The following is a 53725-nucleotide window of genomic DNA, read 5'->3' on the forward strand; positions in this document are numbered from 1 at the left end:
CCCCCCCCCCCCCCCCCCCCCCCCCCCCCCCCCCCCCCCCCCCCCCCCCCCCCCCCCCCCCCCCCCCCCCCCCCCCCCCCCCCCCCCCCCCCACTGCCGACCCCGGCCGACGCGGTCGTTCGAAAAAGCTGGTTGACTTGACCCGCCCGGCGGCCGCGGCCGGGCGGCACCGAAGCGTGATCCAGGACCAGGAGGTGCGGCGCCGCCATGAGCGTCGATTTCGTCATCCCGTACTACGGAGACCCGGAGTACCTGTTCGCCACCATCGACAGCATCAGGGCGCAGCACCAGCAGGACTGGCGGCTGACCGTGGTGGACGACCAGTACCCGGGCAACCGGGCGCTGGAGTACATCGAGGGCCTGAACGACGAGCGGATCCGCTACGTCCGCAACGAGGAGCGGCTGGGCCCCAACGGCAACACCTACAAGGCGTCGACCCTGGCCGAGCGCGAGTTCGTCTCGATGATGGGCGCCGACGACCTGCTGGAGCCGAACTACCTGGACGTCGTCCTGGAGCGGATGAAGGCCGACCCGAAGGCGATCGCGGTCCAGCCGGGCGTCAAGGTGATGGACAGCGACGGGAACCTGGTGCCGGCGCTCGGCATCGGTGACAAGGTCAAGCGCCGGATCGCCGCCCCGGCCCGCAAGGCCGGCCTGATCAGCGGCGAGGACGCGGTGAAGAGCCTGCTGTCCGGGAACTGGCTGTACACCCCGTCGCTGCTGTACCGGCAGTCCGCGCTGTCGAAGATCCCGTACCGCCCGGACATCGACGCCGTGCACGATCTGGCGTTCATGGTCGACATGCTGATGGAGGGCGGCAACCTGCTGGTCGACGAGCGCGAGGTGTTCCGCTACCGCCGCCACCAGGCCAGCGACTCCTCGAACCGGGTCAAGGACGGCAAGCGCTTCGACGAGGAGCTGCAGTACTACGGGCTGATCGCCAAGGAGCTGCGCGCCAAGGGCTGGAACGCCGCGGCCCGCTCGGCCGACCTGCACCTCTCCTCCCGGCTGCACGCCCTGATGGTCGCCGCCGGGCGTCTCGGCGCGGGTGACTTCGCCCACGCCGGCGCCATGGTCGGCCGGGCCGTCCGCAGCAGCTGACCCGTTCCGCGACGGGGCGGGGCTGAACGTCGGGCCGTCGGTTCCGCGTTGTCCGGAGGGTAGGGCAGCGGGCCGGCGGCCGTTCCGCGGACGCGGGTCGGCCGGGCGACGGCGACTCGTACGCACCTGGTCCATCGGATGATCACGATGACTCCACACCGGGCCGCGTGGCAGACTTCCCGTGCGATCCAACGACTGGGGGTGCGTGTGGGCGACTCGCGGGCACCTGTGAAAAAGACATGACAAGTGCTGGTTCCAACAACGAGGGAAGTGTCCCGGTGCAGCCGCTGATCGATTCTGCCCATGCGACCGACGGGCGGACATTGAAGGAGGGCGGTGACGGGAACGGGACCGCCGGGCCGGCGGCTCCGCCGGCCGCGCTCGTGCGGCTCCGGGCCCTCGCCGCCCACCGCTGGTTCTGGCCGGTGGCCGTACTGGTCGGCTACCTCGCGCAGACGGGGTTCCGGCTGTCGCTCTCGATCCACAACTACTACCCGTCGGTGCACGCGGACGAGGACGGCTACCTCGCGATCGCGCGGGTGCTGGCCGGCAAGCCCGCCTCCGAGATGCCCACCGGCGTGATCATCCCCGGCGGCTACTCGCTGCTGATCTCGCCGGCCCTGCGGATAGCCGACAACCCGAACACCGCGTACCACCTGATCATGGTGATCAACGCGGTGCTCAACGCGCTGGTCTTCCCGCTGGCCTTCGCGGCGGCCCGCCGCCTCGGGCTGTCCCGGCCGCAGGCCTTCCTGGCCGGCTCCGCCGTCGCGCTGGTGCCGCCGGTGATCTTCTACTCCCAGTTCGTGATGACGGACACCGTCCTCCCGGTGCTCCTGCTGATCTGGCTGATCTCGATGCACGGCTGGCTCTCGCCCGGATCGGCCCGCCGCCGCGCGCTGTACGCGGCCGCGATGAGCCTGGCCGCCGGCTACTCGATGGCCACCCACGACCGCGGCGGCGTGGTCGTGGCGCTGACCGCGCTGGCCCTGCTGGTGGTGCTCGCCCTCGGCTGGGCGCCGCGGCTCACCTCGCTGGCCGGGCTCGGCGCGCTCGCGGTGGCCTACCTGGGCGCCAAGCTGCTGGACGGCTTCGTCACGGCCCAGTTCAAGGACGTGCCGGGGGCGGGCGTCGGCAACAAGGTCTTCGAGAACCTCGAGGACCGCAAGTACACCGGCACGATCATCGTCCGCACCCTCGGCGAGCTCTGGTACTTCTTCACGTCCTCCTACGGCCTCGGCGCGGTCGCCTTCGTGCTGTGCCTGGTGGCGGTGTTCCACCGCCGGTCCCCGGTGGCCGAGCGGGTGGCGTCCTTCTGCATGGTCGCCCTGCTGTGCGGCACCGCGCTGGCCTCCGCCGCGGGCCTGGCGGACAACGAGCGCGTCGACAACTGGGTGTACGCCCGGTACTGCGCCGTGCTGGTGCCGGTGTTCATGGTGGTCGGCCTGGCCGTGCTGTTCCGGGCCGGGAAGCGCCGGCTGCTGCAGCTGGCCGCGCTCGGCACGGTGGTCGTCGGGATCACCGGGTTCGCCGTCACCGAGTACGCCGGCCGCAAGCTCGGCGTCTGGATCATCCCGTGGACGGTGCCGGACGCCCAGTTCCTCGCCTCGACCTACGACGGCCTGCACATGGGCCGTACGACCTTCGGTGCGCTCGCCGTGCTCGCGGCCTGCCTGCTGCTGCGGGTGGCCGGCGGTCGCCGGATCGTCGCGGCCGTGGTGGCCTGCCTGGCGGTCTTCGCCGCCTACGCGACGGTCACCGTCACCAACAACATCGCCGAGTCGCACTCCAAGTTCCGCAAGTACGAGGCCGTCGGCCTGGCCAAGGAGGCCGGCCTGGGCAAGGGCGACAACGTGGTGCTGGACTGGGACCTCGAGTGGGGCAGCCGGATGTCGCTGGCCTTCGAGGTCTACTGGGGCCGGGTCTGGACCAGCAACGTGAAGAACGGCAACACCCCGCCGGAGTCGGCCAACGCGATTCTGCTGACGGTCTCCAAGGACCCGGGCACCAAGCCGGAGTCCAGCTGGCACAAGCCGCTCCCGGGCTGGCACGTCGCGAAGTACAACATCGACCGCGGCTGGGTGCTCTGGCGCAAGGGCTGAGCTGCGGTTCCACCCCATCGGGGCCGGTGAGGTACGCCTCACCGGCCCCGATTGGCATCCGGGCTGCTCCATGTGGCAGTATGTCCAAGTTGCTCGGTTGAGTGCCGATGCTGCGCGCCTCCCGCCGGGAGGACCGGAAGCGAGTCCCATGTACTCGTCGTTCCCGTGATGGCCGTCAAGCGTGAGTTCTACGCCACGGCAGCTGCGGGGCGAAAGTACGGGAATCTTCCGGGAAGCGTGTGCGGGGCCTCGACCCGGCTACCCCTCACCCCGAAAGTTTGAAACCGACGAAGTACTTCGCCGGTTTTTTACAAGCGCGAGAGCGACACGCCCGAGCGCGGGGGTCGGAGGAGGGTCGTGCAGTGACTAAGGACAAAGGACTACTGAGTAGCCATGGCGGGACAGAAGATCCGCATCCGGCTCAAGGCCTACGACCACGAGGTCATCGACTCCTCGGCGAAGAAGATCGTCGAGACGGTGATCCGTACTGGTGCGCAGGTCGCAGGCCCGGTGCCGCTGCCCACTGAGAAGAACGTGTACTGCGTCATCCGCTCGCCGCACAAGTACAAGGACTCGCGCGAGCACTTCGAGATGCGTACTCACAAGCGTCTGATCGACATCCTCGACCCCACGCCGAAGACGGTTGACTCGCTCATGCGTCTCGACCTGCCGGCTGGCGTCGACATCGAGATCAAGCTCTGAGAGGCGCACCGAAGATGGCTAAGCAGATTAAGGGCATCCTGGGCGAGAAGCTCGGCATGACCCAGGTCTGGGACGAGAACAACCGGGTCGTCCCGGTGACCGTCGTCAAGGCTGGGCCCAATGTCGTGACCCAGGTCCACACCGCCGACAGCCCGGCCGGCTACAGCGCCGTGCAGCTCGGCTTCGGCGAGATCGACCCCCGCAAGGTGAACAAGCCCCTCGCGGGCCACTTCGCCAAGGCCGGTGTCACCCCGCGCCGCCACCTGGTCGAGATCCGTACCTCGGACGCGTCCGAGTACACCCTGGGCCAGGAGATCACCGCGGAGCTGTTCGAGGCGGGTGTCAAGGTCGACGTGACCGGCACCTCCAAGGGCAAGGGCTTCGCCGGTGTCATGAAGCGTCACAACTTCAAGGGTCTCGGCGCCGGTCACGGCACCCAGCGCAAGCACCGTTCGCCCGGTTCCATCGGTGGCTGCGCCACCCCGGGCCGTGTGTTCAAGGGCCTGCGCATGGCTGGTCGGATGGGCCACGAGCGTGTGACCACCCAGAACCTGACCGTGCACGCGGTCGACGCGGAGAAGGGTCTGCTGCTCATCAAGGGCGCCGTCCCGGGCCCGAACGGCGGCCTCGTCCTCGTCCGCACCGCGGCGAAGGGGCTGTGAGGAAATGAGCACCATTGACATCCTGTCGCCGGCTGGCGACAAGACCGGCAGCCTCGAGCTTCCGGCCGAGATCTTCGACGCGAAGGTCAGCGTTCCGCTGATGCACCAGGTCGTCGTGGCGCAGCTCGCTGCGGCCCGTCAGGGCACCCACAAGACCAAGACTCGTGGCGAGGTCCGCGGTGGCGGCAAGAAGCCGTACCGCCAGAAGGGCACCGGCCGCGCCCGTCAGGGCTCGACCCGTGCGCCGCAGTTCGCCGGCGGTGGCGTCGTGCACGGTCCCGTGCCGCGCGACTACTCGCAGCGGACCCCGAAGAAGATGATCGCCGCCGCCCTGCGCGGTGCGCTCACCGACCGGGCCCGCCACAACCGCATCCACGTCATCACCGACGTGACCGCGACCGAGGCGCCGTCGACCAAGGCCGCCAAGGGCCTGTTCGGCAAGATCACCGACCGCAAGAACGTCCTCCTGGTCGTCGAGCGCTCGGACGAGCTGGGCCTCAAGTCCGCTCGCAACCTGCCGAACGTGCACATCCTGGACGCCGGTCAGCTGAACACCTACGACGTGCTCGTCTCCGACGATGTGGTCTTCACCCAGGCCGCCTTCGAGCGTTTCGTGGCCGGTCCGGCCGCGTCCGCCAAGGCCGTTGCCGCTGAGGGCGAGCTCGAAGGGAGCGCCGCCTGATGAGCGACGTTACGAGCAAGACGTTCACGGACCCCCGTGACGTCCTGGTGAAGCCGGTCATCTCGGAGAAGAGCTACTCGCTCCTCGACGAGAACAAGTACACGTTCATCGTGTCGCCGGGCGCCAACAAGACCCAGATCAAGCAGGCCGTCGAGGCGGTCTTCTCGGTCAAGGTCGAGGCTGTCAACACGATCAACCGTCAGGGCAAGCGCAAGCGCTCCAAGACGGGCTTTGGCAAGCGCAAGGACACCAAGCGCGCCATCGTGACGCTGGCCGAGGGCAACCGCATCGACATCTTCGGTGGTCCGGTCTCCTGAAACAGGAGATCGTGATCGTCGATTAGGACGAGGACGAGAGAGCCAAATGGGCATCCGCAAGTACAAGCCGACTACGCCGGGCCGTCGTGGCTCCAGCGTGGCCGACTTCGTAGAAATCACGCGGTCCACCCCGGAGAAGTCGCTGGTTCGCCCGCTGCACAGCAAGGGCGGCCGCAACAACGCCGGTCGTGTCACCGCTCGCCACCAGGGTGGCGGTCACAAGCGCGCCTACCGCGTGATCGACTTCCGTCGTCACGACAAGGACGGCGTGCCGGCCAAGGTCGCGCACATCGAGTACGACCCGAACCGCACCGCGCGCATCGCGCTCCTGCACTACGCGGACGGCGAGAAGCGCTACATCATCGCGCCGCGCGGCATCACGCAGGGCGACCGGATCGAGAACGGCGCTGGCGCCGACATCAAGCCGGGCAACAACCTGCCGCTGCGCAACATCCCGGTCGGTACCACCATCCACGCGGTGGAGCTGCGTCCCGGTGGCGGTGCCAAGCTGGCCCGCTCCGCCGGTTCCGGCATCCAGCTGCTGGCGCGTGAGGGCAAGATGGCGCACCTGCGCATGCCCTCCGGTGAGATCCGCCTGGTGGACGCGCGCTGCCGCGCCACCGTCGGCGAGGTCGGCAACGCCGAGCAGTCGAACATCAACTGGGGCAAGGCCGGCCGTATGCGCTGGAAGGGCGTCCGCCCGACCGTGCGTGGTGTGGCCATGAACCCGATCGACCACCCGCACGGTGGTGGTGAGGGTAAGACCTCCGGTGGTCGCCACCCGGTCTCGCCGTGGGGTAAGCCCGAGGGCCGCACCCGTCGCCCGAACAAGGCGTCGGACAAGCTCATCGTGCGCCGCCGCAAGACCAACAAGAAGCGCTAGGAGCAGGTCAGATGCCGCGCAGTCTTAAGAAGGGCCCCTTCATCGACGGCCACCTCATCAAGAAGGTGGACGCTCAGAACGAGGCGGGTACTCAGAACGTCATCAAGACCTGGTCCCGTCGTTCCGTGATCTCCCCGAGCATGCTCGGCCACACGATCGCGGTTCACGATGGCCGTAAGCACGTCCCGGTGTTCGTCACCGAGTCGATGGTCGGCCACAAGCTCGGCGAGTTCGCTCCGACCCGCACCTTCCGTGGCCACGTGAAGGAAGACCGGAAGTCGAAGCGTCGCTAGAGAGCCCATCAGTGGCCTCCGGCCACGGGCTGAGCTTGCGCGCCAAAAAGACTCAATGACTTACTCCATTAAGGGGACAACCATGGAAGCCAGGGCACAGGCGCGGTACATCCGCGTGACGCCCATGAAGGCCCGCCGCGTGGTGGACCTCATCCGTGGCATGAATGCCACGGAGGCCCAGGCCGTCCTGCGTTTCGCTCCGCAGGCAGCCACCGTGCCGGTCGGCAAGGTGCTCGACAGCGCCATTGCCAACGCCGCGCACAACTACAACCACTCCAACGTGGACGACCTCTACATCTCCGAGGCGTACGTTGACGAGGGCCCGACCCTGAAGCGGTTCCGTCCGCGTGCCCAGGGCCGCGCCTACCGGATCCGCAAGCGGACCAGCCACATCACCGTGGTCGTCAGCAGCAAGGAAGGGACCCGGTAATGGGCCAGAAGGTTAACCCGCACGGGTTCCGCCTCGGCATCAGCACGGACTTCAAGTCCCGCTGGTACGCCGACAAGCTGTACAAGGACTACGTCAAGGAAGACGTCGCCATTCGTCGCATGATGACGAAGGGCATGGAGCGCGCCGGCATCTCGAAGGTTGAGATCGAGCGCACCCGCGACCGCGTCCGCGTCGACATCCACACCGCCCGCCCCGGCATCGTCATCGGTCGCCGTGGCACCGAGGCCGACCGCATCCGCGGCGACCTCGAGAAGCTGACCGGCAAGCAGGTCCAGCTGAACATCCTCGAGGTCAAGAACCCCGAGCTGGACGCCCAGCTCGTGGCTCAGGGCGTCGCGGAGCAGCTGTCCTCCCGCGTCTCCTTCCGTCGTGCCATGCGCAAGTCGATGCAGGGCACCATGAAGTCCGGCGCCAAGGGCATCAAGGTCCAGTGCTCCGGTCGTCTCGGCGGCGCCGAGATGAGCCGTTCGGAGTTCTACCGCGAGGGTCGCGTGCCGCTGCACACCCTGCGTGCGAACGTCGACTACGGCTTCTTCGAGGCCAAGACCACCTTCGGCCGCATCGGCGTGAAGGTCTGGATCTACAAGGGCGACGTCAAGAACATCGCCGAGGTCCGCGCTGAGAACGCCGCTGCCCGCTCGGGCAACCGCCCGGCCCGTCCCGAGGGTGGTCGTCCCGCCCGCGGTGGCGAGCGCCGTGGTGGCGAGCGCGGTGGCCGTGGCCGTCGTCCCGCCGCTGCCGAGGCCCCCGCGGCCGCGGCCGTCGAGGCTCCGGCTGCTGAGAACACCGGAACGGAGGCCTGACCCCAATGCTGATCCCCCGTCGGGTCAAGCACCGCAAGCAGCACCACCCCAAGCGTCGCGGCGCTGCCAAGGGTGGCACCGAGCTGGCGTTCGGCCAGTTCGGCATCCAGGCCGTGACCCCGGCCTACGTGACGAACCGTCAGATCGAGTCCGCTCGTATCGCGATCACCCGTCACATCCGTCGTGGCGGCAAGGTCTGGATCAACATCTACCCGGACCGCCCGCTCACCAAGAAGCCGGCCGAGACCCGCATGGGTTCCGGTAAGGGTTCGCCGGAGTGGTGGATCGCGAACGTGCACCCGGGTCGGGTCATGTTCGAGCTGTCGTACCCGAACGAGAAGGTTGCTCGCGAGGCGCTCACCCGCGCCGCGCACAAGCTGCCGATGAAGTGCCGGATCGTCCGGCGCGAGGACGGTGAGAGCTGATGTCGGCCGCTACCAAGGCTGCTGAGCTTCGCTCGCTGGACAACGAGGGTCTCGTTGCCAAGCTGCGCGAGGCCAAGGAGGAGCTGTTCAACCTCCGCTTCCAGGCGGCGACCGGGCAGCTCGACAACCACGGACGGCTCAAGCTCGTCCGTAAGGACATCGCGCGGATCTACACCCTGATGCGCGAGCGCGAGCTGGGCATCGAGACGGTGGAGAACGCCTGATGACTGAGAACACCAACGAGACGCGCGGTTTCCGCAAGACCCGTGAGGGTCTCGTCGTCAGCGACAAGATGGACAAGACCGTCGTCGTCGCCGTCGAGGACCGCGTCAAGCACGCTCTGTACGGCAAGGTCATCCGCCGTACGAACAAGCTGAAGGCGCACGACGAGCAGAACGCTTGCGGTGTCGGCGACCGGGTCCTCCTCGCGGAGACCCGCCCGCTGTCCGCGTCCAAGCGCTGGCGCGTCGTCGAGATCCTCGAGAAGGCCAAGTAACGAAGCCGATGAGGTACGGCCGTATGTGCACAGGGTCCCGCTGGGACGCCGGTGTGAGCAGCGGCCGGCCCGTCGACTCTCGTTGACGATCAGGAGAAAGCTGTGATCCAGCAGGAGTCGCGACTGCGTGTTGCCGACAACACTGGTGCCAAGGAGATCCTTTGCATCCGTGTTCTCGGTGGCTCCGGTCGCCGCTACGCCGGCATCGGGGACGTCATCGTCGCGACCGTCAAGGACGCGATCCCCGGTGGTTCGGTGAAGAAGGGTGACGTCGTCAAGTGCGTCGTCGTCCGCACCGTCAAGGAGCGCCGCCGTCCGGATGGCTCGTACATCCGCTTCGACGAGAACGCCGCTGTCGTGCTGAAGAACACCGATGGTGACCCCCGTGGCACCCGTATCTTCGGCCCGGTCGGCCGCGAGCTGCGCGACAAGAAGTTCATGAAGATCATCTCGCTGGCGCCGGAGGTGCTCTAACCCATGGCGAACAGCATGAAGATCAAGAAGGGTGACCTGGTCCAGGTCATCACCGGCAAGGACAAGGGCAAGCAGGGCAAGGTCATCCAGGCCATGCCGGCTGAGAACAAGGTCCTGGTCGAGGGTGTCAACCGGGTCAAGAAGCACACCAAGCCGGGTCCGGGTACCCAGGGTGGCATCGTGACCGTCGAGGCCCCGGTGCACGTCTCCAACGTCCAGCTGGTCGTGGAGAAGGACGGCAAGAAGGTCGTCACCCGCGTCGGTTACCGCTTCGACGACCAGGGCAACAAGATCCGCGTTGCCAAGCGGACCGGTGAGGACATCTGATGTCTGAGACGACTGTTGAGAAGGTGGCCCCCCGCCTCAAGGAGCGTTACAACTCCGAGATCAAGGGCCAGCTGCAGGAGCAGTTCTCGTACGAGAACGTCATGCTGATCCCCGGCCTGGTCAAGGTCGTGGTCAACATGGGTGTCGGCGAGGCCGCCCGTGACAGCAAGCTGATCGAGGGCGCGATCCGCGACCTGACCGCGATCACCGGTCAGAAGCCGGCCGTGACCAAGGCTCGCAAGTCCATCGCGCAGTTCAAGCTGCGCGAGGGCCAGCCGATCGGCACCCACGTCACCCTCCGTGGTGACCGCATGTGGGAGTTCCTGGACCGTCTGGTTTCGCTGGCCCTGCCGCGAATCCGTGACTTCCGTGGTCTCTCCCCGAAGCAGTTCGACGGCCGTGGCAACTACACGTTCGGTCTGACCGAGCAGGTTATGTTCCACGAGATCGACCAGGACAAGGTCGACCGTCAGCGCGGTATGGACATCACCGTCGTGACCACCGCTCAGACCGACGACGAGGGCCGGGCGCTCCTGCGCGCTCTGGGCTTCCCGTTCAAGGAGGCGTGAGCCAATGGCGAAGAAGTCCCTCATCGCGAAGTCCGAGCGTAAGCCGAAGTTCGGCGTCCGGGCCTACACCCGGTGCCAGCGCTGCGGCCGTCCGCACTCGGTGTACCGCAAGTTCGGCCTGTGCCGTGTCTGCCTCCGTGAGATGGCGCACCGCGGCGAGCTGCCGGGCGTGACCAAGAGCTCCTGGTAACCCCGGAGTTTCAGGTACCGCCAGCGACGCAGAGGTGCCCGACCCCACATCGGCCCGTTTTGGGCTCCCGTACGGATTCCCGTAAGGTTGTGGGGTCGGGCCCCCTGCCGCGGCTTCCCCATGGATGTCCGTGGCCCTTTCTGGAAGGGCTCGCACCCAGTCTTACTACGTCGTAGGTCCCCTGCGCTTGTGCCCCTGACGCACTCGTTCCGAGTGCGGCGGGGGGACCTGGTGCGGAGAAACCACGGCGAGAGAGGCCTGAGGCCATCATGACCATGACCGACCCCATCGCAGACATGCTCACGCGTCTGCGTAACGCGAACTCGGCGTACCACGACACCGTGGCGATGCCGGCCAGCAAGATCAAGGCGCACGTCGCCCAGATCCTGCAGCAGGAGGGGTACATCTCCTCCTACAAGGTTGAGGAGCCCGTCGAGGGCGAGGTCGGCAAGAAGCTGACCATCGAGCTCAAGTTCGGCCCCAACCGTGAGCGCTCCATCGCCGGCATCAAGCGCATCAGCAAGCCGGGTCTGCGCGTTTACGCAAAGTCCACCAACCTGCCGAAGGTTCTCGGCGGCCTGGGCGTGGCGATCATCTCCACGTCCTCCGGCCTCCTGACCGACAAGCAGGCCGCCAAGAAGGGCGTAGGCGGAGAAGTTCTCGCCTACGTCTGGTAATTCGGGAAACGGAGGTACAGCAATGTCGCGCATTGGACGGCTGCCCATCCAGGTCCCCGCTGGCGTGGACGTCACCATCGATGGCCAGACGGTCTCGGTGAAGGGCCCCAAGGGCTCCCTCACCCACGTCGTCGCTGAGCCGATCGAGATCGGCAAGGGTGAGGACGGCACCGTGCTCGTCACCCGCCCGAACGACGAGCGTCGCTCGAAGGCCCTGCACGGCCTGACCCGCACGCTGGTGGCGAACATGATCACCGGCGTGACCGCGGGCTACCGCAAGTCGCTGGAGATCAGCGGTGTCGGCTACCGAGTCACGGCGAAGGGCTCCGACATGGAGTTCGCGCTGGGCTACAGCCACCCGATCCTGATCACCGCGCCGGAGGGCATCTCCTTCGTCGTCGAGTCGGCCACCAAGTTCCACGTGGACGGCATCGACAAGCAGAAGGTCGGCGAGATCGCCGCGAACATCCGCAAGCTGCGCAAGCCGGACCCGTACAAGGCCAAGGGTGTCAAGTACGCGGGCGAGGTCATCCGCCGCAAGGTCGGAAAGAGTGGTAAGTAAGCGATGAGTGTCTCTGTCAAGATCGGCAAGGGCAACGCCTACAAGAGCGCCGCTCGCAAGCGCCGCGCGATCCGCGTTCGCAAGCGCGTCGTCGGCACCGAGGTGCGTCCGCGCCTCGTCGTGACGCGCTCGAACCGTCACATGGTCGCCCAGGTCATCGACGACGCCAAGGGTCACACCCTGGCGTCGGCGTCCACCCTCGACGTGTCCATCAAGGGCGCCGAGGGCGACAAGACCGAGCTGGCCAAGAAGGTCGGGAGCCTGGTCGCCGAGCGCGCCAAGGCCGCCGGCATCGAGTCGGTCGTCTTCGACCGCGCGGGCAACCGGTACGCCGGCCGCATCGCCGCCCTGGCGGACGCGGCCCGCGAGGCCGGGCTCGACTTCTAAGCCGCTCGTCGACTCTGTCGACGGACGTAAACGAGAGAGGTAATTCCAATGGCTGGACCCCAGCGCCGCGAAGGCGGCGCCGGTCGCGGCACGGGTGGCGAGCGGCGCGACCGTAAGCGTGACGGTCAGGGCAACGCCCAGGCCGTCGAGAAGACCGCTTACGTCGAGCGCGTCGTCGCGATCAACCGTGTCGCCAAGGTTGTCAAGGGTGGCCGTCGCTTCAGCTTCACCGCGCTCGTCGTGGTGGGCGATGGCGAGGGCACCGTGGGTGTCGGTTACGGCAAGGCGAAGGAGGTTCCGGCCGCCATCGCGAAGGGTGTCGAGGAGGCCAAGAAGAACTTCTTCAAGGTCCCCCGTATCCAGGGCACCATCCCGCACCCCATCCAGGGTGAGAAGGCCGCCGGCGTCGTGCTGCTCAAGCCCGCCGCCCCCGGTACCGGTGTTATCGCCGGTGGTCCGGTGCGCGCCGTCCTGGAGTGCGCCGGCATCCACGACATCCTGTCGAAGTCGCTCGGCTCGGACAACGCGATCAACATCGTGCACGCCACCGTGGCTGCTCTGAAGGGCCTCGTTCGCCCCGAGGAGATCGCCGCGCGCCGTGGCCTGCCGCTGGAGGACGTGGCCCCCGCCGCCCTGCTGCGGGCTCGTGCTGCTGGGGTGAGCGCCTGATGGCTCGCCTGAAGATCACGCAGACCAAGTCGTACATCGGCAGCAAGCAGAACCACCGTGACACCCTGCGTTCGCTTGGTCTCAAGCGCATGCACGACGTGGTGGTCAAGGAGGACCGTCCCGAGATCCGCGGGATGGCCCACACGGTCCGTCACCTGGTGACGGTTGAGGAGGTGGACTGATCATGGGCGACAACCCGATCAAGATCCACAACCTGCGTCCCGCCCCGGGTGCCAAGACCGACAAGATCCGTGTGGGTCGTGGTGAGGGCTCCAAGGGTAAGACCGCCGGTCGTGGTACCAAGGGCACCAAGGCCCGCTACCAGGTTCCGCAGCGCTTCGAGGGTGGCCAGATGCCGCTCCACATGCGCCTGCCGAAGCTGAAGGGCTTCAAGAACCCGTTCAAGATCACGTTCCAGGTCGTCAACCTCGACAAGCTGGCCGAGCTCTACCCGCAGGGTGGCGAGGTCACGGTCGAGGACCTGGTCGCGAAGGGCGCGGTTCGCAAGAACTCCCTCGTCAAGGTGCTCGGCACCGGCGAGGTCTCGGTTGCGCTGCAGGTGACGGTCGACGCCGTCTCCGGCTCGGCCGCCGAGAAGATCAAGGCCGCCGGCGGTACGGTCACCGAGCTCGTCTGAGCCCGCTGAACCCGCCGACAACCGGCTTCGAGCCCCGCACCTCCTTCGGGAGGTGCGGGGCTCGTGCTTTTACCCCGGCTTTCACTCCGGGGCCGAAATCAGCCGGTACCGACGGAAGTCCTGGTTCGGATCTTCATGGGCATGGCCAAATGTTTGATGCCTGTGGCCTCTGCCATTACTCGGCAGAGGCCACAGGCATCAGTGCGCGGCCGTGGAGCGGCCCGGACTAGTCGACCGGGCTGGTGTCAGTGTTCGGCTCAGCTCCAGAGCTGGTACGGGTTGCCATCGGTGCACACGTACGTGTAGAGCGGCTGGCCGGGGTTGTTGGAGTCGAGGCAGAGGCCGGTGGCGTGGTTGACCAGTCGCCATCCGTTGTTGAAGTGCTGCTCGGACCACTGCTGGTACGCGTTGTTGTTGGTGCAGTTGCCGATGTAGACACTGCCGCTGCCGTCGCCGTGGTCGTTGCTGTCGAGACAGGCGTTCCTGCCGTTGGCCTTCTCCTGCCAGTATCCGTTCCCGAGATCGTTGTCGTTCCAGGTGATCCAGCCGCGGTGGGAGCCGCAGCCGTCGAGTCCCACCCAGTTCGGGATGTCGTTGATGTAGTTGACATCCCAGGTGAGGCACTGGCCGCCCTGCTTGACGCTTTGCCAGGTGACGGAGCCGGTTTCGACTGCCGAGGCAGTGGTCGCCGTACCGAGAAGCAGCATTGCAGTTGCCGCAATACTCATTCCCAACTTCATCGTCCGCTTCGTGTCCACTTCGATCCCCTCCCGGTTCTGACCTGCGAGAATGTGCCAAAGGAGCTGACTCAAGCAACTGATCAGCACCCCACTGGTCCGCTGAAAGATTTGCGAACGAAATGAACTCTAGCGGCCTTGACGTGCTCCGGCAAGGGATTTAAAGAGGGTGCTCATGTGCATTTTGGAGAAACTCAATCAATAGGCATGCATCCCTCGTCGATCGCTTTAATTAGTTCTTTGGTCAGAGATTTCGGAATGCGTGCGCATGGTCCGGATTGCCGCGACCGCTACCCTATGTATCGGTATGCCATCGCATTGTGACTGCTGGGGCGTGAGTGGCAAGGGTGGGCAAATCGTCCGCCTGAACGGCCGAGGCGGGCATCGACCCCTCTCCGGAGCCGCCTGGGCGGGTCTATCGGAGGGCTGCTCTGCTACTGGGAAGTGGCCACATGCTGTTAGAGTCCGTCGGGTCGACGTGTCGGCTCGGCATGTTGAAGTGGCAAACCACCCAGGGCCAGACCGGCCACCAGGACCGACCCTCCCGCCGACGACGTGCGGGAGGCGCAGGAGGCACCGTGCTCAGTGCGTTCGCGCGGGCGTTCCAGACGCCCGACCTGCGCAAGAAGCTGCTGTTCACGCTGGGCATCATGGTGCTGTTCCGGCTGGGCTCGCACATTCCGATTCCGGGCGTTGACTTCAAGGCCGTCAACGTCTGTGTGACTCAGACCAGCAAGACCGGACTCTTCGGACTCGTCAACCTGTTCAGCGGTGGCGCGCTCCTCCAGCTGACGATCTTCGCGCTCGGCATCATGCCGTACATCACCGCGAGCATCATCCTCCAGCTCCTCACCGTCGTGATCCCGCGACTGGAGGCGTTGAAGAAGGAGGGGCAGGCCGGCACCGCGAAGATCACCCAGTACACCCGCTACCTGACCATCGCGCTCGCCGTGCTCCAGGGCACCGGCATCGTCGCGACGGCCTCCAGCGGTGCGCTGTTCTCCGGCTGCCCGGTGGCCAACCAGATCGTGCCGGACACCTCGGTGTTCCGGATCGCCGTCATGGTGCTCACGATGACGGCCGGCACCACGGTCATCATGTGGCTGGGCGAGCTGATCACGGACCGCGGCATCGGCAACGGCATGTCGCTGCTGATCTTCACCTCGATCGCCGCGCAGTTCCCGACCTCGATGTGGGCCATCAAGCAGTCGGGCACCATCGGCGGCGGCTGGGTCGAGTTCCTCTCCGTGGTCGCGGTCGGCATCATCGTTGTGATGCTGGTCATCTTCGTCGAGCAGGCGCAGCGCCGGATCCCGGTCCAGTACGCGAAGCGGATGATCGGCCGCCGGGCCTTCGGCGGCACCTCGACCTACATCCCGCTCAAGGTGAACCAGGCCGGTGTCATCCCGGTCATCTTCGCCTCGTCGCTGCTGTACATCCCGGCGCTGGTGGTCCAGCTGACCAACAGCCAGTCGGGCTGGGCGGCGTGGATCAAGCAGAACTTCGTCAAGGGTGACCACCCGATCTACATGGCCACCTACTTCCTGCTGATCGTCTTCTTCGCCTTCTTCTACGTCGCCATCTCCTTCAACCCCGAAGAAGTTGCCGACAATATGAAGAAGTATGGTGGCTTCATCCCGGGCATCCGGGCCGGCCGCCCGACGGCCGAGTACCTGAACTACGTGCTGACCCGAATCACGTGGCCGGGTTCGCTCTACCTGGGCCTGATCGCGTTGATCCCGATGATCGCCCTGGTCGCCTTCGGACAGCAGACCAACTTCCCGTTCGGCGGCACCAGCGTGCTCATCGTCGTCGGCGTCGGACTCGAAACTGTGAAGCAGATCGAGAGCCAGCTCCAGCAGCGCAATTACGAAGGGTTCCTCCGCTGATGCGTATCGTCCTCGTTGGTCCTCCCGGGGCCGGGAAGGGTACTCAGGCGCACCTGCTCGCCAAGACCCTGTCCATCCCCCACATCTCCACCGGAGACCTGTTCCGCGCCAACATCGGCCAGGGCACCCCGCTGGGGCTCGAGGCCAAGAGCTACATGGACGCGGGTCGCCTGGTGCCGGATGAGGTCACCATCGGGATGGCCAAGGACCGCATGCTGCAGGCCGACGCGGCCAACGGCTTCCTGCTCGACGGCTTCCCCCGCAACCTGGGCCAGGCCAAGGCGCTCGACGAGTTCCTCACCGAGCAGGGCATCAAGCTGGACGGCGTGCTGGACCTGGAGGTCCCCGAGGACGAGGTCGTCCGCCGGATCGCCGGCCGCCGCCTGTGCCGCAACGACGGGGGCCACGTGTTCCACGTGGACTACAACCCGCCGAAGGTCGAGGGCGTCTGCGACGAGTGCGGCGGCGAGCTGTACCAGCGCTCGGACGACACCGAGGAGAAGGTGCGCACGCGCCTGGAGGTCTACCACACGGAGACCGAGCCGATCATCGACTACTACGTCCAGCAGGGCCTGGTGGCGACGATCTCGGCCCTCGGCAAGGTGGACGAGGTCACCCAGCGCGCGATCGAGGCGTTGAAGCAGAACGGCTGAGGTCCCTCAGCGAGGTACGTGTGACGGCCGGGTCGCCCGTGGAGCGGGCGGCCCGGCCGTTTTCGACGTCGTACGGTGGTAGGCAGTGGTAATCCGGACTTGGAAGGCGTGACCTGATGGTGGAGATCAAGACCCCCGAGCAGATCGCGAAGATGCGGGCGGCCGGGCTGGTCGTCGCCGAGGCGCTCAAGGCCTGTCGCGAGGCGGTCGCTCCCGGGGTGACCACCCAGGAGCTCAACGACATCGCCGACAAGGTCATCACCGACCACGGCGCCACCTCGAACTTCCGGGCCCACCACGGCGGCCTGTGGTTCCCGGGCGTGATCTGCGCCTCGGTGAACAACGAGGTCGTGCACGGCATCCCGGGCGAGCGGGTGCTGCAGGAGGGCGACATCATCTCGATCGACTGCGGCGCCATCCTGGACGGCTGGCACGGCGACTCGGCGATCACGGTCGCCGTCGGCGAGGTCCGCCCCGAGGTCGAGATGCTCAGCCGGGTGACCGAGGGCTCGATGTGGGCCGGCATCGCCCAGATGAAGAAGAACAACCGCCTGGTGGACGTCTCCAAGGCGATCGAGGGCTACATCCGGCGCCAGCCGCTGCCGCCCAAGGGCAAGTGGGGCATCACCGAGGGCTACGGCGGCCACGGCATCGGCACCGCGATGCACATGGAGCCGCACGTGCTGAACTACGTCGAGCGCGGCCGCGGCAAGGGCCCGAAGCTGGTCCCGGGCACCGTGCTGGCGATCGAGCCGATGGTCTCGCTGGGCACCCCGCACACCGCGGTGCTGGAGGACGACTGGACGGTCGTCACCAACGACGGCACCTGGGCCGCGCACTGGGAGCACTCGGTGGCCGTCACCGAGGAGGGCCCGCTGGTGCTGACCGCCTTCGACGGAGGCAAGGCCGAGCTCGCCAAGCTGGGCATCACCGCAGCTCCGGACCCGCTGGCGTAGCGGCCGGGCGGTCAACTGCCGCTGCTGACAAGGGATCAGAGCCCTGGAGGTTTGGACCTCCAGGGCTTTTGTCCTATTTTTAACGGCTGGCAGTGGCAGTTTCTGGCCCAATGGCTTACGAGCGAGCAGGAGAGCGCAGTGCTCAAGGGATTCCGCGACTTCATGATGCGCGGCAACGTCGTCGACATGGCGGTCGGTGTGGTCATCGGTGCCGCGTTCACCGCGGTGGTGACCGGCTTCGTGTCCGCCTTCCTCACCCCGCTGGTCGGCGTGGTGGTCGGTGCGGCCGGCGACTTCAGCTCGTACACGGCGGAGATCGGCGGGGTGAAGTTCCCGTACGGCCAGTTCCTGAACGTGCTGATCGCGTTCCTGATGACCGCCGCGGTGCTGTACTTCTGCGTCGTGCTGCCGATCACCAAGGCCACCGAGCGTTACCTGCCGAAGAAGCCGAAGCCCGCGAAGCGCCCCTGCCCCGAGTGCCTGACCGAGATACCCGAGGCCGCCCGCCGCTGCTCGGCCTGCACCGCCCACGTCGAGCCGCTGACCTTCTCCGCCGGGGCCTGACGGGGCCGGTGTGACGGCGGACTCCTTCCGGTACCCCCGTTTTGGCCCGCGGGACGCGCTGGCGTAGGATGGACCGTCGGCTCACTCGTAGCGTGCTTCAGCACGCCCTCTTCCCCTCGGGGGCGGGGTGAACCCAGGTTCGCACGAGCGTTCCGCATACGGTAGCCGGTCCCGGAAGGTGGATCTCGCAGTTCATGGCTAAGAAGCAAGGCGCCATTGAGATCGAGGGCACCGTGATCGAGTCTCTTCCGAACGCGATGTTCAAGGTCGAGCTGCAGAACGGTCACAAGGTCCTCGCGCACATCAGTGGCAAGATGCGCATGCACTACATCCGCATCCTGCCGGACGACCGGGTCGTCGTGGAGCTCAGCCCCTACGACCTCACGCGCGGCCGGATCGTCTACCGCTACAAGTAAGAACGTCAGATCTAGACCCGGAGAACCTGAACATGAAGGTCAAGCCGAGCGTCAAGAAGATCTGCGACAAGTGCAAGGTGATCCGCCGTCACGGCCGGGTCATGGTGATCTGCGACAACCTGCGCCACAAGCAGCGCCAGGGCTGATCTCCCTCCCGCATTTCTCGTAGTACTTCGCGCGACGCGAAAACGTCATACGCGGGTCACCCGATCCGTCCCCCGCGGGACGGACTGCCGCCCCCGGTCAGAGGCCGGGGCTCCCTCACCGTGAGGTGTCGGAGTAGGTGGCTCGTCAGACCTCTGAAGAACAACAGGAGCCTTGAATGGCACGCCTCGCCGGCGTTGATCTCCCCCGTGAGAAGCGGATCGAGATCGCCCTTACGTACGTGTACGGCATCGGCCGTACCCGCGCCCAGCAGACCCTCGCCGAGACCGGCGTCAACCCGGATGTCCGCGTTCGCGACATCACCGAGGAAGACCTGGTCAAGCTGAGCCAGTACATCGACGCCAACTACACGGTCGAGGGTGACCTCCGCCGTGAGGTGGCCGCCGACATCCGCCGCAAGGTCGAGATCGGCTGCTACGAGGGTCTGCGTCACCGCCGTGGCCTGCCGGTCCGCGGCCAGCGCACCCACACCAACGCGCGTACCCGCAAGGGCCCGCGTCGCGCGATCGCCGGCAAGAAGAAGCCGGGCAAGAAGTAGTCCGTCCCGTAACCGGACATCCCTCCGGCCCGCGGGTCAGCGGACCGACCACCTCAGTAGGAGAACAGACTTATGCCCCCCAAGGGTCGTCAGGCTGCCGGCGCGAAGAAGATCCGCCGCAAGGAAAAGAAGAACGTCGCTCACGGCCACGCGCACATCAAGAGCACGTTCAACAACACCATCGTTTCGATCACCGACCCCGCGGGCAACGTGATCTCCTGGGCCTCCGCCGGCCACGTCGGCTTCAAGGGCTCGCGCAAGTCCACCCCGTTCGCCGCGCAGATGGCCGCCGAGGCCGCTGCCCGTCGCGCGCAGGAGCACGGCATGCGCAAGGTTGACGTCTTCGTGAAGGGTCCGGGCTCCGGCCGCGAGACCGCGATCCGTTCGCTCCAGGCCACCGGCCTGGAGGTCGGCTCGATCCAGGACGTCACCCCCACCCCGCACAACGGCTGCCGTCCGCCGAAGCGCCGCCGCGTCTGACGCAGCGCCTTCGGGCACGGTGGTAACGCTGTAAGCCACGTACGGGGTCCCGCGCAGGTGATTAGTCGCTCTGCGGGGGACCCCGTACGCTTGGTCCTGTCGGCATCAAATAGTGGGTGCCGAAGACAACTGGAGGAACATCCCCCATGCTTATCGCTCAGCGCCCCTCGCTGACCGAAGAGGTCGTCGACGAGTTCCGCTCGCGGTTCGTGATCGAGCCGCTGGAGCCGGGCTTCGGCTACACCCTCGGCAACTCCCTGCGCCGCACGCTCCTGTCGTCGATCCCGGGTGCCGCTGTCACCAGCATCCGCATCGACGGCGTCCTGCACGAGTTCACCACCGTGCCGGGCGTCAAGGAGGACGTGACCGACCTCATCCTCAACATCAAGCAGCTGGTCGTCTCCTCGGAGCACGACGAGCCGGTCGTGATGTACCTGCGCAAGCAGGGCCCGGGCGTCGTGACCGCCGCCGACATCGCCCCGCCGGCGGGTGTCGAGGTGCACAACCCCGAGCTGGTCCTCGCCACGCTGAACGGCAAGGGCAAGCTGGAGATGGAGCTGACCGTCGAGCGCGGTCGCGGCTACGTCTCCGCCGTCCAGAACAAGGCCTCCGGCCAGGAGATCGGCCGCATCCCGGTCGACTCGATCTACAGCCCCGTGCTGAAGGTCACCTACAAGGTCGAGGCCACCCGTGTCGAGCAGCGGACCGACTTCGACAAGCTGATCGTCGACGTCGAGACCAAGCCCGCCATGCGTCCGCGCGACGCCATGGCCTCGGCCGGCAAGACCCTGGTGGAGCTGTTCGGCCTCGCCCGCGAGCTGAACATCGACGCCGAGGGCATCGACATGGGCCCGTCCCCGACGGACGCCGCCCTGGCCGCCGACCTGGCGCTGCCGATCGAGGAGCTGGAGCTCACCGTTCGGTCGTACAACTGCCTCAAGCGCGAGGGCATCCACACCGTGGGTGAGCTCGTCGCCCGCTCCGAGGCCGACCTGCTCGACATCCGCAACTTCGGCGCGAAGTCGATCGACGAGGTCAAGGCGAAGCTGGCCGGCATGGGCCTGGCCCTCAAGGACAGCCCGCCCGGGTTCGACCCGACCGCCGCCGCCGACGCCTTCGGCGCCGACGACCTGGACGACGCGGGTTACGCGGAGACCGAGCAGTACTAAGAGATTTGGCCGCGGGGGCGGTTCCACGGAGCCGCCCCCGTCGTCATGGCAAGTCGTGCCGGCAACAGTGCCGGTACGCCCGCTGCGGTACCTGATACGGCCGTATTCGGAGATACAAGGAGTCACCATGCCGCGTCCCACCAAGGGTGCCCGCCTCGGCGGCGGCCCGCACCACGAGCCGCTGCTGCTCGCCGGTCTGTGCCGGGAGCTGTTCCAGTACGGCCGCATCACCACGACCGAGGCCAAGGCCCGTCGGATGCGCCCGCTGGCGGAGAAGCTGATCACCAAGGCGAAGAAGGGCGACATCCACAACCGTCGCCTGGTGCGCAAGACCATCACCGACGTCTCGGTGCTGCACACCCTCTTCACCGAGATCGCGCCGCGCTACGAGAACCGCCCGGGTGGTTACACCCGCATCACCAAGATCGGTCCCCGTCGTGGCGACAACGCCCCGATGGCCGTGATCGAGCTGGTCGAGGCGCTGACCGTCGCGCAGACCGCCGTCGGCGAGGCCGAGGCCGCCACCAAGCGTGCCGTCAAGGAGGCCGACGCCGCGGTCGAGGCCAAGGCCGACGAGGCCGAGGCCACCGAGCAGGCCTGACACCTCCAGGTGTGATGCGGGCCCGCTCTCCCAGCGATGGGGGAGCGGGCCCGTTCCTTATTCGTAGGAGCAGGAGCAAGTGGTCAACGATTGCGCCGAGCAGCCGCCGGTGAAGGACGGGCCGGCCGACGGTCACGTCCGGGTCCGGCTCGACCTCGCCTACCAGGGCGCCGAGTTCTCCGGCTGGGCCCGCCAGAAGGGCGGCCGCCGGACGGTCCAGGAGGAGATCGAGACCGCGCTGCAGATCGTCACCCGCAGCCCGGAGCTGTTCCCGCTCACCGTGGCCGGCCGTACCGACGCCGGCGTCCACGCCCGCGGCCAGGTCGCCCACGTCGACCTGCCGGCCGAGCTGTGGGAGGCGCACCGGGAGAAGCTGCTGCGCCGGCTGGCCGGCCGGCTGCCCGGGGACGTCCGGATCTACCGGGTCGGCGAGGCGCCGGCCGGGTTCGACGCCCGCTTCTCGGCCGTCTGGCGCCGCTACGCCTACCGGGTCGCCGACCACCCCGGCGGGGTCGACCCGCTGCTGCGCGGGCACGTGCTGTGGCACGACCGGCCGCTGGACGTCGAGAAGATGAACGAGGCCGCGAAGCTGCTGCTCGGCGAGCACGACTTCGCCGCGTACTGCAAGAAGCGCGAGGGCGCCACCACCATCCGGACCCTGCTGGAGCTGCACTGGGACCGCGTCCCGGTGGACAGCTACGCGAGCCAGGAGGGCAGCCTCGCGGTCGCCACCGTGCGGGCCGACGCCTTCTGCCACAACATGGTCCGGGCGCTGGTCGGCGCGATGCTGCTGGTCGGCGACGGGCACCGGCCGGTGGAGTTCCCCGGCGAGGTGCTGGCCGGCGGGGTGCGCAACTCGGCCGTCAACGTGATCCGGCCGTACGGGCTCACGCTGGAGGAGGTCGGCTACCCGCCGGACGACCAGCTCGCCGAGCGGAACCGGCAGGCGCGGCGGATGCGCACCCTGCCCGGGCAGCCGGCGGCCGCGTAATCCGTTTTGGCCCGGGGCGTCCGCTTGGGACAATCGCTCCCATGGGACACGTCGAGATTTCGCACCTGGAGTACTACCTGCCGGACGGGCGGGTGCTGTTCGACGACGCGTCCTTCCGGGTCGGCGAGGGGGCCGCGGTCGCGCTGGTCGGGGCCAACGGGGCCGGCAAGACCACCCTGCTGCGCATGATCGCGGGGGACATCCAGCCGCACGGCGGCACGGTGACGATCAGCGGCGGGCTCGGCGTGATGCGCCAGTTCGTCGGCACCACCGGCCGCGAGGACCAGAGCGCCACCCCGGGCGCCCTGCCGGCCGACGCCTCGGTGCGCGACCTGCTGGTCTCGGTCGCCCCGGAGCGGATCGCCACGGCCGCCCGCGCGGTGGACGCCGCCGAGCTGGCGATGATCGCCCAGGACGACGAGAAGACGCAGATGGCCTACGCCCAGGCGCTCTCCGACTGGGCCGACGTCGGCGGCTACGACTACGAGACCGACTGGGACGTCTGCACCATGGCGGCCCTCGGGATGCCCTTCGACAAGGCCCAGTGGCGCGGCCTGAACACCCTCTCCGGCGGCGAGCAGAAGCGGCTGGTGCTGGAGGCGCTGCTGCGCGGCCCGGAGGAGGTGCTGCTCCTCGACGAGCCGGACAACTACCTGGACGTGCCGGCCAAGCGCTGGCTGGAGGAGGCCATCAGGGCCACCTCGAAGACCGTCCTGTTCATCTCGCACGACCGCGAGCTGCTCTCCCGCACCGCCGACAAGATCATCAGCGTCGAGTCCGGCGGCGCCGGCAGCAGCGTCTGGGTGCACGGCGGCGGCTTCGACACCTTCCACGAGGCCCGCAAGGCCCGCTTCGAGCGCTTCGAGGAACTGCGCCGCCGCTGGGACGAGGAGCACGCCAAGCTCAAGAAGCTGGTCGTCACCCTGCGCCAGGCCGCCGCCGTCAGCCACGAGATGGCCTCCCGCTACTCGGCCGCCCAGACCAGGCTCAAGAAGTTCGAGGACGCCGGCCCGCCGGAGGCGCCGCCGCGCGAGCAGACCATCACCATGCGGCTCAAGGGCGGGCGCACCGGTGTGCGCGCCGTCACCCTGGAGCGGCTGGAGCTCACCGGCCTGATGCAGCCCTTCGACCTGGAGGTCTTCTACGGCGAGCGGGTCGCGGTGCTGGGCGCCAACGGGGCCGGCAAGTCGCACCTGCTGCGGCTGCTCGCGGGGGACACCACCGTCGCCCACAGTGGCGACTGGAAGCTCGGCGCCCGGGTCGTCCCCGGCCACTTCCGGCAGACCCACGCCCACCCGGAGCTGTTCGGCCGTACCGTGCGCTCGATCATCGAGGAGGAGCACGCGCTCAGCCGCGGCGCCGCGATGGGCGCGCTGCGCCGGTACGAGCTGGACCGCCAGGAGGAGCAGAAGTTCGAGTCGCTGTCCGGCGGGCAGCAGGCCCGACTGATGATCCTCAAGCTCGAACTCTCCGGCGTGACGGCCCTGTTGCTCGACGAGCCGACCGACAACCTGGACCTGGAGAGCGCCGAGGCGCTGCAGTCCGGGCTGGAGGCCTTCGACGGCACGGTGCTGTGCGTCACCCACGACCGCTGGTTCGCCAAGACCTTCGACCGCTTCCTGGTGTTCGGGGCGGACGGCAGGGTCTATGAGGCGCCGGAGCCGGTCTGGGACGTCACCCGGGTCGAGCGCGAACGCTGAGTGACGGCCGGGTGGGCGAGAGGCGATTTTTGACCCCTTCCCGCCCGCCCGGTAACCTGGACGCTTGATGTGCGTATTGGCTCGCTCTATCTCACGTGAGAGGTCGGTACGCCGGAGACATCAGGTCGACGACCAGCGGTCCCCCTTGAATTGCGTCCAAGGGTGATCAGGCTGCTCTTCCGTCCGGGTGCTCCTGTCAGGACTCACTCACTGAAAAGCGAAGGCTACGACCGTGCGTACGTACAGCCCCAAGCCCGGCGACGTCCAGCGTCAGTGGCACGTCATCGACGCGACCGACGTCGTGCTCGGCCGCCTGGCCTCCCAGGCCGCCAACCTCCTCCGGGGCAAGCACAAGGCGATCTACGCGCCGCACGTTGACACTGGTGACTTCGTCATCATCATCAACGCCGACAAGGTGCACCTGTCCGGTAACAAGAAGACCCAGAAGCTGGCCTACCGCCACTCGGGCTTCCCGGGCGGTCTGCGCTCGGTGCGCTACGACGACCTGCTGGCGAACAACCCGGAGAAGGCCGTCGAGAAGGCCATCAAGGGCATGATCCCCAAGAACAGCCTGGGCCGTCAGATGCTCTCGAAGCTGAAGGTCTACTCGGGCGACCAGCACCCCCACGCTGCCCAGCAGCCGGTGCCGTTCGAGATCACCCAGGTCGCGCAGTAATTCGGCCACCAAGCCCCCCAACACTGAAAAGAGCTGAGGAACATCGTGGCCGAGACCACTGAAACCCTTGAGGTCGACTTCGACGAGGCCGTTGAGGCCGTCGAGGGCGAGTACACCTCCGAGGAGAGCTACACCTCCGAGTCCCTGGCCGGCCGCTTCGGCGAGGCCACCCCGGGCGCCGGCCTCGGCCGTCGCAAGGAGGCGATCGCCCGCGTGCGCATCGTCCCCGGCACCGGCCAGTGGAAGATCAACGGTCGCACCCTCGAGGGTTACTTCCCGAACAAGGTGCACCAGCAGACCGTGAACGAGCCCTTCAAGCTCCTCGAGCTGGACGGCCGTTACGACGTCGTCGCCCGCATCAGCGGTGGCGGCGTCTCCGGCCAGGCCTACGCGCTGCGCCTCGGCGTCGCCCGTGCCCTGAACGAGGCCGACGTGGACAACAACCGCGGCGCCCTCAAGAAGGCCGGCTTCCTGACCCGTGACGCCCGCGCCGTCGAGCGCAAGAAGGCCGGTCTCAAGAAGGCCCGCAAGGCGCCGCAGTACAGCAAGCGCTAATCGCGTCCCCGGGGGTGCGGTCCGCCCTGGCGGCGCACCCCCTGGTTGCGCAAACCGTCGCCCCGGAGTACCTCGTGTACTCCGGGGCGACGTGTTCCCCGGCTAACGTGCGGCGGCCGGGATCAAGGTGGGTTCCGAGCATGGTGATGGAGGACGGGACAGTGGGACGACTCTTCGGTACGGACGGCGTACGCGGTGTGGCCAACGAGGGCCTGACGGCGGAGCTGGCGCTCGGCCTGTCGGTCGCGGCCTCCCACGTGCTCGGCGAGGCCGGCGCGTTCGACGGGCACCGGCCGGTCGCGGTGGTCGGCCGTGACCCCCGTGCCTCGGGCGAGTTCCTGGAGGCCGCGGTCATCGCCGGCCTGGCCAGCTCCGGCGTCGACGTGCTCCGGGTCGGTGTCCTCCCCACCCCCGCCGTGGCGTACCTCACCGGCGCGCTCGGCGCCGACTTCGGCGTGATGCTGTCCGCCAGCCACAACGCCATGCCGGACAACGGCATCAAGTTCCTCGCCCGCGGCGGCCACAAGCTGGACGACCGGATCGAGGACGCGATCGAGGCCCACTACCGCAAGCACACCGTCGACGGCGAGGACTGGAACCGCCCGACCGGTGCCGCCGTCGGCCGGGTCCGCGAGTACACCGAGGGCTTCGACAAGTACGTCGCCCACCTGATCGGCGTGCTGCCCAACCGCCTGGACGGCATCAGGGTCGTCATCGACGGCGCCCACGGCGCCGCCGCCTACGTCGCCCCCGAGGCCTTCGCCCGGGCCGGCGCCGAGGTCGTCCACACCCTGGGGGCCGAGCCCACCGGCCTCAACATCAACGACGGCGTCGGCTCCACCCACCTGGACCGGCTGCGCGCCGCGATGAAGGAGTACCGGGCCGACCTCGGCATCGCCCTGGACGGCGACGCGGACCGCTGCCTGGCCGCCGACGCCGAGGGCAACGAGGTGGACGGCGACCAGATCATCGCGATCCTCGCGATCGCCATGAAGGAGGCCGGCACCCTGCGCGGCAACACCGCGGTCGCCACCGTGATGTCCAACCTCGGCTTCAAGCTGGCGATGGAGCGCGAGGGCGTCGACCTGGTGGAGACCGCCGTCGGCGACCGCTACGTGCTGGAGGCGATGAAGGAGCACGGCTTCGCGCTGGGCGGCGAGCAGTCCGGCCACGTCATCCTCCTGGACCACGCCACCACCGGCGACGGCACCCTGACCGGCCTGATGCTGGGCGCCCGGCTGGCCGCCACCAAGCAGCCGCTGGCCGACCTGGCCGCCGTGATGACCCGGCTGCCGCAGGTGCTGATCAACGTCAAGGGCGTCGACAAGAGCCGGGTGGGCACCAGCACCGAGCTGGCCGCCGCGGTCGCCGCCGCCGAGGCCGAGCTGGGCTCCACCGGCCGGGTGCTGCTGCGCCCCTCCGGCACCGAGCCGCTGGTCCGGGTCATGGTCGAGGCCGCCGACCCGGTGCAGGCCGAGGCCGTCGGGCAGCGCCTCGCCGAGGCGGTCCGCACCCACCTGGGCTGAGCCGCCCCGGACACGGCGAAGGGTCCCCGCCCGGTGCGGGGGCCCTTCGCCGTGCGCCACGTCCGTTCAGAGCTTGCGCAGCAGCGCCCGGCGGACCTTGTGGTCGGCGCCCTTCTGCAGGACCAGGGTGGCCCGGCCGCGGGTCGGCAGCACGTTCTCCAGCAGGTTGGGCTTGTTGATGGTGCGCCAGACCTGCCGGCCGTACTCCATCGCCTCCTCCTCCGGCACCTCGGTGAAGCGGCGGAAGTAGGAGTTCGGGTCCTGGAAGGCCGTCTGCCGCAGCTTGCGGAAGCGGTCCAGGTACCAGTGCTCGATGTCGTCGGTGCGGGCGTCGACGTAGATCGAGAAGTCGAAGTAGTCCGCCACCGCGAGCCTGGTCCGGCCGTCGGTGCCCGGCAGGGCCGGCTGGAGCACGTTCAGGCCCTCGACGATCAGGATGTCCGGGCGCTCCACCGTCAGCCGCTGGTCCGGCACGATGTCGTACACCAGGTGCGAGTACACCGGCGCCGTCACCAGGTCCTTGCCCGCCTTCACGTCCGCGACGAAGCGCATCAGGGCCCGGCGGTCGTACGACTCCGGGAAGCCCTTGCGGGCCATCAGGCCGCGGCGGCGCAGCTCGGCGTTGGGCAGCAGGAAGCCGTCGGTGGTGACCAGCTCCACCCGGGGGTGCTCGGGCCAGCGGGCCAGCAGGGCCTGGAGCAGCCGGGCGGTGGTGGACTTGCCGACGGCGACCGAGCCGGCCACGCCGATGACGAACGGGGTACGGGTGCGCTCGGTGTCCGGGGTGTCCAGGAACGTGCCCACCGCGCCGCGCAGTTCGTGCGTGGCGTGGATGTAGAGGTTCAGCAGCCGGGACAGCGGCAGGTAGACGTCACGCACCTCGTCGAGGTCGAGTGCAGTGCCGAGGCCGCGCAGCTGCTCCACCTCCTCGGCGGTCAGCGGCAGTGGCGTACGCTCGCGCAGCGCGCTCCACTCGGCCCGGCTGAGGTCCACGTAGGGGGACGGGGACGGGCCGGGCGTGGCGGCGCCCCGCGTACAGAGTTCGGTCAGCACATGCTCCATTGTGAGCCGTCGCGGTGTTCACCGTGGTTGTGGTGTCGGTCACGCAGCGTTGGGGCGAGCCGGGAAAGACGGGAAAACGGCCACAGAACCGCCCTTATGCTGGCACGCATGTGCGGAATTGTTGGATACGTGGGCGCGCAGTCCGCCCTCGACGTAGTAATCGCGGGCCTGCAGCGACTGGAGTACCGGGGCTATGACTCGGCCGGTGTCGCGGTGCAGGCGCAGGACTCCCAGGGGCAGTGGAGTCTGGTCACCGACAAGCGGGCCGGAAAGCTCGGCAACCTGGAGAAGTCGCTCGCCGAGTCCCCCCTCCCCGGCGGCACCACCGGCATCGGCCACACCCGTTGGGCCACCCACGGCGGCCCGACGGACGCCAATGCCCACCCCCATCTGGACGACGACGGCCGGGTGGCCGTGGTCCACAACGGCATCATCGAGAACTTCGCCCAGCTGCGCGCCGAGATCGCCGAGCGCGGCCACACCCTCCGGTCCGAGACCGACACCGAGGTCGTCGCCCACCTGCTCGGCGAGGCCTACGAGGGTGACCTGGCCGAGGCCATGCGCGTGGTCTGCCGCCGGCTGGACGGCGCCTTCACCCTCGTCGCCGTCCACGCGGACGCGCCCGGCGTGGTGGTCGGCGCCCGTCGCAACTCCCCGCTCGTGGTGGGCCGCGGCGAGGGCGAGAACTTCCTCGCCTCCGACGTCGCCGCCTTCATCGCGCACACCCGCGAGGCGATCGAGCTGGGCCAGGACCAGGTCGTCGAGCTGCGCCGGGAGGGCGTGACCGTCACCAACTTCGACGGCACCCCGGCCGAGGTGCGCGAGTACCACGTCGACTGGGACGCCTCCGCCGCCGAGAAGGGCGGCTACGACTACTTCATGCTCAAGGAGATCGCCGAGCAGCCGAAGGCCGTCGCCGACACCCTCCTCGGCCGGATCGGCACCGACGGCCGGCTGACCCTCGACGAGCTGCGGATCTCCGACGCCGACCTGCGCTCGGTCGACAAGGTCGTCATCGTCGCCTGCGGCACGGCCTTCCACGCCGGCATGATCGCCAAGTACGCGATCGAGCACTGGACCCGCATCCCCTGCGAGGTCGAGGTCGCCTCGGAGTTCCGCTACCGCGACCCGATCATGGGCCCCGGCACGCTGGTCATCGCCATCTCGCAGTCCGGCGAGACCATGGACACCCTGATGGCCCTGCGGCACGCCCGCGAGCAGGGCGCCAAGGTGCTGGCGATCTGCAACACCAACGGCTCGACCATCCCGCGCGAGTCGGACGCGGTGCTGTACACCCACGCCGGACCGGAGGTCGCGGTCGCCTCCACCAAGGCGTTCCTGACCCAGCTGGTCGCCTGCTACCTGGTCGCCCTCTACCTGGGCCAGGTGCGCGGCACCAAGTGGGGCGACGAGATCTTCACCATCATCCGCGAGCTCGGCGACGCGCCGAAGCAGGTCGAGCAGGTGCTGGAGACCATGGAGCCGGTGCGCGAGCTGGCCCGCTCGCTGGCCGACGCCCGCTCGGTGCTGTTCCTCGGCCGCCACGTCGGCTTCCCGGTGGCCCTGGAAGGCGCGCTCAAGCTCAAGGAGCTCGCCTACATGCACGCCGAGGGCTTCGCGGCGGGCGAGCTCAAGCACGGCCCGATCGCGCTGATCGAGGAGGGGCTGCCGGTCGTGGTGGTCGTGCCCTCGCCGCGCGGGCGGTCGATCCTGCACGACAAGATCGTCTCCAACATCCAGGAGATCCGGGCCCGTGGCGCCCGCACGATCGTGATCGCCGAGGAGGGCGACGAGGCGGTCGTGCCGTACGCGGACCACCTGATCCGCATCCCGGCCACCCCGACCCTGCTCCAGCCGCTGGTCTCCACCGTCCCGCTCCAGGTCTTCGCCTGCGAGCTGGCCACGGCCAAGGGCCACGAGGTCGACCAGCCGCGCAACCTGGCGAAGTCGGTCACCGTCGAGTAGTCCTGCGCTCGTCGGCAACGGCGCCCCTGCGGTGGCTGCGTCCTACCGCAGGGGCGCCGTGTCGAGCGTGAAGGAGAACGGGGCGGGCAGGTCGACGGGCTTGCCGAAGCTGGTCTGGGCGAGCCTCTTGTAGTCACCGTTCTCAGGTTCGCTGAACAGCGTGACCTTGCCTTCACTGCGATCGATCAGCAGGTAGCAGGGGATGCCGGCAGCGGCGTAGCCCTTGCGCTTGGGTTCGCGGTCCTTGAGCGGATTGGTCGAGGTGATCTCGAAGACGAGTAGGACTCCTTCTGTCGGCGCCCAGGAGTCCAGATGATCGAAGTGGTCCTCCGGGACCACCGTGCCATCGGGGATGAAACGGCCTCCGGGAGTGATGAGGCCCTTGTTGCCCGCGATGTCCAGTTCGATCGCGGCGTTCCGGAAGAACTGCTTCGCGACCTTCGAGAACGCGCCCTCGTGCGGCCCGTCCGGTGGCGGCGTCACGACGATCTCCCCTTCGATGAGCTCTGCCTTGAATCCGGGCGGCGTGTCCAGCTCCAGAAACGCCTGGAGAAGGCTGTCCTCGCCCAGCGGGTGCTCGACAGCAGGCATGGCGACCATGGCCCTTCTCCCTCCTGTGGGTCCGTGCCGAGCCACAAGGTAGGCGTACGGACCGACACCGGCGGGGCATCGAAGTGGTTGTCACTCGAAAGTGTGCCGCAGGCCCGGCTCCCGTGGGGCGGTGGCGCGGGCTAGCGTCGGCGGTAGCCGACCGCCGAAGGAGTTCTCCCCATGCGCCATGCACACCCTGTGGAAACCGTCCGGGCCGCGGAGGCCGAGCTGATGGCCCGGCTGCCCGAGGGCACGCTGATGCAGCGGGCGGCGGCCGGGCTGGCGGTGACCTGTGCGCGGCTGCTGATCGGGCGTCGGGGGCGGGTGTACGGCAGCCGGGTGACGGTGCTGGCGGGCAGCGGGGACAACGGGGGTGACGCGCTGTACGCCGGGGCGGCGCTGGCCCGGCGCGGGGCGCGGGTGACGGCGGTGCTGCTCGCCCCGGCGAAGGCGCACCCGGGTGGGCTGGCCGCGCTGCGGGCGGCTGGCGGGCGGGTGACGGCGGAGCAGGAAGTCGGCCTGGCCGACTTCTCGTGCGCGGACCTGGTGCTGGACGGGATCGTCGGCATCGGCGGCCGGGGCGGGCTGCGCCCCGAGGCCGTGCCGTACGCGCGGGCCGAGCGGCGCGGGGTGGTGGTCGCGGTGGACCTGCCCAGCGGGGTGGACGCCGACACCGGCGAGGTGCCGGGGGAGGCGCTGCGCGCGGACGTCACGGTCTGCTTCGGCACCTACAAGCCCGGCCTGCTGATCGACCCCGGGGCTTCGTACGCGGGCGCCGTGCAGCTGGTGGACATCGGCCTGCAACCGCCCGGGCCGGAGGTGACGGCCCTGCAGCACGCGGACGTGGCGGCGCTGCTGCCGCTGCCGGGCGCGGAGAGCGACAAGTACCGGCGCGGTGTGGTCGGGGTGGCGGCCGGCTCGGCGCGGTACCCGGGGGCGGCCCTGCTGTCGGTCGCCGGGGCGCTGCACGGCGGTGCGGGTGCCGTCCGGTACGTCGGCACGGCGGCCGAGGAGGTGGTGCGCCGCTTCCCGGAGACGCTGGTCACCGAGGGCGGCCCGGCCGGGGCCGGTCGGGTGCAGGCCTGGGTGGTCGGGCCGGGCGGCGGCGAGGGGGCGCGGCAGGCGCTGGCCGAGGCGCTGGCGGCCGACGTCCCGGTGCTGGTGGACGCGGACGGGCTGACCGAGCTGGGCCGGCTCGGTCCGCGGGCGCTGGCCGGCCGTACCGCGCCCACCCTGCTGACCCCGCACACCGGCGAGGCCGCCCGGCTGCTGGCCGGCGCCGACGGCACCGCGCCGCCCGCCGCCGAGGAGTTGGCCGCCACCCGGCTGGCCACCGCCCGCCGGCTGGCCGCCGCCTACCGGGCCACCGTGCTGCTCAAGGGCTCCACCACGGTGGTGGCCGACCCGGGCGGGGCCGTCCGGGTGAACCCCACCGGCACCTCCTGGCTGGCCACCGCGGGCAGCGGGGACGTACTGGCCGGGCTGGCCGGTTCGCTGCTGGCCGCGGGCCTGCCGCCGCTGGACGCCGCCTCGGTGGCCGCCTACCTGCACGGCCTGGCGGGCCGGGAGGCGGCGGGCGAGCCCGGGGCGCCGGTGACGGCGCTCGCGGTGGCCGATGCGCTGCCCGCGGTCTGGCGGGCCGTCCGGCAGCCGTGACCGCGGTCCGGCCCCGCCCCAGGGCGGAACCGAGACCTCCGTGCAGCGCGTCCTGAACCGGGTGGACGAGCCGTCCGCCGCAGGTCGGCGGGGTGCCGGGGGTCACGGTGCCGACCACCGCGCCGAAGGCCCGTTCGGCGAGGACTCCGGGACGTCTGGGAGACTGACCCTGATGACAACTGCGAACACGACCGGAACGGCCACCCTCACCGACGGCGTACGGGCCGAGGCGACCATCGATCTCGCCGCCCTGCGCGGCAACCTCGCCAGCCTGCGGGAACGCGTCGGGAGCACGGCGGTGATGCTCGCGGTCAAGGCGGACGCCTATGGCCACGGCGCGGTCGAGTGCGCCCGCGAGGCGGTCGCGAACGGGGTCAGCTGGCTCGGCTGCGCGACGCCGGACGAGGCGTTGGCGCTGCGGGCCGCGGGCATCCGCCCCGACCAGGCCCGCATCCTGTGCTGGCTGTGGACGCCGGGCGGGCCGTGGCGCGAGGCGCTGCGCGCGGACCTGGACATCTCGGTCAGCGGCCGGTGGGCGCTGGAGGAGCTGCTGACGGCCGTTCGGCAGACCGGCGTTCCGGCGCGCGTCCACCTCAAGGCCGACACCGGCCTCGGCCGCAACGGCTGCCAGCCGCACGACTGGCCGCAGCTGGTGGCCGAGAGCCGGCGGGCCGAGGCGGAGGGGCTGCTGCGGGTGGTCGGCGTCTGGTCGCACTTCGCCGCCGCCGACGAGCCCGGCCACCCCTCGATCCAGGCCCAGTTGGACTCCTTCCGCACCGCGCTGGCGCAGGCCGAGGCCGCCGGGCTGCGCCCCGAGGTCCGGCACCTGGCCAACTCCCCGGCCACCCTGCTGCTGCCCGAGTCGCACTTCGACCTGGTCCGCACCGGCCTGGCCGCGTACGGGCTGTCGCCGGTGCCCGAGGTGGGCTCGCCGGCCGACTTCGGGCTGCGCCCGGTGATGGCGCTGACCGCCCGGCTGGCGCTGGTCAAGCACGTCCCCGGCGGGCACGGGGTCAGCTACGGCCACCACTACGTGACGCCCGGTCCGACCACGCTGGGCCTGGTCCCGGTCGGCTACGGCGACGGCGTACCGCGGCACGGCAGCGGCACCGGCCCGGTGCAGATCGGCGGCAAGTGGCGCACGGTGGCCGGCCGGGTCGCGATGGACCAGTTCGTGGTGGACCTGGGCGGCGACACCCCCGAGACCGGCGACGAGGTGCTGGTGTTCGGCAACGGCGAGCGCGGTGAGCCGACCGCCGAGGACTGGGCCCGCGCCTGCGGCACCATCTCGTACGAGATCATCACCCGGATCGGCACCCGGGTGCCCCGCCGCTACCTGGACGGGAGCCACGGCGGCGGCCACGACGGGGGCCGTACGGCATGACCGACACGCCGGCCGACAGCAACCCGGTCGCGGCGGTGGCCAAGGCGGCCGGCGCGGCCACCGGGGTGAGCCGGGCCGGTGTGATCGGGATATCGGTCGGCGTGCTGGCGGCCGGCGCGGCCGCGGGCGTCGCGATCGAGCGGCTGACGGTCGGCCGGGCGATGCGCCGCCGGGCCCGGGCCGAGCTGGAGGCGGCCGCCCCGTACGGTTCGCTGCGCGGGCGCCCGCTGACGGTGGCCGCGCCGGACGGCACCGAGCTGTACGTCGAGCTGGACGGCACCGGCTGGGACGAGCCGGACGGCACCCCCTCTCAGCCGCTGACCGTGGTGTTCAGCCACGGCTACTGCCTCAACCAGGACAGCTGGCACTTCCAGCGGGCGGCGCTGCGCCAGGGCCTGCGGCTGGTCTTCTGGGACCAGCGCAGCCACGGCCGCTCCGAGCGCTCCCGCTCGTACCTGGCGGGCGAGCCGGCCAGCATCGACCAGCTGGGCGGTGACCTCAAGGCGGTGATCGACGCCGTCGCGCCGACCGGGCCGCTGGTGCTGGTGGGCCATTCGATGGGCGGCATGACGGTGATGGCGCTGGCCGACCAGCACCCTGAGCTGTTCCGGACGCGAGTCGCCGGGGTCGCGCTGGTCGGCACCCTGGCGGGGGACTGGAACGAGGTGAGCCTCGGTCTGCCGAAGGCGGGGGCCAAGCTGTTCAAGAAGGTCGCGCCCGGGGTGGTGAAGCTGCTCGGCCGTCAGGTCGACCTGGTGGAGGCGAGCCGGCGGATCGGCTCGGACGTGGCCGCCCTGTTCTACCGGCGGTTCTCCTTCGGCGGCCGGGACGTCGACCCCGGCGTGGTGCGCTTCGCCGAGCAGCTGCTGGACGCCACCCCGATCGACGTGGTCGCCGAGTTCTACCCGGTGTTCGGCGCGCACGAGAAGTACGGGGCGCTGGCCGCCCTGCGCGGCCTGCCGGCCCTGGTGCTGGCCGGGACGAAGGACCTGCTGACGCCCTCGGCGCACAGCGAGGCGATGGCCGAGCGGCTGCCGGGGGCCGAACTGGTGCTGGCCGAGGGCGCCGGGCACCTGGTGCTGCTGGAGCGCCCGGAGCTGGTCGACCACGAGCTGGCGCGGCTGCTGCGCCGGGCCGCCGACTTCGCCGGTGCCGCGCCGCTGCCGCCGGCCGTCCTCGAACTCGCGGCCGAACCGCCCCGGGAGGAGCGTCCTCCAGCGGCCTCGGACCCGGACGCGCGCCCGGACGCGGACCCGGATCCGGCCGTCGACCCCGCCTGAGACCGGCCCGGGCCCCCGTCGGGCCCGCCGGGCACCCGCGCGCCACGGCAGGGTGCGGTGATGTGGCACGGTAGCGGTGGCGGCCGGTGGTCGGTACGCCGCTACGGACTGAAGGGCAAGACACGCGCATGGGCTCGCACGCCACTCTGACCGTCCCCACTCCGGAGCGGATGGGCCGGCTCGGCCGGGAGCTGGCCGCGCTGCTGCGGCCGGGGGACCTGGTGCTGCTCTCCGGTGAGCTGGGGGCGGGGAAGACCACGCTGACCCGGGGCCTGGGGGAGGGGCTGCAGGTGCGCGGGGCGGTGACCTCGCCGACCTTCGTGATCGCCCGGGTGCACCCCTCGCTGGTCGGCGGCCCGGCCCTGGTGCACGTGGACGCGTACCGGCTGGGCGGGGACCTCGACGAGATGGAGGACCTCGACCTGGACGTCTCGCTGCCGGAGTCGGTGATCGTGGTCGAGTGGGGCGAGGGCAAGGTCGAGCGGCTGTCCGAGGAGCGCCTGGAGGTCCGGATCGAGCGGGCGATCGGTGACACCGCCGGGGAGGACCACGACCCGCGCCGGGTGCTGCTCACCGGCATCGGGCCGCGCTGGGCGGGCGTCCCGCTGGCCGGGCTGGCCGGGCTGGCCGAGTAGGCGCCCCCGGCACAGGTCGATCGGGTTCCACCGTTTTGCCGACAGGCCGTCGGCAAGGTGTTGCGGGCGGGGCGCCGGGCGTGGTGGGATGGGTGCTGCGGTTAGGTCTGCCTAACTAGGGAGGCGCCATGTCGAGCACCACCCCCGCCCCGGAGCGCTCCGTGCGCGACACCGGGGCCGGAGAGTCCGCCCGCCGCGCTCCGGGAGAGCCGATGCGGGCCCTGCTGGCCGCCTGCGCGGCCGCCGAGGCGGTGTCCAGGCCGCCCGAGCCGAAGGCCCGGCAGGCCGACGAGGAACCCGAGGCGGGCGCGCCCCGGGCCGCCGCCTAGCGCTGCCGGGCGCCCGCCCGTCCGCCCCGTCCGCCCCGTCCGCCCGTCCTACGGGACCACGACCACCTTGGTGCCGGTCGGCGCGAAGTCCCAGAGCAGTTGCCCCTCGGGGCGGCCGCTGCGGATGCCGCCGGTCTTGGCCTTCGGGTCGGCGGTCGGCGTCGTGCCGTCCAGCGCCGCGCTGAATCCGAACACCACGCCGTTCTGCTGCGCGAAGCGCACCACGTGCTCGATCTGCTTGCCGTCCGTCCCGGTGGCGGTCTGGGTGCGGCTGTACACCGAGTAGCTGCCCGGGGCGGGCTCGACCGAGCCCGGGGTGACCGCGAAGGCGGCCGCGACCTGCGGGTTCTTCTTCGGGTCGACCAGCCAGACGAAGTGGCCGCCGGCCGAGTAGACGACCCGCGTGCCGCTGCCCGAGGTGGCCGGCAGCGGCGGGACGGTCGGGGTGGCGGAGGCGCTCGGCGTCGCGGAGGCGGCCGGGCCGGTGGACGTCGAGGCGACGGTCGGCCTGGCTCCGCCCGCGCGGTCCTGGGCGCCGTTGGCCTGGAAGGCCAGCAGGCTCACCACTGCCAGGGCCCCCAGGGTCAACCCCGTGACCACCACTCCAGGACCCATCTTCGCCACGTGCCCGCTCCCGCCGCCGTCCGCTGTACGTACCGCCCTTATCGTGCCAGGTCCCCCGGGCGGGTCGGCGGGTGGCCAGTACGTGTGTTCCGGAGGGGGACACCAGCTCGATCGGCCGGTCGGCCCAACGTCGGTCTAACCTTGACCCGTGCTGCTGCTCGCGTTCGACACCGCTACCCCCGCCGTCACCGCCGCCGTCCACGACGGCACGGCCGTCCTCGCCGAGACCCACCAGGTCGACGCCAGGCGCCACGGCGAACTGCTGCTGCCCGCGATCGACCAGGTCCTGCGGGCCGCCGGAGTGGACAAGAGCCGGCTCACCGGCATCGCGGTCGGCGTCGGCCCGGGCCCGTACACCGGCCTGCGGGTCGGTCTGGTGACCGCCGCCGCGCTCGGCCACGCGCTCGGCCTGCCCGTGCACGGCGTCTGCACCCTGGACGCGATCGCCTTCCAGGCCCGCGCCGAGGGCCTGGCCGGGCAGCCGTTCACGGTCGCCACCGACGCGCGCCGCAAGGAGGTCTACTGGGCCTCCTACGACGCCGAGGGCAACCGCACCGAGGGCCCCGGCGTGGACCGCCCGGCCGAGCTGACGCCCGCCGCCCGCTCGGTGGGCGCCGGCGCGCTGCTCTACCCCGAGGCCTTCCCGGGCGCCCACGGCCCCGAGCACGTCTCGGCCGGCGCCCTGGCCGGCTTCGCCGCCGCCGAGCTGGCCGCCGGGCGCGAGCTGCTGCCGAACGTGCCGCTGTACCTGCGCCGCCCGGACGCCCAGGTCCCGGCGGGCTACAAGAACGTCCTGGGGGGCAAGGCGGTGTTCCCGGCGTGAACCACGGCACCACCCTGCGCCCGATGCGCTGGTGGGACATCGAGCCGGTGCTGGACCTGGAGCTCAGGCTGTTCCCCGAGGACGCCTGGTCCGCCGGGATGTTCTGGTCCGAGCTCGCCGAGGCCCACCCCGGCGGCACCCGCCACTACTCGGTCGCCACCGCCGCGGACGGCACGATCGTCGGCTACGCCGGCCTGATGGCCGTCGCCGGTGACGGCGACGTCCAGACCATCGCCGTGGACGAGCGCCACCAGGGCGCCGGCCTCGGCACCGCCCTGCTCACCGACCTGATCCACGAGGCCGCCCGGCGCGGCTGCGCCGACCTGCTGCTGGAGGTGCGGGTGGACAACCAGCGCGCCCAGCGGCTCTACGAGCGCCACGGCTTCGAACCGGTGGGCATCCGGCGCGGCTACTACCAGCCCGCCGACGTCGACGCGCTGGTGATGCGCCTCGAGAACCCGAGCACTGACAGCACCGACCCGAAGGACATTGAGGACACCCCCCATGGCTGACGAACCGCTCGTCCTGGGCATCGAGACCTCCTGCGACGAGACCGGCGTCGGCATCGTGCGCGGCACCACGCTGCTGGCCGACGCGGTCGCCTCCAGCGTCAACGACCACGCCCGCTTCGGCGGCGTCGTCCCGGAGATCGCCAGCCGCGCCCACCTGGAGGCGATGGTCCCGACCATCCAGCGCGCCCTGGACACCGCCGGCATCAAGGCCACCGACCTGGACGGCATCGCCGTCACCGCCGGCCCCGGCCTGGCGGGCGCGCTGCTGGTCGGCGTCAGCGCGGCGAAGGCGTACGCCTGGGCGCTCGACAAGCCGCTGTACGGGGTCAACCACCTCGCCTCGCACATCTGCGTCGACCAGCTGGAGCACGGCCGGCTGCCCTCGCCGACGATGGCCCTGCTGGTCTCCGGCGGGCACTCCTCGCTGCTGCTCAGCGAGGACATCACCACCGACGTCCGCCCGCTCGGCGCGACCATCGACGACGCGGCCGGCGAGGCCTTCGACAAGGTCGCCCGGGTGCTCGGCCTGGGCTTCCCCGGCGGCCCGATCGTCGACCGGACGGCCCGCGAGGGGGACCCGAAGGCGATCGCCTTCCCGCGCGGCCTGACCGGGAAGAACGACCCCGAGTACGACTTCTCCTTCTCCGGCCTCAAGACCGCCGTCGCCCGCTGGGTGGAGGCCAAGCGCCGGGCCGGCGAGGAGGTGCCGATCGCCGACGTCGCGGCCTCCTTCCAGGAGGCGGTCACCGACGTGCTCACCCGCAAGGCCGTCAAGGCCTGCAAGGACAGCGGCGTCGACCACCTGATGATCGGCGGCGGCGTCGCGGCCAACTCCCGGCTGCGCGAGATGGCCCAGCAGCGCTGCGACCGGGCCGGCATCCGGCTGCGGGTGCCCCGGCCGGGCCTGTGCACCGACAACGGCGCGATGGTGGCGGCGCTGGGCTCCGAGATGGTGTGGCGCGGCCGCACCCCGTCCGCCTTCGAGCTGTCCGCGGACTCCTCGCTGCCCGTCACCGACGTCCACGTCCCGGCCGGGGATGCCGGGCACGGCGACGTCCACGGCCAGGCCTACCAGGCCCTCGGCGGCGGCGCCGCGTGACCGTCGCCGCGATGTGGGAGGCCCGCGCGGCGGACGGCCGCGGGGCCGAACTCGCCGCCTGGGTACGGGAGTTCGCGATTCCCGCGGTCCGCGGCACGGCCGGGCTGGAGCGCCTCGAACTGCTCTCCGCCTCCGGCGAGAGGGTGCTGCTGATCACCTGGTGGAGCGGCGAGCCCGTGCCGGTCGCCGACCCGCCGGCCGAACTGCTGGGCCGTCCGGTGCACCGCTGGTCCTTCACCAGCGAGCACGTCGAGCAGGGCCCGGACGGGAACCGCCGCGGCGGCGCTACCGTGCATAGCTGAGAGAACGCTGGACGGGACCGGGAGCGCGGTGCGGTGAACAGGGACGGGCTGAGTAGGACCAGGACCAGGGCGTACGCGGCGGGGGCGGTGGCCCTGCTGGCCTTCGCCACCGCGTGCGGCGACAACGGGGGCGGCGGCAGCGCCGCCCCGGCCGCGAGCACGGCCGGGACGGCGGCGGCGACCCAGCCGCCCGCCGGCGGCACCCCCGGTGCGGCGGCCACCACGCCCGGCGCGGCCCCGGCCCAGGGCGACGCCGCGGCCTGGGCGAAGTGGAACCTCAAGCCGCTCGCCCCGGCTCCCGCGCCGCCGGCCGACAAGCCCGTCAAGCTCGAACGCACCGGCACCGTACCGGTGTTCAGCGATGTGAAGACCACCGACAAGGTCGTCTTCATCACCATCGACGACGGCGCCGAGAAGGACCCGAAGTTCGTCGAGATGCTGACCGAGCTCAAGGTGCCGATCTCGATGTTCCTGACCAAGGACATCGTCAAGAACGACTACGGCTACTTCAAGCCGCTCCAGGCGCTGGGCAACCACATCCAGAACCACACCGTCACCCACCCGGTGATGAGCAAGCTCTCGGCCGACAAGCAGAAGTCCGAGATCTGCGAGGACCAGGCCGCGCTCACCCAGCAGTACGGCACCGCCCCGCTGCTGTTCCGCCCGCCGTTCGGCGACGGCGCCAACACCCCGATGCTCAACACCTCGGTGCAGCAGTGCGGCCCGCGCGCGATCGTGCTGTGGCGCGAGTCGATGCAGATCCACGACATGCAGTACCAGGCGGGCGACAAGAAGTTGAAGCCCGGCGACATCATCCTGGCGCACTTCCGCGGCCCCAAGGAGCTCAAGGGCGCCACCATGACCCAGATGTTCGCGGACCTGCTGGCCCGGATCCAGGAGCAGGGCTTCTCGGTGGCCCGGCTGGAGGACTACATCCAGGCGCCGCCCTCGTAGCCGCTCAGACCGGGCGGCCCACCGGCTGTCCGAGCATCATCAGCGGCCCGTTGTCGGTGCGGCTGAGGATCACCGTGACGGAGTCCGGCCCGGAGGGCTTGAGCTGGCGGCGCAGCTCCTCCGGGGTGATCGCCATCCCGCGCTTCTTGATCACCACCGTGCCGACCCCGCGCTCGCGCAGCAGCGCCTTCAGCTTCTTGACGTTGTACGGGAGCACGTCGGTGAGCTCGAAGGCGTGCGCGTACGGGGTGGCGACCAGCCGGTCCGAGGTCACGTAGGCGATCTTCGGGTCGATCAGCCGGCCGTCGACCTGCCCGGCCACCTCGGCCACCAGGTGCGCCCGGATCACCGCGCCGTCCGGCTCGTACAGGTACCGCCCGACCGGGCCGGCCGGCGGGTCGGGCAGGTCGCCGCCGGTCAGGCTGTCGCCGTGCGGCAGCAGGGTCGCGCGGTGCGGGCGGACCGCCCCGGTGCCGAACCAGAGCACCGCCTCCTTGACGTCCCCGTGGTCGGAGACCCACTCGGCCTCGGCGTCCGCCGGGACGGCCTCGTGCGGGATGCCCGGGGCGACCTTCAACGCGCCGATCGGGGTCCGCCGGCCGGCCTCGATCGCCCAGGAGAGCGGCGGGGCGTACGCCTCCGGGTCGAACACCCGGCCGCGCGAGGTGCGCCGGGCCGGGTCGGTGAACACCGCGTCGTAGCCGGTGACGTCCACCTCGGCGACGTCCGCGCAGCGCACCTCCACCAGCTCCGCCAGGCCCAGCGCGGCGGCGTTGGCGGCGGTGGCGGCGCAGGCCGCCGGGTCCTTGTCGACGGCCAGCACCCGGATCCCGGCCCGGGCCAGCGCCAGCACGTCCCCGCCGATGCCGCAGCACAGGTCCGCCAGGGTGCGCACGCCCAGCTCGGCGAAGCGGCGGGCCCGCCACTCGGCCACGCTGCGCCGGGTGGACTGCTCGACCCCGTTGGGCGTGAAGTACATCAGGTCGGCGTCCGCCCCGAACTTCGCCCGCGCCCGCTGCCGCAGCCGTGCCTGGCCGAACGCCGCCGACACCAGCTCCGCCGGGTGCTCCCGCCGCAGCCGGGTGGCCAGCGCCAGCTCCTCCTCGGGGGCGAACTCGCGCAGCTCGGCGAGCAGGGCCTGACCCTCGGGGGTCAGCAGGGGCTGGAGGTTCTCGGTGTCCACGGGCTCATTCTGACCGGTCGGCCCGTCGGTGCCCGAGTCGTCGGGTGTCGCGGGCGCCGTACACGAGTACGGACACTCGCCCGCCGGCCGAGCCCGCAGTGCGCGTCGTTGGCACTCTGGTTGACTGAGTGCTAACGGCGGCCTATGGTCGTCCTTGGCACTCCCCAGTGGGGGAGTGCTAACGCGAAGACGCGCTTCTGACCCCCGCGACGGCAGATGCGCAGGTTCGCCCCTACCCGTTAGAAAGCCCCGTAATCTCCGAAGGGGAGCTCGGACGTGACCACCAGCAGCAAGGTTGCCATCAAGCCGCTCGAGGACCGCATCGTGGTCCAGCCGCTCGACGCCGAGACCACCACGGCCTCCGGCCTGGTTATCCCGGACACGGCCAAGGAGAAGCCCCAGGAGGGTGTCGTCCTGGCTGTCGGCCCGGGCCGCTTCGAGGACGGCCAGCGGCTGCCGCTCGATGTCGCCGTCGGTGACATCGTCCTGTACTCGAAGTACGGCGGCACCGAGGTGAAGTACCAGGGCGAGGAGTACCTCGTCCTCTCCGCCCGCGACGTTCTCGCCATCATCGAGAAGTAAGTCGTTCCGACCCGCCCCGGATCCGTGTCCCTAGTGACAGGGGCCCGGGGCGTGGTTGTTGGTTCAGGTAGTTCGGAGGCCGGTCGGCCGGCCGCAGCCCCGAGGGAATAGGGAACATGGCGAAGATCCTGCAGTTCGACGAGGACGCCCGCCGCTCGCTGGAGCGCGGTGTCAACAAGCTGGCCGACACCGTCAAGGTGACCATCGGCCCCAAGGGCCGCAACGTCGTCATCGACAAGAAGTTCGGTGCCCCGACCATCACCAACGACGGCGTCACCATCGCCCGTGAGGTCGAGCTGGACGACCCGTACGAGAACCTTGGCGCGCAGCTCGTCAAGGAGGTCGCCACCAAGACCAACGACGTCGCGGGTGACGGCACCACCACCGCCACCGTGCTGGCCCAGGCCCTGGTCAACGAGGGTCTGCGCAACGTCGCCGCGGGCGCCGGCCCGGCCGCCCTCAAGAAGGGCATCGACAAGGCCGTCGCCGCCGTCTCCGAGCACCTGCTGTCCATCGCCCGTGAGATCGAGGGCAAGGACGACGTCGCCGCCGTCGCGTCCCTCTCCGCGCAGGACACCCAGGTCGGCGAGCTGATCGCCGAGGCGATCGACAAGGTCGGCAAGGACGGTGTCATCACCGTCGAGGAGTCGAACGCCTTCGGCGTGGAGCTGGACTTCACCGAGGGCATGCAGTTCGACAAGGGCTACCTGTCGCCGTACTTCGTCACCGACGCGGAGCGTCAGGAGGCGGTTCTCGAGGAGCCGTACATCCTGATCCACCAGGGCAAGATCTCCTCGATCCAGGAGATCCTCCCGCTGCTGGAGAAGATCCTGCAGAGCGGTACCTCCAAGCCGCTGCTGATCATCGCCGAGGACGTCGACGGCGAGGCGCTGTCCACCCTCGTGCTGAACAAGATCCGTGGCCTGTTCAACGCCGTCGCCGTCAAGGCCCCGGGCTTCGGCGACCGCCGCAAGGCGATCCTCGGCGACCTGGCCGTCCTCACCGGCGGCACGGTCATCTCCGAGGAGGTCGGCCTCAAGCTCGACCAGGCCGGTCTGGACGTGCTGGGCACCGCCCGCCGCGTGACCATCACCAAGGACGAGACCACCGTCGTCGACGGCGCCGGTGACTCCGAGGCCGTGGCCGGCCGCGTCGCCCAGATCAAGGGCGAGATCGCCGCGACCGACTCCGACTGGGACCGCGAGAAGCTGCAGGAGCGCCTGGCCAAGCTGGCCGGCGGCGTCTGCGTCATCAAGGTCGGCGCCGCCACCGAGGTGGAGCTCAAGGAGCGCAAGCACCGCCTGGAGGACGCCATCTCGGCGACCCGCGCCGCGGTCGAGGAGGGCATCGTCGCCGGCGGTGGCGCCTCGCTGGTGCACGCCGCCAAGGTGCTGGACGGCGGCCTGGGCCTGTCGGGTGACGAGGCCACCGGTGTCGCGGTCGTCCGCAAGGCGCTGCACGAGCCGCTGCGCTGGATCGCCCAGAACGCCGGCCTGGAGGGCTACGTCATCACCTCCAAGGTCGCCGAGCTGGAGGCCGGCCAGGGCTACAACGCCGCCACCGGCGAGTACGGCGACCTGGTGAAGGCCGGCGTCATCGACCCGGTCAAGGTCACCCGCTCCGCGCTGGAGAACGCCGCCTCGATCGCCTCCCTGCTCCTCACCACCGAGACCCTCGTGGTGGAGAAGAAGGAGGAGGCCGAGGCCGGTCACGCGCACGGCGGTCACGGCCACTCGCACTGAGGCACCGACGCCTGACCGGAGGCCCGGTCCGACCCCCTCGGGGGACGGACCGGGCCTCCGGTGTTGGGGAGTCCGTGTGGCGGAAGCCCGTTTGAGGCTTCAACTATCAGTAGAATTTTGCAGAATGCAAAGATTGCCTTATAACTGAGGCATGATCGAGGCCCGCCACCTGCGCGTTCTGCGTGCCGTCGCCCGCACCGGCTCCTTCTCCGCCGCCGCCCGCGAGCTGGGGTGCACCCAGCCCGCCATCAGCCAGCAGATGAAGGCCCTGGAGAAGTCGGTGGACACCCCGCTGGTGGTCCGCTCGGGCCGCGGGATGCAGCTCAGCGAGGCCGGGCGGGTGCTGCTCAAGCATGCGACCGGGATCCTGGCCGGGCTCTCCGCCGCCGAGGAGGAGGTGGCCGCGATCGCCGGACTGCGGGCCGGACGGGTGCGGCTGGTCTCCTTCCCGACCGCGAGTTCCACCCTGGTGCCGCCCGCGGTCGCCCGCCTGCGGGACAGCCATCCGGGGGTGCGCGTGTCGCTGGTCGAGGCCGAACCGCCGGAGTCGCTGGCGATGCTGCGCGGCGGCGAGTGCGAGATCGCGCTGGCCTTCCGCTACCCGCAGTCCGACGGCGCACCCGCGGCGCTCGTCCCCGCGCCCGCCCCCGGGCACGGTTCGCCGCGCGAGGCCCGGGCCGAGGCGAACCTGGAGGCCCAGCAGTTGTCGGCCGGCACCGACTGGTCCGACCTGGTGGTCACCCCGCTGCTGGACGACCCGCTGGTGGGCCTGCTGCCGGCCGCCCACCCGCTGGCCGGGCGGGGCGGTCCGGTGGAGCTGGCGGAGCTGGCGGGGGAGCAGTGGATCGCCGGCTGCCCGCAGTGCCGGGGGCACCTGGTGGAGCTGTGCGCGGGAGCGGGCTTCGAGCCCCGGATCGACTTCGCGACCGACGACTACCCCGCGGTGGTCGGCCTGGTGGCGGCCGGGCTCGGGGTGGCGGTGCTGCCCCGGCTGGCCCTCCAGTCGGTGCGCCCTGACGGCGTGTCGACGGTTCCGGTGCGGACGGCCTCGGGGGCGCCGGCCGTGCGGCGGGTGGTGGCGCTCACCCTGCCGGACCTGGCCGAGGTGCCGGCCGTCGCGCTGATGCGGGAGCGGCTGGCGGGTGCGGCCGCCGATCGCTGACGGTCGGTGACCGGGGTCCCCGATCGGGGACGGAGCGGCCTCAGGCGCCGCGAAGAAACGTTTCTTCACGGCGCGCCGCGGACGCGGGTCTAACGCTGCGCGACCGCCGGCGGGGTCAGCGGGACCTCCACCAGGCGGTGCCGCGAGCGGCCCAGGATCTCCTCGCGCTCGTCTTCGGTCATCCCGCCCCAGACCCCGTACGGCTCGCGGACCGCCAGGGCGTGCGCCGCGCACTCGGCGATCACCGGGCAGCGCATGCAGACCTCCTTGGCGCTGGTCTCGCGCGAACTGCGGGCCGCCCCGCGCTCGCCCTCCGGGTGGAAGAAGAGCGAGCTGTCCACGCCGCGGCAGGCTGCCGAGAGCTGCCAGTCCCAGAGGTCCGCGTTGGGACCGGGGAGGCGGGAGAAATCTGCCATGGCTCATTCCCTTCAGAGGCGGTCGGCGGTGGCCGGGCGTTTCGGCGGGCTGCTGCCGAACGGTGCCCGGCGGGGCGCCCCGCGCTGGTGTGGACACCTGGAAATATGACTTAAGGCAACTCCATGGACAAGTCACCCACACACTGGCACAACAGTCAATGACCATACGAAAGCTATAAAAACGGGCAAAGTGGGCAAGGGGTTCGGCGGGCGCGGGATGTGGCAATCGGGTGGCTCACGGGCGCGCGACGACCCGTACCGGCGTGCGGGTCGTGCGCCCACCGCGCGCGAGCTGCGCAAAAGTGCGGCGTGTGCACCGCGATGCGGCTGATCGGTAATGGGTTGGCCACGTACAGTGGTGGAGATGGCCCGAAGGCCGTAACTCATTCGAGTGACGGTCGTTGGTAGTGCGGAGGCGGTTAGCGGGCGCCGGACGTCGGGAACGATCGCGGGCAAGTCGGGGCGATCAGGACGAAGTCCGTCGCCGATCGGCCGTGTCGGAGAGGTTCGTACCAGCCAGGAGGCTCAACGTGACGCGGATCAGCTGCGGAGGACGACGGTCATGACTTCCGTTCTCGTTTGCGACGATTCCCCGCTCGCCCGCGAGGCGCTTCGCCGCGCCGTCGCGACCGTACCCGGTGTGGACCGGGTCACCACCGCGACGAACGGGGAGGAGGTCCTCCGCCGCTGGGTGGCCGACCGCTCCGATCTCGTCCTGATGGACGTCCGGATGCCCGGCCTCGGCGGGGTCGAGACCGTCCGGCGGCTGCTGTCCGCCGACCCGGGCGCGCGGATCATCATGCTCACCGTCGCCGAGGACCTCGACGGGGTCGCGCTCGCGGTGGCCGCGGGCGCCCGCGGGTACCTGCACAAGGACGCCTCGCGCGCCGAGCTGCGGGCCACCGTCACCCAGGCCCTCGCCGACCCGACCTGGCGGCTCGCCCCGCGCCGGCTGCGCAGCCCCGACATGGGCGCGGCGCCGACCTTGACGGCGCGTGAGATCCAGGTGCTGGAGGGCATGAGCCACGGGCGCAGCAACGCCGAGATCGGGCGCGAGCTGTTCCTGTCCGAGGACACCGTCAAGACCCACGCCCGACGGCTGTTCAAGAAGCTCGGGGCCTCCGACCGGGCGCACGCGGTGGCGCTGGGCTTCCGCTGGGGACTGGTCCGCTGACCGGTCGGCGGCGCCGCCGACCGCGGCGCGCCGCCCTCGAATTCCGGAGCGGGCGCCGCACGGGCGTGTGACGTTACGGTCCCGAGGTTGCACCATGGAGGAGTGGAGCACCTCGGGGACCAGCGGACAGGCACTGCGGCGAACCACGCAGCCGCAGGACACTCGGCGGACGGCGCGACGGACAGGACCACCCACGGCGGCGCGGCGGGAGGCGGCACGGTGCAGGAGGGGCCGGTGGTGCGCGGCACGCCGCACGGTGCCGCAGCGCATAACGTTCCGGTGCACAACTCCGGACGCGGTGCCGCGTTTTCCCGCTCGACCAGGCACCATGGACCGATGCGCGACGATGTCGCCGGTGCGGCCGGCCAGGCGGACCCGGGTGAGGCCGAGCCCTCCGACCCGGGCCCCGACGCGTACGCGGAATCCGGCGACCTGGTGGCCGACGCCGTGACCGGGGACGGTCCGGGCCGGCCGCCGGTGCTCGGCACGGGCGGCTCCCCCCTCGTCGGCGAACTGGTCGCGGCGGCCGTGCGCGGCGAGGGCCCCGCGATCGACGCGCTGCTCGCCTACGTCCACCCGCTGGCGCTGCGGTACTGCCGCGCCCGGCTGGTCCGGCTGCCCGGCGGGGCCCGGCACCACGTGGACGACGTGGCCCAGGAGGTCTGTGTCGCGGTGCTGTGCGCGCTGCCCCGGTACAAGGACCAGGGGCGGCCGTTCGAGGCGTTCGTCTACGGCATCGCCGCGCACAAGATCGCCGATCTGCAGCGGGCCGCGATGCGCGGGCCCGGCTCGACCGTCGTGCCGCAGGACGACCTGCCGGAGGTGCCGGACGAGGCGCTCGGCCCGGAGGAGCAGGCGCTGCTGAGCAGTGACGCGGCCTGGGCCAAGGAACTGCTGTCCAACCTGCCGGCCCGTCAGCGCGAGCTGGTGCTGCTGCGGGTGGCCGCCGGGCTGTCGGCGGAGGAGACCGGTGAGGTGCTCGGGATGTCGCCGGGGGCCGTCCGGGTCGCCCAGCACCGTGCGCTCAGCCGGCTGCGGGCGCTCGCGGAGGAGTCCTCCTGACCGCAGGCGCAGGCCACGGGGGGTCCGGCCGGGCGGAATGAGCCCGCAGGGGCACGTGTTGTCAAGGGCACACGAGGGCATGTTCGCGGTGCCAGTACCATGGGGTATCGGCGCCTGGGCAGGTTGCCAAAGTTTTGCGGGTGCACACGGGGTTCCGTTGGAGCTTCCTCCAAGCCACCCGGCTTTCGGCGGTCTGCGCGAGTGAGCGATCAACGCGCCCCCTCCCTCTGGGCGCGAGCGGATAAGGCCGGCCACGGAAGGTACCCCCAAATGTCTTACAACGCCGCAGGCGTACCCGAGAAGTTCGCCATGCTCGGGCTCACGTTCGATGACGTCCTGCTGCTGCCCGGGGCCTCCGCGGTGCTGCCGAACCAGGTCGACACCTCCTCGCGGGTCTCCCGGAACGTCCGCGTCAACATCCCGCTGCTGTCCGCGGCGATGGACAAGGTCACCGAGGCGCGGATGGCCATCGCGATGGCCCGCCAGGGCGGCGTCGGTGTGCTGCACCGAAACCTGTCGGTCGAGGACCAGGCCAACCAGGTCGACCTGGTGAAGCGCTCCGAGTCCGGCATGGTCACCGACCCGATCACGGTCGGCCCGGACACCACGCTCGGCGAGGCCGACGCGCTGTGCGCCAAGTTCCGCATCTCCGGCGTCCCGATCGCCGACGAGTCCGGCAAGCTGCTCGGCATCGTCACCAACCGCGACATGGCCTTCGAGTCGGACCGCAGCCGCCAGGTCCGCGAGATCATGACCCCGATGCCGCTGATCACCGGCAAGGTCGGCATCTCCGGTGAGGACGCGATGGCGCTGCTGCGCCGCCACAAGATCGAGAAGCTCCCGCTGGTCGACGACGAGGGCCGGATCAAGGGCCTGATCACGGTCAAGGACTTCGTCAAGGCCGAGCAGTACCCGAACGCCGCCAAGGACGCCGAGGGCCGTCTGCTGGTCGGCGCCGCCGTCGGCGCCAGCGCCGAGGCCTTCGACCGGGCCCAGGCCCTGGTCGAGGCGGGCGTGGACTTCCTGGTCGTCGACACCTCGCACGGCCACAGCCACAACGCGCTGGCCTGGATCGAGAAGATCAAGTCCGCCGTCAAGGTCGACGTGGTCGGCGGCAACGTCGCCACCCGCGACGGCGCCCAGGCGCTGATCGACGCCGGCGTGGACGGCGTCAAGGTCGGCGTCGGCCCCGGCTCCATCTGCACCACCCGCGTCGTCGCCGGCATCGGCGTCCCGCAGATCACCGCCATCTACGAGGCCGCGCTGGCCTGCCAGGCGGCCGGCGTGCCGGTCATCGGCGACGGCGGCCTGCAGTACTCCGGCGACATCGGCAAGGCGCTCGCCGCCGGTGCCGACACCGTGATGCTGGGCTCGCTGCTGGCCGGCTGCGAGGAGTCCCCGGGCGAGCTGCTGTTCATCAACGGCAAGCAGTTCAAGTCCTACCGCGGCATGGGCTCGCTGGGCGCCATGCAGTCCCGCGGCCAGGGCCGCTCCTACTCCAAGGACCGCTACTTCCAGGCCGAGGTCGCCTCGGACGACAAGCTCGTCCCCGAGGGCATCGAGGGCCAGGTCCAGTACCGCGGCCCGCTGTCGGCCGTGCTGCACCAGCTGGTCGGCGGCCTGCGCCAGACCATGGGCTACGTCGGTGCCGCCACCATCGCCGAGATGGAGAGCAAGGGCCGCTTCGTCCGGATCACCGCGGCCGGCCTCAAGGAGAGCCACCCGCACGACATCCAGATGACCGTCGAGGCGCCGAACTACTCGGCCCGCTGACCCGCTCGACCCCGGAAGGGCCCGCCACGGCGGGCCCTTCCGCGCGTCCGGGGGTCGGGCCGTCGGGGCGCCACCAGCGGTAGTACGGGATACTGGGGGCGGCCGGGGTGACCCGGCGGGCATGAGCAACAAACCAGAAGGGCTCGAAGTGACTGAGATCGAGATCGGGCGAGGCAAGCGCGGCCGCCGGGCGTACGCCTTCGACGACATCGCCGTCGTCCCCAGCCGGCGTACGCGTGACCCGAAGGAGGTCTCGATCGCCTGGCAGATCGACGCCTACCGCTTCGAGCTGCCGTTCCTGGCCGCCCCCATGGACAGCGTGGTCTCGCCGCAGCAGGCCATCGCCATCGGTCGCCTCGGCGGGCTCGGCGTGCTGAACCTCGAAGGCCTCTGGACCCGCTACGAGGACCCGCAGCCGCTGCTGGACGAGATCGCCGCGATCACCGACGAGGCCACCGCGACCCGGCGCCTCCAGGAGATCTACTCCGCGCCGATCCGCGCCGAGCTGATCAAGCAGCGGATCCAGGAGGTCCGCGACTCCGGCGTCGTCACCGCCGCCGCGCTCTCGCCGCAGCGGACCGCCGAGTTCTCCAAGGCCGTCGTGGACGCCGGGGTCGACGTCTTCGTCATCCGCGGTACCACCGTCTCGGCCGAGCACGTCTCCAGCGCCGCCGAGCCGCTGAACCTCAAGCAGTTCATCTACGAGCTGGACGTTCCGGTGATCGTCGGGGGCTGCGCCACGTATACCGCTGCGCTGCACCTGATGCGGACCGGCGCGGCCGGCGTGCTGGTGGGCTTCGGTGGGGGGGCTGCGCACACCACCCGGAACGTGCTGGGGATCCAGGTGCCGATGGCGACCGCGGTGGCGGACGTCGCGGCTGCGCGGAGGGACTACATGGACGAGTCCGGCGGGCGGTACGTGCACGTGATCGCGGATGGCGGGGTGGGGTACAGCGGGGACATTCCGAAGGCTGTCGCCTGTGGTGCCGACGCGGTGATGATCGGGGCGGCGCTGGCGCGGGCGACGGACGCGCCGGGTAAGGGGTTCCACTGGGGGATGGAGGCGGTTCACGAGGAGCTGCCGCGGGGGAAGCGGGTCGACCTCGGGACGGTCGGCAGCACCGAGGAGATCCTGACCGGGCCCTCGCACACTCCGGACGGGACCATGAACCTGTTCGGGGCGCTGCGGCGGGCGATGGCGACGACGGGGTACACGGAGTTGAAGGAGTTCCAGCGGGTTGAGGTGACGGTGAATCCGGCGCTGGATCATCGCTGATGGTTTGAGCTTGGCTTGGCCTGGCTTGGCTTGGCTGACGGCCCGTTTTCCCTTCGGGGAGAGCGGGTCGTTGGCGTTTTGGGGGCCGCGGGCCGCTGCGCGGGGCTGGGGTGTGGGGGTGGGCTTTCGGGAGGGTGGGTGGTCCGGGGGCGGTTCCGGGGGTGGGCGCTCCGGGGGCTGGGTGATTTTCGGACCGCCGACCCTCATCGAGGGGTGTTGGGCGCCGTTGGCGGTCTGAAAATCACCCGTCACGCCCCTCTCCGCACCCACCCCCTCCACCGCCCCCTCCCGCAGCGCGTCCCTCTCGCCTGGGTCGGGTGGGGAGGTGGGGGGGTGGTGGGGGTGGGTGGGTTGGTGCGGATCGGGGCTTTGGTCGTGGGTCTGTTGGGGGGTGTGGGGGTCAGGTGTGGTTGGCGGAGCGGCGGGTGAGGAGGAAGCCGCCGATCAGGGCGATGGTGTAGAAGGCCAGGTCGAGGGGGCGGAGGTCGGTGCGCCAGGTGGTGAGGGTTTGGGGGAGGAGGGGGTGGGGGGTGGGGGTGGTGGCGTGGAGCAGGCGGAGGTGTTGGGTGAGTTGGCCGAGGAGGAGGGCGGTGGTGGCGAGGAGGGCGCCCAGGGGTGGGAGTAGCGGGTTTCGGCCGCCCAGGCGGCCGAGGGGGAGGGCGATCAGGCCGGCTTGGGCGATGGTGAGCCAGCCGAGGCTGTCGGCGGCGCGGAGGGGGGCGCAGCCGTAGGCGAGGCCGCCGAGGAGGGTGGCGAGCAGGGCGAGGGTGAGGGCCAGGGCGGTGCGGCGGCGGGGGGCCCGGTGGTGGGGGGTGGGGGTGTCGGTGTAGCCGGTGACCGGGACGCCGGGCATGCCGGGGGCGACGTAGCCCTCGGGGGTGTCCAGCACCGGGGCGACCGAGAAGTGCTCGGCGGTGCGCGGGCGTGGCGACGGGCCGTCAGCGCCCGGTGCGGGTGCGGTCATGGGCATCGAATCCCCCCGGAAGAACGATGAGCTGCCGTACCGTAGCAGCGGTTCGGGCAGATCTTGGCGAGTTTTCGATCACAGATCGGGCACAGAGCGTCGCACCCGTTCCGGTTCGTCCTGGCTCGGGACGGGGGGCGGGTGGTCGCCGCCCCTCCGGACAGGGGATGATGGAGGCTTGGGCGTTCGGGCCCGGGCCGGGCCGACGCGCCGTCACCACGACCGCCAGCAGCACATGGGGGAACGTTCCGAATGACCCAGGCGCAGGGTTCCACCGGCCGCCTCCTGGCCGGCCGCTACCGGCTGAACGGCGTGCTCGGACGCGGCGGCATGGGCACCGTCTGGCGCGCCGAGGACGAGATGCTGGGCCGGACCGTCGCGGTCAAGGAACTGCGGATGAACGCCAGCGTCGACGAGGAGGAGAAGCACCGGCTGATCGTCCGGACGCTGCGCGAGGCGAAGGCCACCGCGCGGATCCGGCACAACTCGGCGGTGACCGTCTTCGACGTGGTCGACGAGGACGACCGGCCGTGGATCGTGATGGAGCTGGTCGAGTCCCGCTCGCTGGCCGACGTCGTGCGGGAGGACGGGCCGCTGGCGCCCGCCCGGGCGGCGGAGATCGCGCTGGACGTGCTGGGCGTGCTGAGTGCGGCGCACGCGCTCGGGATCCTGCACCGGGACGTCAAGCCGTCCAACGTGCTGATCGGCGAGGACGGCCGGGTCGTGCTCACCGATTTCGGGATCGCCAGTGTCGAGGGCGACGCCTCGGTCACCTCCACCGGGATGCTGGTCGGCGCGCCCTCGTACATATCCCCGGAGCGGGCGCGCGGGCAGAAGCCCGGGCCGCCGGCCGACCTGTGGTCGCTGGGCGGCACGCTGTACGCGATGGTCGAGGGGCGGCCGCCGTACGACCGGGGTTCGGCGCTGGCCACCCTGACCGCGGTGATGACCGAGGAGCTGACCACCCCGGCGAACGCCGGGCCGCTGCTGCCGGTGATCGAGGGGCTGCTGGAGAAGGATCCGGCGAAGCGGCTGGACGCGGCGCAGACCCGCTCCATGCTCAAGCGGGTGGTGGCGGAGGCGACCGCGCGGGCGGAGTCGACCACCGAGCATGCGGTGCCGGTCGCGGGCGGGGAGAAGGCGAAGGCGGAGGGGAAGGCGGAGGAGACGGCGGTCGCGGCGGAGGAGGCTCCGGAGGAGACGCCGAAGCGGACTGTGGGCGGGCTGTTGGGGACGGTTCGGGTGGGGAGCCGGGCCAAGGCCGAGGAGCCCGTGGCGGAGCCGGCCGAACCGGTGCCGGCGGCCGAGCCGATCCGGCCGGTGACCAGTGAGTGGACGATGGGGGCGACCCAGGCGGCCGGGGCCGATCCGCGCAAGGGGCGGCGGCGGTTGGCCATCGCGACCGTGGTGGTGGTGCTGCTGCTGATCGCCGGGATCGTCGCGGTGGTCCAGGCGGTCGGTGGTGGGGACACCGGGGCGAAGGGGGCGGGCACGACGCACAGTGCGGGCGCCACCTCGCCGGTGGCCACGACCGGGGAGGCCACGCCGAGCGCGGGGGCGACGGTGACGGCCAGTGAGCCGGCTCCGACCGGCGAGGCGCCGGCCTCGGCGACTGCGGCGCAGCCGTCGGCGTCGTCCGCGCCGAGTGAGCCGGCGCCGACGCCGTCCGGTGGGGCGGTGCCGGCCGGGTTCCACGCGTACCAGGACCCGAGTGGCTTCTCGGTCGTGCTGCCGGACTGGCTGCAGCCGGCCGGGTCGGAGTCCAACCGGCGGATCTTCAAGAACTCCGCCGACGGCAGCCAGCTGCGGATCGAGTGGACCACCTCGCCCGGCGAGAGCGCCCTGGCCGACTGGCAGGAGTCCGAGCCGAATGTGCGCGGCCAGGTGACCAACTACCAGCGGCTGAACCTGGCGGCGATCACCTACCGGCAGTGGAGCAACGCGGCGGACTGGGAGTGGACCAACGGGACGCCCAAGAGCCACTCGCTCAACCGCGGCTTCGTGACGGGCAGTCCGGCCAAGTACGGCTACTCGATCTACTGGATCGTCCCGGACGCGCAGTGGGCCGCGCAGGCCCCGGCCCGGGACGTCGTCTTCAACACCTTCCAGCCGGCGCCATAGGGCCCGTCAACGCCGACCCGCGGGCAGGA

General features: G+C 70.6%; 64 protein-coding genes. 57 read left to right on the plus strand and 7 right to left on the minus strand.

Translation table 11 applies throughout. From position 1 onward, the window contains the following. Positions 1-207: 207 nt before the first annotated feature. The 23 genes from ACZ4W5_RS17490 (at position 208) to rplO (ending at position 13409) form a co-directional block, all read left to right on the plus strand. Positions 208-1101 carry a glycosyltransferase family 2 protein gene (locus ACZ4W5_RS17490; RefSeq protein WP_360226253.1) on the plus strand — a complete coding sequence of 298 codons (894 nt, stop codon included), beginning with the start codon at positions 208-210 and terminating at the stop codon, positions 1099-1101. 278 nt (positions 1102-1379) lie between these two features. Beyond that, entirely contained in the window at positions 1380-3203 is a 1824-nt protein-coding gene (locus ACZ4W5_RS17495) for a hypothetical protein (RefSeq protein WP_465655320.1), read from the plus strand. A gap of 393 nt (positions 3204-3596) precedes the next feature. Continuing rightward, positions 3597-3905 carry a 30S ribosomal protein S10 gene (rpsJ, locus tag ACZ4W5_RS17500; protein ID WP_012785157.1) on the plus strand — a complete coding sequence of 103 codons (309 nt, stop codon included), beginning with the start codon at positions 3597-3599 and terminating at the stop codon, positions 3903-3905. 14 nt (positions 3906-3919) lie between these two features. Continuing rightward, the gene (rplC, locus tag ACZ4W5_RS17505; protein WP_207810335.1) at positions 3920-4567 is read left to right on the plus strand and encodes a 50S ribosomal protein L3; all 648 of its coding nucleotides are present in this window, start codon (positions 3920-3922) and stop codon (positions 4565-4567) included. Positions 4568-4571: 4 nt separating this feature from the next. After that, positions 4572-5249 (plus strand): 50S ribosomal protein L4, encoded by a 678-nt coding sequence (gene rplD / locus ACZ4W5_RS17510; protein ID WP_360226259.1) that lies wholly within the window; start codon positions 4572-4574, stop codon positions 5247-5249. Continuing rightward, positions 5249-5566: a 50S ribosomal protein L23 gene (gene rplW, locus ACZ4W5_RS17515; RefSeq protein WP_030280768.1), complete on the plus strand. Its 318-nt coding sequence runs from the start codon at positions 5249-5251 to the stop codon at positions 5564-5566. Before rplD ends, rplW begins: the two co-directional genes overlap by 1 nt. A gap of 46 nt (positions 5567-5612) precedes the next feature. Continuing rightward, on the plus strand, positions 5613-6449 hold the full coding sequence (gene rplB, locus ACZ4W5_RS17520) for a 50S ribosomal protein L2 (protein ID WP_207810337.1): 837 nt from the start codon (positions 5613-5615) through the stop codon (positions 6447-6449). An 11-nt stretch (positions 6450-6460) separates the two neighbouring features. Next, positions 6461-6742, plus strand: a complete 282-nt coding sequence (gene rpsS, locus ACZ4W5_RS17525) for a 30S ribosomal protein S19 (protein WP_030280772.1) — start codon at positions 6461-6463, stop codon at positions 6740-6742. A gap of 82 nt (positions 6743-6824) precedes the next feature. Next, the gene (gene rplV / locus ACZ4W5_RS17530) at positions 6825-7172 is read left to right on the plus strand and encodes a 50S ribosomal protein L22 (RefSeq protein ID WP_030280773.1); all 348 of its coding nucleotides are present in this window, start codon (positions 6825-6827) and stop codon (positions 7170-7172) included. Beyond that, the gene (gene rpsC / locus ACZ4W5_RS17535; protein WP_030280775.1) at positions 7172-7996 is read left to right on the plus strand and encodes a 30S ribosomal protein S3; all 825 of its coding nucleotides are present in this window, start codon (positions 7172-7174) and stop codon (positions 7994-7996) included. The genes rplV and rpsC overlap by 1 nt, the downstream gene beginning before the upstream one ends. Positions 7997-8001: 5 nt before the next feature. Beyond that, positions 8002-8421 carry a 50S ribosomal protein L16 gene (gene rplP / locus ACZ4W5_RS17540; protein WP_030232476.1) on the plus strand — a complete coding sequence of 140 codons (420 nt, stop codon included), beginning with the start codon at positions 8002-8004 and terminating at the stop codon, positions 8419-8421. Further along, positions 8421-8645, plus strand: a complete 225-nt coding sequence (gene rpmC, locus ACZ4W5_RS17545; RefSeq protein WP_030232478.1) for a 50S ribosomal protein L29 — start codon at positions 8421-8423, stop codon at positions 8643-8645. The genes rplP and rpmC overlap by 1 nt, the downstream gene beginning before the upstream one ends. Beyond that, complete coding sequence (rpsQ, locus tag ACZ4W5_RS17550) at positions 8645-8917, plus strand: 30S ribosomal protein S17 (protein ID WP_153460991.1); 273 nt, start codon at positions 8645-8647, stop codon at positions 8915-8917. The genes rpmC and rpsQ overlap by 1 nt, the downstream gene beginning before the upstream one ends. A gap of 102 nt (positions 8918-9019) precedes the next feature. Continuing rightward, positions 9020-9391, plus strand: coding sequence for a 50S ribosomal protein L14 (rplN, locus tag ACZ4W5_RS17555; RefSeq protein ID WP_030300391.1), 372 nt, complete (start codon positions 9020-9022; stop codon positions 9389-9391). Positions 9392-9406: 15 nt separating this feature from the next. Next, positions 9407-9718 carry a 50S ribosomal protein L24 gene (rplX, locus tag ACZ4W5_RS17560; protein ID WP_030263484.1) on the plus strand — a complete coding sequence of 104 codons (312 nt, stop codon included), beginning with the start codon at positions 9407-9409 and terminating at the stop codon, positions 9716-9718. After that, the gene (gene rplE / locus ACZ4W5_RS17565) at positions 9718-10287 is read left to right on the plus strand and encodes a 50S ribosomal protein L5 (protein ID WP_030280779.1); all 570 of its coding nucleotides are present in this window, start codon (positions 9718-9720) and stop codon (positions 10285-10287) included. Before rplX ends, rplE begins: the two co-directional genes overlap by 1 nt. Positions 10288-10291: 4 nt before the next feature. Then, positions 10292-10477, plus strand: coding sequence for a type Z 30S ribosomal protein S14 (locus ACZ4W5_RS17570; RefSeq protein WP_030055830.1), 186 nt, complete (start codon positions 10292-10294; stop codon positions 10475-10477). Between the two features lie 269 nt (positions 10478-10746). Further along, positions 10747-11154: a 30S ribosomal protein S8 gene (gene rpsH, locus ACZ4W5_RS17575; RefSeq protein WP_030232489.1), complete on the plus strand. Its 408-nt coding sequence runs from the start codon at positions 10747-10749 to the stop codon at positions 11152-11154. A 22-nt stretch (positions 11155-11176) separates the two neighbouring features. Further along, positions 11177-11716 carry a 50S ribosomal protein L6 gene (gene rplF / locus ACZ4W5_RS17580; protein ID WP_360226263.1) on the plus strand — a complete coding sequence of 180 codons (540 nt, stop codon included), beginning with the start codon at positions 11177-11179 and terminating at the stop codon, positions 11714-11716. 3 nt (positions 11717-11719) lie between these two features. Beyond that, entirely contained in the window at positions 11720-12103 is a 384-nt protein-coding gene (rplR, locus tag ACZ4W5_RS17585) for a 50S ribosomal protein L18 (protein WP_030280785.1), read from the plus strand. A 48-nt stretch (positions 12104-12151) separates the two neighbouring features. After that, positions 12152-12772 (plus strand): 30S ribosomal protein S5, encoded by a 621-nt coding sequence (rpsE, locus tag ACZ4W5_RS17590; RefSeq protein WP_350503564.1) that lies wholly within the window; start codon positions 12152-12154, stop codon positions 12770-12772. Beyond that, positions 12772-12954: a 50S ribosomal protein L30 gene (rpmD, locus tag ACZ4W5_RS17595; protein ID WP_030055835.1), complete on the plus strand. Its 183-nt coding sequence runs from the start codon at positions 12772-12774 to the stop codon at positions 12952-12954. The genes rpsE and rpmD overlap by 1 nt, the downstream gene beginning before the upstream one ends. A gap of 2 nt (positions 12955-12956) precedes the next feature. Beyond that, complete coding sequence (gene rplO, locus ACZ4W5_RS17600; RefSeq protein WP_030280790.1) at positions 12957-13409, plus strand: 50S ribosomal protein L15; 453 nt, start codon at positions 12957-12959, stop codon at positions 13407-13409. 257 nt (positions 13410-13666) lie between these two features. Here rplO and ACZ4W5_RS17605 read toward each other — a convergent pair whose 3' ends face one another. Then, the gene (locus ACZ4W5_RS17605; RefSeq protein WP_402482377.1) at positions 13667-14116 is read right to left on the minus strand and encodes a ricin-type beta-trefoil lectin domain protein; all 450 of its coding nucleotides are present in this window, start codon (positions 14114-14116) and stop codon (positions 13667-13669) included. Positions 14117-14724: 608 nt separating this feature from the next. Between ACZ4W5_RS17605 and secY the strand changes: the two genes are divergently transcribed. From secY to glmM, 15 genes are all read left to right on the plus strand, one after another. Next, positions 14725-16035, plus strand: coding sequence for a preprotein translocase subunit SecY (secY, locus tag ACZ4W5_RS17610; protein ID WP_402482379.1), 1311 nt, complete (start codon positions 14725-14727; stop codon positions 16033-16035). Beyond that, positions 16035-16688 (plus strand): adenylate kinase, encoded by a 654-nt coding sequence (locus ACZ4W5_RS17615; RefSeq protein ID WP_360226270.1) that lies wholly within the window; start codon positions 16035-16037, stop codon positions 16686-16688. Before secY ends, ACZ4W5_RS17615 begins: the two co-directional genes overlap by 1 nt. A gap of 116 nt (positions 16689-16804) precedes the next feature. Beyond that, positions 16805-17644: a type I methionyl aminopeptidase gene (map, locus tag ACZ4W5_RS17620; protein ID WP_465655323.1), complete on the plus strand. Its 840-nt coding sequence runs from the start codon at positions 16805-16807 to the stop codon at positions 17642-17644. Between the two features lie 138 nt (positions 17645-17782). Next, positions 17783-18208, plus strand: coding sequence for a large conductance mechanosensitive channel protein MscL (mscL, locus tag ACZ4W5_RS17625; protein ID WP_465655325.1), 426 nt, complete (start codon positions 17783-17785; stop codon positions 18206-18208). Positions 18209-18402: 194 nt separating this feature from the next. Next, positions 18403-18624 carry a translation initiation factor IF-1 gene (gene infA, locus ACZ4W5_RS17630; protein ID WP_003956442.1) on the plus strand — a complete coding sequence of 74 codons (222 nt, stop codon included), beginning with the start codon at positions 18403-18405 and terminating at the stop codon, positions 18622-18624. A 32-nt stretch (positions 18625-18656) separates the two neighbouring features. Further along, positions 18657-18770, plus strand: a complete 114-nt coding sequence (rpmJ, locus tag ACZ4W5_RS17635; RefSeq protein ID WP_003956441.1) for a 50S ribosomal protein L36 — start codon at positions 18657-18659, stop codon at positions 18768-18770. A gap of 176 nt (positions 18771-18946) precedes the next feature. Continuing rightward, positions 18947-19327 carry a 30S ribosomal protein S13 gene (gene rpsM / locus ACZ4W5_RS17640; protein WP_030259703.1) on the plus strand — a complete coding sequence of 127 codons (381 nt, stop codon included), beginning with the start codon at positions 18947-18949 and terminating at the stop codon, positions 19325-19327. A 72-nt stretch (positions 19328-19399) separates the two neighbouring features. Further along, complete coding sequence (gene rpsK / locus ACZ4W5_RS17645) at positions 19400-19807, plus strand: 30S ribosomal protein S11 (RefSeq protein ID WP_030232513.1); 408 nt, start codon at positions 19400-19402, stop codon at positions 19805-19807. Between the two features lie 146 nt (positions 19808-19953). Beyond that, on the plus strand, positions 19954-20976 hold the full coding sequence (locus ACZ4W5_RS17650; RefSeq protein WP_030055844.1) for a DNA-directed RNA polymerase subunit alpha: 1023 nt from the start codon (positions 19954-19956) through the stop codon (positions 20974-20976). Between the two features lie 127 nt (positions 20977-21103). Further along, positions 21104-21577 carry a 50S ribosomal protein L17 gene (gene rplQ / locus ACZ4W5_RS17655; RefSeq protein ID WP_360226279.1) on the plus strand — a complete coding sequence of 158 codons (474 nt, stop codon included), beginning with the start codon at positions 21104-21106 and terminating at the stop codon, positions 21575-21577. Between the two features lie 79 nt (positions 21578-21656). After that, positions 21657-22568 (plus strand): tRNA pseudouridine(38-40) synthase TruA, encoded by a 912-nt coding sequence (truA, locus tag ACZ4W5_RS17660; RefSeq protein ID WP_465655328.1) that lies wholly within the window; start codon positions 21657-21659, stop codon positions 22566-22568. A 41-nt stretch (positions 22569-22609) separates the two neighbouring features. After that, a complete protein-coding gene (locus ACZ4W5_RS17665; protein ID WP_465655330.1) occupies positions 22610-24268 on the plus strand; it encodes an ABC-F family ATP-binding cassette domain-containing protein in 1659 nt (552 codons plus the stop codon). Between the two features lie 232 nt (positions 24269-24500). Then, a complete protein-coding gene (rplM, locus tag ACZ4W5_RS17670; protein WP_030055846.1) occupies positions 24501-24944 on the plus strand; it encodes a 50S ribosomal protein L13 in 444 nt (147 codons plus the stop codon). Positions 24945-24989: 45 nt separating this feature from the next. Beyond that, complete coding sequence (rpsI, locus tag ACZ4W5_RS17675) at positions 24990-25499, plus strand: 30S ribosomal protein S9 (protein WP_229928575.1); 510 nt, start codon at positions 24990-24992, stop codon at positions 25497-25499. A gap of 161 nt (positions 25500-25660) precedes the next feature. Beyond that, positions 25661-27025 carry a phosphoglucosamine mutase gene (glmM, locus tag ACZ4W5_RS17680; protein WP_465655332.1) on the plus strand — a complete coding sequence of 455 codons (1365 nt, stop codon included), beginning with the start codon at positions 25661-25663 and terminating at the stop codon, positions 27023-27025. A gap of 66 nt (positions 27026-27091) precedes the next feature. Here the strand turns inward: glmM and coaA are convergent, their stop codons facing one another. Continuing rightward, positions 27092-28087, minus strand: a complete 996-nt coding sequence (gene coaA, locus ACZ4W5_RS17685; protein WP_360226292.1) for a type I pantothenate kinase — start codon at positions 28085-28087, stop codon at positions 27092-27094. A gap of 108 nt (positions 28088-28195) precedes the next feature. Between coaA and glmS the strand changes: the two genes are divergently transcribed. Next, positions 28196-30052, plus strand: a complete 1857-nt coding sequence (gene glmS, locus ACZ4W5_RS17690) for a glutamine--fructose-6-phosphate transaminase (isomerizing) (RefSeq protein WP_360226295.1) — start codon at positions 28196-28198, stop codon at positions 30050-30052. 42 nt (positions 30053-30094) lie between these two features. On the opposite strand, the gene ACZ4W5_RS17695 is transcribed toward glmS, so the two are convergent. After that, complete coding sequence (locus ACZ4W5_RS17695; protein ID WP_360226298.1) at positions 30095-30652, minus strand: Uma2 family endonuclease; 558 nt, start codon at positions 30650-30652, stop codon at positions 30095-30097. A 171-nt stretch (positions 30653-30823) separates the two neighbouring features. On the opposite strand from ACZ4W5_RS17695, the gene ACZ4W5_RS17700 reads away from it, so the two are divergent. From ACZ4W5_RS17700 to ACZ4W5_RS17720, 5 genes are all read left to right on the plus strand, one after another. After that, on the plus strand, positions 30824-32299 hold the full coding sequence (locus ACZ4W5_RS17700; RefSeq protein WP_465655335.1) for an NAD(P)H-hydrate dehydratase: 1476 nt from the start codon (positions 30824-30826) through the stop codon (positions 32297-32299). 172 nt (positions 32300-32471) lie between these two features. After that, the gene (gene alr, locus ACZ4W5_RS17705; RefSeq protein WP_465655337.1) at positions 32472-33683 is read left to right on the plus strand and encodes an alanine racemase; all 1212 of its coding nucleotides are present in this window, start codon (positions 32472-32474) and stop codon (positions 33681-33683) included. Next, on the plus strand, positions 33680-34963 hold the full coding sequence (locus ACZ4W5_RS17710) for an alpha/beta fold hydrolase (protein WP_465655339.1): 1284 nt from the start codon (positions 33680-33682) through the stop codon (positions 34961-34963). The genes alr and ACZ4W5_RS17710 overlap by 4 nt, the downstream gene beginning before the upstream one ends. A gap of 128 nt (positions 34964-35091) precedes the next feature. Then, positions 35092-35598 (plus strand): tRNA (adenosine(37)-N6)-threonylcarbamoyltransferase complex ATPase subunit type 1 TsaE, encoded by a 507-nt coding sequence (gene tsaE, locus ACZ4W5_RS17715; protein WP_465655341.1) that lies wholly within the window; start codon positions 35092-35094, stop codon positions 35596-35598. A gap of 128 nt (positions 35599-35726) precedes the next feature. After that, complete coding sequence (locus ACZ4W5_RS17720; RefSeq protein ID WP_465655343.1) at positions 35727-35927, plus strand: hypothetical protein; 201 nt, start codon at positions 35727-35729, stop codon at positions 35925-35927. A gap of 48 nt (positions 35928-35975) precedes the next feature. On the opposite strand, the gene ACZ4W5_RS17725 is transcribed toward ACZ4W5_RS17720, so the two are convergent. After that, on the minus strand, positions 35976-36542 hold the full coding sequence (locus tag ACZ4W5_RS17725; RefSeq protein ID WP_360227661.1) for a hypothetical protein: 567 nt from the start codon (positions 36540-36542) through the stop codon (positions 35976-35978). Between the two features lie 157 nt (positions 36543-36699). On the opposite strand from ACZ4W5_RS17725, the gene tsaB reads away from it, so the two are divergent. Genes tsaB through ACZ4W5_RS17750 form a run of 5 tightly spaced genes read left to right on the plus strand, consistent with a single transcriptional unit; the run spans position 36700 to position 40241 of the window. Further along, entirely contained in the window at positions 36700-37374 is a 675-nt protein-coding gene (tsaB, locus tag ACZ4W5_RS17730) for a tRNA (adenosine(37)-N6)-threonylcarbamoyltransferase complex dimerization subunit type 1 TsaB (RefSeq protein WP_465655345.1), read from the plus strand. A gap of 23 nt (positions 37375-37397) precedes the next feature. Beyond that, positions 37398-37886, plus strand: coding sequence for a ribosomal protein S18-alanine N-acetyltransferase (gene rimI, locus ACZ4W5_RS17735; RefSeq protein WP_360227664.1), 489 nt, complete (start codon positions 37398-37400; stop codon positions 37884-37886). Then, positions 37879-38985: a tRNA (adenosine(37)-N6)-threonylcarbamoyltransferase complex transferase subunit TsaD gene (tsaD, locus tag ACZ4W5_RS17740; protein WP_360226319.1), complete on the plus strand. Its 1107-nt coding sequence runs from the start codon at positions 37879-37881 to the stop codon at positions 38983-38985. The genes rimI and tsaD overlap by 8 nt, the downstream gene beginning before the upstream one ends. Continuing rightward, complete coding sequence (locus ACZ4W5_RS17745; protein ID WP_465655347.1) at positions 38982-39287, plus strand: hypothetical protein; 306 nt, start codon at positions 38982-38984, stop codon at positions 39285-39287. Before tsaD ends, ACZ4W5_RS17745 begins: the two co-directional genes overlap by 4 nt. A gap of 33 nt (positions 39288-39320) precedes the next feature. Then, positions 39321-40241 carry a polysaccharide deacetylase family protein gene (locus ACZ4W5_RS17750; protein WP_465655349.1) on the plus strand — a complete coding sequence of 307 codons (921 nt, stop codon included), beginning with the start codon at positions 39321-39323 and terminating at the stop codon, positions 40239-40241. Positions 40242-40245: 4 nt separating this feature from the next. Here the strand turns inward: ACZ4W5_RS17750 and ACZ4W5_RS17755 are convergent, their stop codons facing one another. After that, the gene (locus ACZ4W5_RS17755; protein WP_465655351.1) at positions 40246-41424 is read right to left on the minus strand and encodes a class I SAM-dependent methyltransferase; all 1179 of its coding nucleotides are present in this window, start codon (positions 41422-41424) and stop codon (positions 40246-40248) included. A 276-nt stretch (positions 41425-41700) separates the two neighbouring features. On the opposite strand from ACZ4W5_RS17755, the gene groES reads away from it, so the two are divergent. From groES to ACZ4W5_RS17770, 3 genes are all read left to right on the plus strand, one after another. Further along, positions 41701-42006 carry a co-chaperone GroES gene (gene groES / locus ACZ4W5_RS17760; RefSeq protein ID WP_014136232.1) on the plus strand — a complete coding sequence of 102 codons (306 nt, stop codon included), beginning with the start codon at positions 41701-41703 and terminating at the stop codon, positions 42004-42006. A gap of 116 nt (positions 42007-42122) precedes the next feature. Continuing rightward, on the plus strand, positions 42123-43748 hold the full coding sequence (groL, locus tag ACZ4W5_RS17765) for a chaperonin GroEL (protein ID WP_360226331.1): 1626 nt from the start codon (positions 42123-42125) through the stop codon (positions 43746-43748). 151 nt (positions 43749-43899) lie between these two features. After that, positions 43900-44910: a LysR family transcriptional regulator gene (locus ACZ4W5_RS17770; protein WP_465655353.1), complete on the plus strand. Its 1011-nt coding sequence runs from the start codon at positions 43900-43902 to the stop codon at positions 44908-44910. 89 nt (positions 44911-44999) lie between these two features. Here ACZ4W5_RS17770 and ACZ4W5_RS17775 read toward each other — a convergent pair whose 3' ends face one another. Further along, complete coding sequence (locus ACZ4W5_RS17775; protein WP_360226337.1) at positions 45000-45326, minus strand: WhiB family transcriptional regulator; 327 nt, start codon at positions 45324-45326, stop codon at positions 45000-45002. Between the two features lie 562 nt (positions 45327-45888). Here ACZ4W5_RS17775 and ACZ4W5_RS17780 point away from each other — a divergent pair. The 4 genes from ACZ4W5_RS17780 to ACZ4W5_RS17795 all read left to right on the plus strand — a co-directional run bounded on the left by ACZ4W5_RS17780 (position 45889) and on the right by ACZ4W5_RS17795 (position 50611). Further along, a complete protein-coding gene (locus ACZ4W5_RS17780) occupies positions 45889-46500 on the plus strand; it encodes a response regulator transcription factor (protein WP_014136228.1) in 612 nt (203 codons plus the stop codon). A gap of 336 nt (positions 46501-46836) precedes the next feature. Next, positions 46837-47562 carry an RNA polymerase sigma factor ShbA gene (gene shbA / locus ACZ4W5_RS17785; protein ID WP_465655354.1) on the plus strand — a complete coding sequence of 242 codons (726 nt, stop codon included), beginning with the start codon at positions 46837-46839 and terminating at the stop codon, positions 47560-47562. Positions 47563-47832: 270 nt separating this feature from the next. Continuing rightward, the gene (guaB, locus tag ACZ4W5_RS17790) at positions 47833-49335 is read left to right on the plus strand and encodes an IMP dehydrogenase (RefSeq protein WP_360226340.1); all 1503 of its coding nucleotides are present in this window, start codon (positions 47833-47835) and stop codon (positions 49333-49335) included. Between the two features lie 148 nt (positions 49336-49483). Then, positions 49484-50611, plus strand: a complete 1128-nt coding sequence (locus ACZ4W5_RS17795) for a GuaB3 family IMP dehydrogenase-related protein (RefSeq protein ID WP_360226343.1) — start codon at positions 49484-49486, stop codon at positions 50609-50611. A 400-nt stretch (positions 50612-51011) separates the two neighbouring features. On the opposite strand, the gene ACZ4W5_RS17800 is transcribed toward ACZ4W5_RS17795, so the two are convergent. Next, positions 51012-51575, minus strand: coding sequence for a hypothetical protein (locus ACZ4W5_RS17800; protein WP_360238165.1), 564 nt, complete (start codon positions 51573-51575; stop codon positions 51012-51014). Between the two features lie 252 nt (positions 51576-51827). On the opposite strand from ACZ4W5_RS17800, the gene ACZ4W5_RS17805 reads away from it, so the two are divergent. Beyond that, the gene (locus ACZ4W5_RS17805; protein ID WP_360238163.1) at positions 51828-53696 is read left to right on the plus strand and encodes a serine/threonine-protein kinase; all 1869 of its coding nucleotides are present in this window, start codon (positions 51828-51830) and stop codon (positions 53694-53696) included. Positions 53697-53725 lie beyond the last annotated feature (29 nt).

It is taken from the genome of Kitasatospora sp. NPDC029367, assembly GCF_055569135.1.

What these genes read in the sequence shown, in the direction of transcription:
- ACZ4W5_RS17490 (WP_360226253.1), top strand. Translation starts at nt 208, where the DNA reads ATGAGCGTCGATTTCGTCATCCCGTACTACGGAGACCCGGAGTACCTG.
- rpsJ (WP_012785157.1), top strand. Translation starts at nt 3,597, where the DNA reads ATGGCGGGACAGAAGATCCGCATCCGGCTCAAGGCCTACGACCACGAG.
- rplC (WP_207810335.1), top strand. Translation starts at nt 3,920, where the DNA reads ATGGCTAAGCAGATTAAGGGCATCCTGGGCGAGAAGCTCGGCATGACC.
- rplD (WP_360226259.1), top strand. Translation starts at nt 4,572, where the DNA reads ATGAGCACCATTGACATCCTGTCGCCGGCTGGCGACAAGACCGGCAGC.
- rplW (WP_030280768.1), top strand. Translation starts at nt 5,249, where the DNA reads ATGAGCGACGTTACGAGCAAGACGTTCACGGACCCCCGTGACGTCCTG.
- rplB (WP_207810337.1), top strand. Translation starts at nt 5,613, where the DNA reads ATGGGCATCCGCAAGTACAAGCCGACTACGCCGGGCCGTCGTGGCTCC.
- rpsS (WP_030280772.1), top strand. Translation starts at nt 6,461, where the DNA reads ATGCCGCGCAGTCTTAAGAAGGGCCCCTTCATCGACGGCCACCTCATC.
- rplV (WP_030280773.1), top strand. Translation starts at nt 6,825, where the DNA reads ATGGAAGCCAGGGCACAGGCGCGGTACATCCGCGTGACGCCCATGAAG.
- rpsC (WP_030280775.1), top strand. Translation starts at nt 7,172, where the DNA reads ATGGGCCAGAAGGTTAACCCGCACGGGTTCCGCCTCGGCATCAGCACG.
- rplP (WP_030232476.1), top strand. Translation starts at nt 8,002, where the DNA reads ATGCTGATCCCCCGTCGGGTCAAGCACCGCAAGCAGCACCACCCCAAG.
- rpmC (WP_030232478.1), top strand. Translation starts at nt 8,421, where the DNA reads ATGTCGGCCGCTACCAAGGCTGCTGAGCTTCGCTCGCTGGACAACGAG.
- rpsQ (WP_153460991.1), top strand. Translation starts at nt 8,645, where the DNA reads ATGACTGAGAACACCAACGAGACGCGCGGTTTCCGCAAGACCCGTGAG.
- rplX (WP_030263484.1), top strand. Translation starts at nt 9,407, where the DNA reads ATGAAGATCAAGAAGGGTGACCTGGTCCAGGTCATCACCGGCAAGGAC.
- rplE (WP_030280779.1), top strand. Translation starts at nt 9,718, where the DNA reads ATGTCTGAGACGACTGTTGAGAAGGTGGCCCCCCGCCTCAAGGAGCGT.
- ACZ4W5_RS17570 (WP_030055830.1), top strand. Translation starts at nt 10,292, where the DNA reads ATGGCGAAGAAGTCCCTCATCGCGAAGTCCGAGCGTAAGCCGAAGTTC.
- rpsH (WP_030232489.1), top strand. Translation starts at nt 10,747, where the DNA reads ATGACCATGACCGACCCCATCGCAGACATGCTCACGCGTCTGCGTAAC.
- rplF (WP_360226263.1), top strand. Translation starts at nt 11,177, where the DNA reads ATGTCGCGCATTGGACGGCTGCCCATCCAGGTCCCCGCTGGCGTGGAC.
- rplR (WP_030280785.1), top strand. Translation starts at nt 11,720, where the DNA reads ATGAGTGTCTCTGTCAAGATCGGCAAGGGCAACGCCTACAAGAGCGCC.
- rpsE (WP_350503564.1), top strand. Translation starts at nt 12,152, where the DNA reads ATGGCTGGACCCCAGCGCCGCGAAGGCGGCGCCGGTCGCGGCACGGGT.
- rpmD (WP_030055835.1), top strand. Translation starts at nt 12,772, where the DNA reads ATGGCTCGCCTGAAGATCACGCAGACCAAGTCGTACATCGGCAGCAAG.
- rplO (WP_030280790.1), top strand. Translation starts at nt 12,957, where the DNA reads ATGGGCGACAACCCGATCAAGATCCACAACCTGCGTCCCGCCCCGGGT.
- ACZ4W5_RS17605 (WP_402482377.1), bottom strand. Translation starts at nt 14,116, where the DNA reads ATGCTGCTTCTCGGTACGGCGACCACTGCCTCGGCAGTCGAAACCGGC.
- ACZ4W5_RS17615 (WP_360226270.1), top strand. Translation starts at nt 16,035, where the DNA reads ATGCGTATCGTCCTCGTTGGTCCTCCCGGGGCCGGGAAGGGTACTCAG.
- map (WP_465655323.1), top strand. Translation starts at nt 16,805, where the DNA reads ATGGTGGAGATCAAGACCCCCGAGCAGATCGCGAAGATGCGGGCGGCC.
- infA (WP_003956442.1), top strand. Translation starts at nt 18,403, where the DNA reads ATGGCTAAGAAGCAAGGCGCCATTGAGATCGAGGGCACCGTGATCGAG.
- rpmJ (WP_003956441.1), top strand. Translation starts at nt 18,657, where the DNA reads ATGAAGGTCAAGCCGAGCGTCAAGAAGATCTGCGACAAGTGCAAGGTG.
- rpsM (WP_030259703.1), top strand. Translation starts at nt 18,947, where the DNA reads ATGGCACGCCTCGCCGGCGTTGATCTCCCCCGTGAGAAGCGGATCGAG.
- rpsK (WP_030232513.1), top strand. Translation starts at nt 19,400, where the DNA reads ATGCCCCCCAAGGGTCGTCAGGCTGCCGGCGCGAAGAAGATCCGCCGC.
- ACZ4W5_RS17650 (WP_030055844.1), top strand. Translation starts at nt 19,954, where the DNA reads ATGCTTATCGCTCAGCGCCCCTCGCTGACCGAAGAGGTCGTCGACGAG.
- rplQ (WP_360226279.1), top strand. Translation starts at nt 21,104, where the DNA reads ATGCCGCGTCCCACCAAGGGTGCCCGCCTCGGCGGCGGCCCGCACCAC.
- ACZ4W5_RS17665 (WP_465655330.1), top strand. Translation starts at nt 22,610, where the DNA reads ATGGGACACGTCGAGATTTCGCACCTGGAGTACTACCTGCCGGACGGG.
- coaA (WP_360226292.1), bottom strand. Translation starts at nt 28,087, where the DNA reads ATGGAGCATGTGCTGACCGAACTCTGTACGCGGGGCGCCGCCACGCCC.
- glmS (WP_360226295.1), top strand. Translation starts at nt 28,196, where the DNA reads ATGTGCGGAATTGTTGGATACGTGGGCGCGCAGTCCGCCCTCGACGTA.
- ACZ4W5_RS17695 (WP_360226298.1), bottom strand. Translation starts at nt 30,652, where the DNA reads ATGGTCGCCATGCCTGCTGTCGAGCACCCGCTGGGCGAGGACAGCCTT.
- ACZ4W5_RS17700 (WP_465655335.1), top strand. Translation starts at nt 30,824, where the DNA reads ATGCGCCATGCACACCCTGTGGAAACCGTCCGGGCCGCGGAGGCCGAG.
- alr (WP_465655337.1), top strand. Translation starts at nt 32,472, where the DNA reads ATGACAACTGCGAACACGACCGGAACGGCCACCCTCACCGACGGCGTA.
- ACZ4W5_RS17710 (WP_465655339.1), top strand. Translation starts at nt 33,680, where the DNA reads ATGACCGACACGCCGGCCGACAGCAACCCGGTCGCGGCGGTGGCCAAG.
- tsaE (WP_465655341.1), top strand. Translation starts at nt 35,092, where the DNA reads ATGGGCTCGCACGCCACTCTGACCGTCCCCACTCCGGAGCGGATGGGC.
- ACZ4W5_RS17720 (WP_465655343.1), top strand. Translation starts at nt 35,727, where the DNA reads ATGTCGAGCACCACCCCCGCCCCGGAGCGCTCCGTGCGCGACACCGGG.
- ACZ4W5_RS17725 (WP_360227661.1), bottom strand. Translation starts at nt 36,542, where the DNA reads ATGGGTCCTGGAGTGGTGGTCACGGGGTTGACCCTGGGGGCCCTGGCA.
- rimI (WP_360227664.1), top strand. Translation starts at nt 37,398, where the DNA reads ATGCGCTGGTGGGACATCGAGCCGGTGCTGGACCTGGAGCTCAGGCTG.
- tsaD (WP_360226319.1), top strand. Translation starts at nt 37,879, where the DNA reads ATGGCTGACGAACCGCTCGTCCTGGGCATCGAGACCTCCTGCGACGAG.
- groL (WP_360226331.1), top strand. Translation starts at nt 42,123, where the DNA reads ATGGCGAAGATCCTGCAGTTCGACGAGGACGCCCGCCGCTCGCTGGAG.
- ACZ4W5_RS17770 (WP_465655353.1), top strand. Translation starts at nt 43,900, where the DNA reads ATGATCGAGGCCCGCCACCTGCGCGTTCTGCGTGCCGTCGCCCGCACC.
- ACZ4W5_RS17775 (WP_360226337.1), bottom strand. Translation starts at nt 45,326, where the DNA reads ATGGCAGATTTCTCCCGCCTCCCCGGTCCCAACGCGGACCTCTGGGAC.
- ACZ4W5_RS17780 (WP_014136228.1), top strand. Translation starts at nt 45,889, where the DNA reads ATGACTTCCGTTCTCGTTTGCGACGATTCCCCGCTCGCCCGCGAGGCG.
- shbA (WP_465655354.1), top strand. Translation starts at nt 46,837, where the DNA reads ATGCGCGACGATGTCGCCGGTGCGGCCGGCCAGGCGGACCCGGGTGAG.
- guaB (WP_360226340.1), top strand. Translation starts at nt 47,833, where the DNA reads ATGTCTTACAACGCCGCAGGCGTACCCGAGAAGTTCGCCATGCTCGGG.
- ACZ4W5_RS17800 (WP_360238165.1), bottom strand. Translation starts at nt 51,575, where the DNA reads ATGACCGCACCCGCACCGGGCGCTGACGGCCCGTCGCCACGCCCGCGC.
- ACZ4W5_RS17805 (WP_360238163.1), top strand. Translation starts at nt 51,828, where the DNA reads ATGACCCAGGCGCAGGGTTCCACCGGCCGCCTCCTGGCCGGCCGCTAC.